49 protein-coding genes and 1 pseudogene (2 of these 50 cut by a window edge) are annotated in these 57,079 nt (G+C 71.8%); 10 read left to right on the top strand and 40 right to left on the bottom strand.

Annotation, left to right across the window (positions count from 1 at the left end):
• A protein-coding gene (locus ACWC0C_RS14070; protein ID WP_450864020.1) for a helix-turn-helix transcriptional regulator crosses the window boundary here: on the bottom strand, positions 1-390 show its 5' end (the start). Its footprint begins 471 nt before the window's first position; the window shows 390 of its 861 coding nt (coding positions 1-390); the start codon lies at positions 388-390; the stop codon falls past the left edge of the window.
• Between the two features lie 122 nt (positions 391-512).
• Between ACWC0C_RS14070 and ACWC0C_RS14075 the strand changes: the two genes are divergently transcribed.
• Positions 513-1,367, top strand: coding sequence for an NAD-dependent epimerase/dehydratase family protein (locus tag ACWC0C_RS14075; protein ID WP_450864022.1), 855 nt, complete (start codon positions 513-515; stop codon positions 1,365-1,367).
• A 2-nt stretch (positions 1,368-1,369) separates the two neighbouring features.
• On the opposite strand, the gene ACWC0C_RS14080 is transcribed toward ACWC0C_RS14075, so the two are convergent.
• From ACWC0C_RS14080 to era, 3 genes are all read right to left on the bottom strand, one after another.
• Positions 1,370-2,623: an MFS transporter gene (locus tag ACWC0C_RS14080; RefSeq protein WP_450864023.1), complete on the bottom strand. Its 1,254-nt coding sequence runs from the start codon at positions 2,621-2,623 to the stop codon at positions 1,370-1,372.
• Positions 2,624-2,633: 10 nt separating this feature from the next.
• Positions 2,634-3,959: a GH1 family beta-glucosidase gene (locus ACWC0C_RS14085; protein WP_450864025.1), complete on the bottom strand. Its 1,326-nt coding sequence runs from the start codon at positions 3,957-3,959 to the stop codon at positions 2,634-2,636.
• Positions 3,960-4,041: 82 nt separating this feature from the next.
• A complete protein-coding gene (era, locus tag ACWC0C_RS14090; protein WP_449200818.1) occupies positions 4,042-4,995 on the bottom strand; it encodes a GTPase Era in 954 nt (317 codons plus the stop codon).
• An 87-nt stretch (positions 4,996-5,082) separates the two neighbouring features.
• On the opposite strand from era, the pseudogene ACWC0C_RS14095 reads away from it, so the two are divergent.
• Positions 5,083-6,152, top strand: a pseudogene (locus ACWC0C_RS14095) (ammonium transporter).
• Entirely contained in the window at positions 6,149-6,487 is a 339-nt protein-coding gene (locus ACWC0C_RS14100; RefSeq protein ID WP_361244217.1) for a P-II family nitrogen regulator, read from the top strand. Before ACWC0C_RS14095 ends, ACWC0C_RS14100 begins: the two are co-directional and overlap by 4 nt.
• Here the strand turns inward: ACWC0C_RS14100 and ACWC0C_RS14105 are convergent.
• The 5 genes from ACWC0C_RS14105 to ACWC0C_RS14125 all read right to left on the bottom strand — a co-directional run bounded on the left by ACWC0C_RS14105 (position 6,381) and on the right by ACWC0C_RS14125 (position 10,804).
• Positions 6,381-7,391, bottom strand: coding sequence for a WxL protein peptidoglycan domain-containing protein (locus ACWC0C_RS14105; protein WP_450864026.1), 1,011 nt, complete (start codon positions 7,389-7,391; stop codon positions 6,381-6,383). The two genes, ACWC0C_RS14100 and ACWC0C_RS14105, sit on opposite strands and share 107 nt — an antisense overlap.
• A gap of 59 nt (positions 7,392-7,450) precedes the next feature.
• On the bottom strand, positions 7,451-8,788 hold the full coding sequence (locus ACWC0C_RS14110) for a beta-xylosidase (protein ID WP_450864028.1): 1,338 nt from the start codon (positions 8,786-8,788) through the stop codon (positions 7,451-7,453).
• A 172-nt stretch (positions 8,789-8,960) separates the two neighbouring features.
• The gene (locus ACWC0C_RS14115) at positions 8,961-9,434 is read right to left on the bottom strand and encodes a hypothetical protein (protein WP_449200815.1); all 474 of its coding nucleotides are present in this window, start codon (positions 9,432-9,434) and stop codon (positions 8,961-8,963) included.
• A 163-nt stretch (positions 9,435-9,597) separates the two neighbouring features.
• Positions 9,598-9,951, bottom strand: a complete 354-nt coding sequence (locus tag ACWC0C_RS14120; RefSeq protein ID WP_449200814.1) for a cytidine deaminase — start codon at positions 9,949-9,951, stop codon at positions 9,598-9,600.
• A 28-nt stretch (positions 9,952-9,979) separates the two neighbouring features.
• Entirely contained in the window at positions 9,980-10,804 is an 825-nt protein-coding gene (locus tag ACWC0C_RS14125; RefSeq protein ID WP_449200834.1) for a helix-turn-helix transcriptional regulator, read from the bottom strand.
• A 161-nt stretch (positions 10,805-10,965) separates the two neighbouring features.
• On the opposite strand from ACWC0C_RS14125, the gene ACWC0C_RS14130 reads away from it, so the two are divergent.
• A complete protein-coding gene (locus ACWC0C_RS14130; protein WP_450864029.1) occupies positions 10,966-12,396 on the top strand; it encodes an MFS transporter in 1,431 nt (476 codons plus the stop codon).
• Here the strand turns inward: ACWC0C_RS14130 and ACWC0C_RS14135 are convergent.
• The 8 genes from ACWC0C_RS14135 to ACWC0C_RS14170 form a co-directional block, all read right to left on the bottom strand.
• Positions 12,381-13,400, bottom strand: coding sequence for a S66 family peptidase (locus ACWC0C_RS14135; protein ID WP_450864031.1), 1,020 nt, complete (start codon positions 13,398-13,400; stop codon positions 12,381-12,383). The two genes, ACWC0C_RS14130 and ACWC0C_RS14135, sit on opposite strands and share 16 nt — an antisense overlap.
• Before the next feature lie 43 nt (positions 13,401-13,443).
• Entirely contained in the window at positions 13,444-13,803 is a 360-nt protein-coding gene (locus ACWC0C_RS14140; RefSeq protein WP_449200811.1) for an MmcQ/YjbR family DNA-binding protein, read from the bottom strand.
• Positions 13,800-15,086 (bottom strand): hemolysin family protein, encoded by a 1,287-nt coding sequence (locus tag ACWC0C_RS14145; protein ID WP_449200810.1) that lies wholly within the window; start codon positions 15,084-15,086, stop codon positions 13,800-13,802. The genes ACWC0C_RS14140 and ACWC0C_RS14145 overlap by 4 nt, the downstream gene beginning before the upstream one ends.
• Positions 15,087-15,096: 10 nt before the next feature.
• A complete protein-coding gene (gene ybeY / locus ACWC0C_RS14150) occupies positions 15,097-15,594 on the bottom strand; it encodes an rRNA maturation RNase YbeY (RefSeq protein WP_449200809.1) in 498 nt (165 codons plus the stop codon).
• 12 nt (positions 15,595-15,606) lie between these two features.
• Positions 15,607-16,689: a PhoH family protein gene (locus tag ACWC0C_RS14155; protein ID WP_450864033.1), complete on the bottom strand. Its 1,083-nt coding sequence runs from the start codon at positions 16,687-16,689 to the stop codon at positions 15,607-15,609.
• A 243-nt stretch (positions 16,690-16,932) separates the two neighbouring features.
• Positions 16,933-18,075, bottom strand: a complete 1,143-nt coding sequence (locus tag ACWC0C_RS14160; protein WP_449200807.1) for a carbohydrate kinase family protein — start codon at positions 18,073-18,075, stop codon at positions 16,933-16,935.
• Between the two features lie 65 nt (positions 18,076-18,140).
• On the bottom strand, positions 18,141-19,430 hold the full coding sequence (locus ACWC0C_RS14165) for a glucarate dehydratase family protein (protein WP_450864035.1): 1,290 nt from the start codon (positions 19,428-19,430) through the stop codon (positions 18,141-18,143).
• Positions 19,427-20,383, bottom strand: coding sequence for a 5-dehydro-4-deoxyglucarate dehydratase (locus ACWC0C_RS14170; protein WP_449200805.1), 957 nt, complete (start codon positions 20,381-20,383; stop codon positions 19,427-19,429). Before ACWC0C_RS14170 ends, ACWC0C_RS14165 begins: the two co-directional genes overlap by 4 nt.
• A 226-nt stretch (positions 20,384-20,609) precedes the next feature.
• Between ACWC0C_RS14170 and ACWC0C_RS14175 the strand changes: the two genes are divergently transcribed.
• Complete coding sequence (locus ACWC0C_RS14175) at positions 20,610-21,836, top strand: MFS transporter (RefSeq protein WP_450864037.1); 1,227 nt, start codon at positions 20,610-20,612, stop codon at positions 21,834-21,836.
• Here ACWC0C_RS14175 and ACWC0C_RS14180 read toward each other — a convergent pair.
• The 10 genes from ACWC0C_RS14180 to hrcA all read right to left on the bottom strand — a co-directional run bounded on the left by ACWC0C_RS14180 (position 21,788) and on the right by hrcA (position 32,544).
• A complete protein-coding gene (locus ACWC0C_RS14180; RefSeq protein WP_450864038.1) occupies positions 21,788-22,792 on the bottom strand; it encodes an adenosine deaminase in 1,005 nt (334 codons plus the stop codon). The two genes, ACWC0C_RS14175 and ACWC0C_RS14180, sit on opposite strands and share 49 nt — an antisense overlap.
• Positions 22,793-22,812: 20 nt before the next feature.
• A complete protein-coding gene (locus ACWC0C_RS14185) occupies positions 22,813-23,718 on the bottom strand; it encodes a ribonuclease Z (protein ID WP_450864040.1) in 906 nt (301 codons plus the stop codon).
• 6 nt (positions 23,719-23,724) lie between these two features.
• Positions 23,725-24,078: a histidine triad nucleotide-binding protein gene (locus ACWC0C_RS14190; RefSeq protein ID WP_449200801.1), complete on the bottom strand. Its 354-nt coding sequence runs from the start codon at positions 24,076-24,078 to the stop codon at positions 23,725-23,727.
• A gap of 49 nt (positions 24,079-24,127) precedes the next feature.
• Positions 24,128-27,271, bottom strand: a complete 3,144-nt coding sequence (locus tag ACWC0C_RS14195; protein ID WP_450864041.1) for a S41 family peptidase — start codon at positions 27,269-27,271, stop codon at positions 24,128-24,130.
• A gap of 97 nt (positions 27,272-27,368) precedes the next feature.
• Entirely contained in the window at positions 27,369-27,911 is a 543-nt protein-coding gene (locus ACWC0C_RS14200; RefSeq protein WP_450864042.1) for a hypothetical protein, read from the bottom strand.
• Positions 27,912-28,010: 99 nt separating this feature from the next.
• Complete coding sequence (locus ACWC0C_RS14205; protein ID WP_449200798.1) at positions 28,011-28,403, bottom strand: VOC family protein; 393 nt, start codon at positions 28,401-28,403, stop codon at positions 28,011-28,013.
• 15 nt (positions 28,404-28,418) lie between these two features.
• Positions 28,419-29,171: a 16S rRNA (uracil(1498)-N(3))-methyltransferase gene (locus tag ACWC0C_RS14210; protein ID WP_449200797.1), complete on the bottom strand. Its 753-nt coding sequence runs from the start codon at positions 29,169-29,171 to the stop codon at positions 28,419-28,421.
• Complete coding sequence (locus ACWC0C_RS14215) at positions 29,168-30,244, bottom strand: nitronate monooxygenase (RefSeq protein WP_450864044.1); 1,077 nt, start codon at positions 30,242-30,244, stop codon at positions 29,168-29,170. The genes ACWC0C_RS14210 and ACWC0C_RS14215 overlap by 4 nt, the downstream gene beginning before the upstream one ends.
• 146 nt (positions 30,245-30,390) lie before the next feature.
• Complete coding sequence (gene dnaJ / locus ACWC0C_RS14220; RefSeq protein ID WP_449200795.1) at positions 30,391-31,527, bottom strand: molecular chaperone DnaJ; 1,137 nt, start codon at positions 31,525-31,527, stop codon at positions 30,391-30,393.
• Positions 31,528-32,544: a heat-inducible transcriptional repressor HrcA gene (gene hrcA / locus ACWC0C_RS14225; protein ID WP_449200794.1), complete on the bottom strand. Its 1,017-nt coding sequence runs from the start codon at positions 32,542-32,544 to the stop codon at positions 31,528-31,530.
• A 172-nt stretch (positions 32,545-32,716) separates the two neighbouring features.
• Here hrcA and ACWC0C_RS14230 point away from each other — a divergent pair, with 172 nt between their 5' ends.
• A complete protein-coding gene (locus tag ACWC0C_RS14230; RefSeq protein WP_450864046.1) occupies positions 32,717-33,439 on the top strand; it encodes an MBL fold metallo-hydrolase in 723 nt (240 codons plus the stop codon).
• Between the two features lie 34 nt (positions 33,440-33,473).
• On the top strand, positions 33,474-34,289 hold the full coding sequence (locus tag ACWC0C_RS14235) for a DUF3097 domain-containing protein (protein ID WP_450864047.1): 816 nt from the start codon (positions 33,474-33,476) through the stop codon (positions 34,287-34,289).
• On the opposite strand, the gene ACWC0C_RS14240 is transcribed toward ACWC0C_RS14235, so the two are convergent.
• The 5 genes from ACWC0C_RS14240 to lepA all read right to left on the bottom strand — a co-directional run bounded on the left by ACWC0C_RS14240 (position 34,267) and on the right by lepA (position 42,268).
• Positions 34,267-34,845, bottom strand: a complete 579-nt coding sequence (locus ACWC0C_RS14240; RefSeq protein ID WP_351020380.1) for a Uma2 family endonuclease — start codon at positions 34,843-34,845, stop codon at positions 34,267-34,269. The genes ACWC0C_RS14235 and ACWC0C_RS14240 overlap by 23 nt on opposite strands.
• Before the next feature lie 99 nt (positions 34,846-34,944).
• A complete protein-coding gene (gene hemW / locus ACWC0C_RS14245; RefSeq protein WP_450864049.1) occupies positions 34,945-36,177 on the bottom strand; it encodes a radical SAM family heme chaperone HemW in 1,233 nt (410 codons plus the stop codon).
• A 51-nt stretch (positions 36,178-36,228) separates the two neighbouring features.
• Positions 36,229-38,049 carry a SpoIIE family protein phosphatase gene (locus ACWC0C_RS14250; RefSeq protein ID WP_450864076.1) on the bottom strand — a complete coding sequence of 607 codons (1,821 nt, stop codon included), beginning with the start codon at positions 38,047-38,049 and terminating at the stop codon, positions 36,229-36,231.
• 185 nt (positions 38,050-38,234) lie between these two features.
• A complete protein-coding gene (locus ACWC0C_RS14255) occupies positions 38,235-40,109 on the bottom strand; it encodes an AMP-dependent synthetase/ligase (RefSeq protein ID WP_450864051.1) in 1,875 nt (624 codons plus the stop codon).
• A gap of 284 nt (positions 40,110-40,393) precedes the next feature.
• Positions 40,394-42,268 (bottom strand): translation elongation factor 4, encoded by a 1,875-nt coding sequence (gene lepA, locus ACWC0C_RS14260; RefSeq protein WP_449200788.1) that lies wholly within the window; start codon positions 42,266-42,268, stop codon positions 40,394-40,396.
• A 225-nt stretch (positions 42,269-42,493) separates the two neighbouring features.
• Here lepA and rpsT point away from each other — a divergent pair, with 225 nt between their 5' ends.
• On the top strand, positions 42,494-42,760 hold the full coding sequence (rpsT, locus tag ACWC0C_RS14265) for a 30S ribosomal protein S20 (RefSeq protein WP_067006864.1): 267 nt from the start codon (positions 42,494-42,496) through the stop codon (positions 42,758-42,760).
• Between the two features lie 454 nt (positions 42,761-43,214).
• On the opposite strand, the gene holA is transcribed toward rpsT, so the two are convergent.
• The 8 genes from holA to leuS all read right to left on the bottom strand — a co-directional run bounded on the left by holA (position 43,215) and on the right by leuS (position 54,477).
• A complete protein-coding gene (gene holA / locus ACWC0C_RS14270; RefSeq protein WP_449200787.1) occupies positions 43,215-44,204 on the bottom strand; it encodes a DNA polymerase III subunit delta in 990 nt (329 codons plus the stop codon).
• 89 nt (positions 44,205-44,293) lie between these two features.
• Complete coding sequence (locus tag ACWC0C_RS14275) at positions 44,294-44,539, bottom strand: hypothetical protein (RefSeq protein WP_449200786.1); 246 nt, start codon at positions 44,537-44,539, stop codon at positions 44,294-44,296.
• A 197-nt stretch (positions 44,540-44,736) separates the two neighbouring features.
• On the bottom strand, positions 44,737-45,573 hold the full coding sequence (locus tag ACWC0C_RS14280; RefSeq protein WP_450864055.1) for an arylamine N-acetyltransferase family protein: 837 nt from the start codon (positions 45,571-45,573) through the stop codon (positions 44,737-44,739).
• Positions 45,574-45,602: 29 nt separating this feature from the next.
• Entirely contained in the window at positions 45,603-48,398 is a 2,796-nt protein-coding gene (locus tag ACWC0C_RS14285; protein WP_450864057.1) for a ComEC/Rec2 family competence protein, read from the bottom strand.
• Complete coding sequence (locus ACWC0C_RS14290; protein ID WP_450864078.1) at positions 48,395-49,291, bottom strand: helix-hairpin-helix domain-containing protein; 897 nt, start codon at positions 49,289-49,291, stop codon at positions 48,395-48,397. The genes ACWC0C_RS14285 and ACWC0C_RS14290 overlap by 4 nt, the downstream gene beginning before the upstream one ends.
• A 486-nt stretch (positions 49,292-49,777) precedes the next feature.
• Positions 49,778-50,623 carry a DegV family protein gene (locus tag ACWC0C_RS14295; RefSeq protein ID WP_450864059.1) on the bottom strand — a complete coding sequence of 282 codons (846 nt, stop codon included), beginning with the start codon at positions 50,621-50,623 and terminating at the stop codon, positions 49,778-49,780.
• A 72-nt stretch (positions 50,624-50,695) separates the two neighbouring features.
• Positions 50,696-51,433 carry a hypothetical protein gene (locus ACWC0C_RS14300; RefSeq protein WP_450864060.1) on the bottom strand — a complete coding sequence of 246 codons (738 nt, stop codon included), beginning with the start codon at positions 51,431-51,433 and terminating at the stop codon, positions 50,696-50,698.
• A gap of 164 nt (positions 51,434-51,597) precedes the next feature.
• A complete protein-coding gene (gene leuS / locus ACWC0C_RS14305) occupies positions 51,598-54,477 on the bottom strand; it encodes a leucine--tRNA ligase (protein ID WP_450864061.1) in 2,880 nt (959 codons plus the stop codon).
• A gap of 425 nt (positions 54,478-54,902) precedes the next feature.
• Here leuS and ACWC0C_RS14310 point away from each other — a divergent pair, with 425 nt between their 5' ends.
• On the top strand, positions 54,903-56,180 hold the full coding sequence (locus ACWC0C_RS14310; protein WP_450864063.1) for a cytochrome b/b6 domain-containing protein: 1,278 nt from the start codon (positions 54,903-54,905) through the stop codon (positions 56,178-56,180).
• On the top strand, positions 56,177-57,079 hold the 5' portion of the coding sequence (locus tag ACWC0C_RS14315; RefSeq protein WP_449200779.1) for an NADH-ubiquinone oxidoreductase-F iron-sulfur binding region domain-containing protein. 708 nt of this gene lie beyond the right edge of the window; 903 of the gene's 1,611 nt are visible here — the first part of the coding sequence; it begins with the start codon at positions 56,177-56,179; its stop codon lies off the right edge, out of view. The genes ACWC0C_RS14310 and ACWC0C_RS14315 overlap by 4 nt, the downstream gene beginning before the upstream one ends.

Below are 57,079 nucleotides of genomic sequence, written 5' to 3' on the forward strand. Positions count from 1 at the left end.
CTGCGCCAGCACCTCCCCGCAGTCCGACACCACCATCGCCGGCGCGTCGTGCAGCCGGTCGAGGACCAGCAGCAGTCCGGGCCGGACATGCGCGCAGGCGCTCTCCCGGCGGGGCGGCTCCTCGCCCGTCAGATGGAAGAGGTGGTCCCGCTCGTCGTCGGTCAGGCGCAGCGCCCGGGCCAGTGCCGTGAGCATCTGCCGGGACGGGCGCGGGCCCCGGCACTGCTCCAGCCGCGTGTAGTAGTCGACCGACATGCCGGCCAGCGACGCCACCTCCTCCCGCCGCAGACCGGGGGTACGACGCCGGGCGCCGGGCATCAGGCCCACATCGGAGGGGTCCAGGCGGGCTCGGGAACGGCGCAGGAAGTCGGCGAGTTCGGCTCGGTTCACGTCTTCAGGGTGGGGCACACCGCGGGGCTTATCCAGGGAGTGCCGGTCCCCTGATCGGAAGGTCTCTCCCGGCCGGCACGGCACCGCTGGACAGTGGTGACACCAGCCGAGAGGAGCGGAACATGCTGACACTGGTGACAGGGATGACAGGACAGGTCGGCCGGCGCTTCGTGCCGAGGCTGCTGACGCGGCGGCGGCCGGGCGAGGAGGTACGGGTCCTGGTGCGCGACGCGGAGCGCGGCGAGCGCTTCGCGGAACTCGGCGCCCAGGTCGTGGTCGGCGACCTGCGGGACGAGGAGGCGCTCGGCAAGGCGGTGGCCGGGGTGGACGCGGTCGTGAACGTCGCGGCGGCCTTCCGCGGGGTGCCGGACGAGGAGGCACGGGCCGTCAACCGGGACGCGGCCGTCGCCCTGGGCCGGGCCGCGCTGGCCTCGGGAGTGCGGCGCTTCGTGCAGGTCAGCACGGGACTCGTGTACGGCACCGGGCGGGGCCGCCCGCTGACCGAGGACGACGAGACCCGGCCCGGCGGCGCGATGTGGGGCGCCTATCCCGAAGCCAAGGCGGCGGCCGAACGGGAGCTGCTCGCCCTGGGGGGCATGGACGTGCGCGTGGCCCGGCTGCCCTTCGTCTACGGCGAAGGCGACCCGCACCTGGCCCAGTCCCTGCGCTGGGCCACGCACTGGGCGCCCACCCAGCGGCTGCACATGGGCCACCACGCCGATGTCGCCCAGGGGCTGCTGCGCCTGCTGTACGCACCGGCGGTCAACGGCCCGATCCACAACATCGCCGACGACGCGCCCGTCACGGCGGTCGAGCTGCACCAGCTCAACGGCGCCGGGATACCCGCCGACATGCACACCCGGACCGACCCGGACCCGTGGCTGGGGATCATGTCGACGGAGAAGATCCGCCGTGACCTGGGTTACCGGCCCCTGTACCCGAGTGTGTGGGCGGCCCGGGACGCGGGGGTGTTGTGAGTTCAGTCCACGCCCCGAATCCGCCCCACCAGCACCGATCCCGCCAACCCGATCACCGCCGCCACCAGGTACAGCACCCGGTATCCGCCCAGGTACGTCACGACCGGCGCGGCCAAGGCCGGCGCGGCCACCTGCGGGAGCGCATTGGCCACGTTGATCACGCCCAGGTCCTTGCCCCGGTCCAGCGCCTTCGGCAGGACGTCCGTCATCAGCGCGAAGTCGACGGAGGTGAACACGCCGAAGCCGACCCCGAGAACGGCCGCCGCCACGACCGCGCCGGGCCACGTCTGCCAGCCGGCCAGCGCCGCCGTCGCCACCGCCATCAGCACACCCGACCAGACCACGAACGGCTTGCGCCGCCCCACCCGGTCCGACCAGACGCCGCCCGCCACGACGGTCGCCATCAGCGTCAGGCTGTTGACGGCCGTCAGGATCAGCACGCCCTGGCCGGGGTCGGGGCGGTGCAGGCGGTCGCGGAGGTAGTAGAGGAGGTACAGCAGGACGAGGGAGTTGCTGAGGTTGATCAGGAAGCGGGTCAGCCAGGCCCAGCCGAGGTCGGGGCAGCGGCGCGGACTCAGCCAGAACCCCGCCAGGAAGCTCCGCCAGGACCAGGGCGGGCGGTCCTGCGGCCGCAGCCGCAGATCCTGGTGGCGCAGGACGTACGGCAGCACGCCCGCCGCCGTGCACACCGCGCAGGCCGTGTACCCGGCCCCGGTCCCGCCCGCCACGGTCGCGAGACCGGTGCCGCCGACCACGCCCAGGATCTGCGCCGCTCCCAACCAGCCGCCCACCGCGCCCCGTTGGAGCCGGGGCACCCGGTCCGGGACGGCCGCCGTCACCGCCGCGAACGCCGCGTTCAGCGTGAGCTGCACCAGGCACCAGCCCACCGCCATGGACCACGCCCCGTCCGCCCGCGCGAGCAGCAGCAGGGACAGCGCGCCGCCCGCCGCCCCGGCCACGATCCATGGCGTACGGCGGCCGGCGCGGGCGGTCGTACGGTCGGACAGGGCGCCGAAGAGCGGGTTGGCGAGCAGGGAGACCACCGCGCCGGCGCCGGTCACCCAGGCCAGCATGGTCTCCTTGGACATCCCGGAGCCGGGCGCGAAGTCCTTGGCCTGGGAGGCGAGCAGGATCTGCAGCGGCCCGAACCAGCCGACCCAGATCGCCCCGTTGGCCAGCGAGAGGGCCGCCGTCCAGCCCCGGCGGACCGGTTCGACGGGCTCGGACAGGGCGGCCGGAACTCCGGCGGTGGTCATCTCCGTGCCGTCAGCTCTGGGCCCGGAGCACGTCCCGGAACCAGTGGTAGGAGGCCTTCGGGGTGCGCTTCAGCGAGGCGTAGTCCACGTGCACCAGGCCGAAGCGGCGGGCATGGCCCTCGGCCCACTCGAAGTTGTCCATCAGGGACCACACGAAGTAGCCGCGCACGTCCACGCCGGCCTCCAGCGCGGTGTGCAGGGCGCGGATGTGGGCGTCCAGGTAGGCGATGCGGTCCTGGTCGTCGACGCCCTCGTAGGAGCAGCCGTTCTCGGTGATGACGACCGGCGGGAGCTTGTCGCCGTACGCCTCGCGGAAGCCGCACAGCAGCTCGGTGAGGCCTTCGGGGACGACCGGCCAGCCGAAGTCGGTCACCGGTCGGCCCTCGATCTCCCTTACGGAGAAGGGCAGTTCGGCGGGCAGCGCCAGACCGCCGTACTCGCTGTCGGTGCCGCCGGGTGCGCCCACCCGGGTCGGCGCGTAGTAGTTGATCCCGTACCAGTCGACGGGCTCGGCGATGACCTTGAGGTCCTCCTCCACGTCGCCCGGCATCAACTCACCCATTCCGTCCGGGTATTGACCGAGAATGACCGGCTCGGCGAACAGGCGGTTGAGCAGGAGGTCGTAGAAGCCGGCCGCCTCCACGTCGGCCGGCTCGGCGGAGGCGGGCCAGGTGGGGCCGTGGGAGTTGGCGATACCGATGTCCGTCGCCCCGGCGGCGCGCAGGGCGCGTACCGCGAGACCGTGGGCGAGGAGCTGGTGGTGGGCGACCGGGAGCGCGTCGAAGAGGAGCCGCTTGCCGGGGGCGTGGGCACCGATGGCGTGGCCCAGGAGGGTGTGCTCGGCGGGCTCGTTGAGGGTGATCCACTTGGTCACGCGGTCGCCGAGCCGCTCGGCCACCACCGAGGCGTATGCGGCGAACCTCTCCGCCGTGTCCCGCTGGAGCCAGTCCAGGGAGGCGGGCAGGTCCCAGTGGAAGAGGGTGGGCACGGGCCGTACGCCCGCCGCGCACAGCTCGTCCACCAGGCGGTCGTAGAAGTCCAGGCCGCCCGGAGTGTTGACGCGGGGCCAGGAGATCGAGAAGCGGTAGGCGTCCACGCCCAGGCCGGCAAGCAGGCCCACGTCCTCGCGGTAACGGTGGTAGTGATCGCAGGCCACGGCCGCCGTCGAGCCGTCCTTCACCCGCCCCGGTTCGGCCGTGAACACGTCCCACACGGACCGCTCGCGCTCCTCGGCCGCCCCCTCGATCTGGTGGGCCGAGGTCGAGACACCCCACAGGAAGCCGGCGGGGAAACGGGGGATCGGCCCGGCTGTCGGATCACTCGCGTGAGTCGCCATGGCCGGATCATCCTTACCCCCGGTAACCCAAGTCAACGCCCATGCGTCAAAAGGGGGTTCGGGGGCCGCAGCCCCGCAACACTCAGAAGCCCAGCTTACGGAGCTGCTTCGGGTCGCGCTGCCAGTCCTTGGCCACCTTCACGTGCAGGTCGAGGAAGACGGGGGTACCGAGCAGTGCCTCGATCTGCTTGCGGGACTTGATGCCGACCTCCTTCAGGCGCTTGCCCTTGGGGCCGATGATGATCCCCTTCTGGCTGGGGCGCTCGATGTAGACGTTGGCGTGGATGTCCAGGAGGGGACGGTCCGCGGGGCGGTCCTCGCGCGGGAGCATCTCCTCCACGACCACCGCGATGGAGTGCGGCAGCTCGTCGCGGACGCCCTCCAGGGCCGCCTCGCGGATGAGTTCCGCGATCATGACCTGCTCGGGCTCGTCCGTGAGGTCGCCCTCGGGGTAGAGGGCCGGACCCTCGGGGAGGAGCGGGATCAGGAGGTCGCCCAGCAGGTCCACCTGCTTGGAGCCGACCGCCGATACCGGCACGATCTCCGCCCACTCGATGCCCAGCTCCTTGCCCAGCTGGTCGATCGCGATCAGCTGCGCGGCGAGGGCCTTGGAGTCGACGAGGTCGGTCTTGGTGACGATCGCGACCTTGGGGGTCTTCTTGATCCCCGCGAGCTCCTTCGCGATGAAGCGGTCGCCGGGGCCGATCTTCTCGTTCGCCGGAAGGCAGAAGCCGATCACGTCGACCTCGGCCCACGTCGTGCGGACGACGTCGTTGAGCCGCTCGCCGAGCAGCGTGCGCGGCTTGTGCAGCCCGGGGGTGTCCACGAGGATCAGCTGGGCGTCGGGCCGGTGCACGATCCCGCGTACCGTGTGCCGCGTCGTCTGCGGCTGGTTCGCGGTGATGGCCACCTTCTGCCCGACCAGAGCGTTCGTGAGGGTGGACTTGCCCGCGTTGGGGCGGCCCACGAAGCAGGCGAAGCCGGCGCGGTGGACGGTCTCGGCCGACTCTTCGGATGACGGGGTACGAACGCTCATGCCGTTCATTGTCCCTGATCCACGAGGCCCCGCCGTACCAGTGACCGCGACCACGGCTGACGAGCCCCCGCACCGTTGGAGACGCCCGTGACCCTCGCCGCCGCGCACGTCGACACCGGCGACACCGCCTGGCTGCTCGCCGCCACCGCCCTCGTCCTGCTGATGGCACCGGGCCTGGCCCTGTTCTACGGCGGCATGGTCCGCACGAAGAGATCGGCGGCCTCGGCCACGCCGGAATGGCGCATCTCACCCCCGGCAGCGTGCGCGGCACCGTCCCCACCCTCCTCTTCGCCACCTTCCAGCTCACCTTCGCGATCATCACGGCCGCGCTGATCAGCGGCGCGGTCGCCGACCGCACGAAGTTCTCGGCGTGGCTGGTCTTCGTCCCGGTCTGGACCCTCCTCGTATACGTTCCGGTCACCCACTGGGTGTGGGGTCCGGGCGGCTGGATCCTGGACGGGCTGGGAGCGCTCGACTTCGCGGGCGGTCTGCCGGTCGAGATCACCTCCGGCGCCTCCGGTCTCGCCCTGTGCCTGGTGCTCGGCCCGCGCCTCGGCTTCAAGAAGGACGCCATGCGGCCGCACAACCTGCCCATGGTGATCCTCGGCGCCGGTCTGCTCTGGTTCGGCTGGAACACCCTGGCCGCCGGCTGCACCGGCCTGCTCGGCTGGCTCTTCGTGGAGCAGAGGCGCGACGGCCATCCCACCACCCTGGGCGCCGCCTCCGGCGCGGTCGCGGGCCTGGTCGCGATCACCCCGTCCTGCGGCACGGTCTCGCTGCTGGGCGCGCTGGTCGTCGGCCTCGCCGCCGGTGTCGTCTGCTCGTACGCGGTGAGCTGGAAGTTCAGGCTGAACTACGACGACTCGCTGGACGTCGTCGGCGTCCACCTGGTCGGCGGCATCATCGGCACCGTGCTGATCGGCCTGTTCGCCACGTGGTGGTCGTGGCCGGGTACGCCTTCGCGGTGACGTACGGCCTGGGCAAGCTGCTCGACAAGGCGATGGGCCTGCGCGCGAGCGAGGAGCAGGAGCACACCGGCCTGGACCTTACGGTGCACGCCGAGACGGCATACGATCACGGCGTCCTGGGCCATGGCGCCCCGGTCTCCCACTCCGTCCTCAGCCCCCGGCACGCAGAAGGTCGACACCCAGGCATGAAGCTCATCACCGCGATCGTCAAGCCCTACCGGCTGGACGAGGTCAAGACCGCCCTGCAGGAACTGGGCGTGCACGGCCTGACCGTGACCGAGGCGAGCGGCTACGGCCGGCAGCGCGGCCACACCGAGGTGTACCGGGGGGCCGAGTACCGGGTCGACCTGGTGCCGAAGGTGCGGATCGAGGTCGTCGTGGAGGACGCGGACGCCGACCCCGTGATCGACGCGATCGTCAGGGCCGCGCAGACGGGGAAGATCGGGGACGGGAAGGTGTGGGCCGTACCCGTGGAGACGGTCGTACGCGTGCGGACCGGCGAACGCGGCCCCGACGCGCTCTGACCAGCAGCACCCCGGCCGCCACGCCCACGAGGAACACCACCGTCGCGACCAGCCAGGGCAGCGCGAAGAAGGAGGCGCCGGCCGACTGCCGGGTGCCGGGCGCGCTCGCCGTCAACGTCACGTCCGCCCAGTCCAGTTGGGGCGCCCCGCGCCAGGTCTCGGTGAGCCGGACCCGCTGTCCCGGCAGCAGCTCCGACGGCACCCGGGACAGCTCGCGGTCGAGCAGCGTACGGCCGAACAGCCCGCGCGCCTTCAGCTCCACCTTCGGGTCGAGGGTGACGTTTCCGGTGTTGCGCAGGGTGTAGGAGACGGTGGCCGTGCTGGCGCCGAGCCCCGGGACCAGGGGCTGGTGGTGGCTGATGTGCAGCTGCCCGACGGACAGCGCGGGCAGGGTGGGCCCGCCGACCCGGAGGTAGACACGGGCGCCGACGGCCCGCTGGACACCGAGCGCGAGCCGCCCGCTGCCGGGGTCGACATGCTCGTCCAAGGCGACGATGGCACCGGGATGGTCACCTGGCTCGGCACCCTGCGGGACGCGCAGGGTGAAGGGCACGCTGACGGTCGTATGCCCGGGCACGGTGACCCGGGACTTCGCGAGCCGGGCCCAGGCGCCCACCCCGAGCATGCGCTCCGTGACGGTCCGCACGGCGAAACCGCCGTCGCGGGCGGTGTTGTAGGCGTCGGCCGCGTAGAGCCGGAAGGTGAGCGGCCTGCCGGTCTTGTTCTGGACGGCGACCTTGTCGGTGAGGGCCTGGCCGGGGTCGGCGGAGAGGTAGAAGTAGGGCCGCTGGGCGATCTTCGAGGCGACCGGGTACACGGACCAGGTGCCGTTGTCGGCGGCGTGGGCGGGCATGGCCTGCCATGCGAGCAGGAGGCCCAGCAGGAGGACGTACAGCTTGCGCATGGGTGCGGACCCCCACGGACGGGAGACAGGGGAACGGGCGGGTGCGGACGCCCGCACGCTCAGGTGAGCGTCAGCGTGAGCACACCGGAGTACGAGCCCGGAGGCGTGAACGCCGGTACGTCCAGGGAGAGTCCGGCGTCGACGGTGAACTCACCGCCGGTGACCGTGCCGGCGGAGGTCGACGCCAGGGTCGCTCCCGAGGCGCCCACGGTGCCCGCCGAACCGGCCTTGCAGGTGCTGGGGCTGCCCGCCTTGGTCGCGCACGCGGGGGTCCAGCCCAGCTTCCCGGCGTCGATCTTGCCGCCGGGACCCGTGAAGTCGGTGACCTTGCCGGTCAGGGACCAGCCCGCGGGCCCGCCGCGGAAGTCCTGGACCGTCACCGTCTGCAGCTTGCCCGTCGAGGCCCCGCCCTTGCCGAAGTCGACCGCCGACAGTGCGACGGAGTCCCCGGCCTGGGACATGGACAGCGTGCCCGCCTTGACGGTGGTCGTCAGTTTCTGACTGCCCGGCGGGACGGGTGAGTTGTCGTTGACGACGTACGCCGCGGGGCCGGCGCCCTTGTCCGCGCTCCAGGAGCCGCCTTCATAGGCCACGATCCCGGTGGTCGTCTTGTCCTTGACGACGAGGGAACCGCTGAAGGAGCCCTGTGCGTTGGCCGTGACGGTGGCGGTGTCCGCGGTCTGGCCGCCCCCGGACCGCCCGGCCAGTGTGACGGTCGCGCCCGGCGTGAAGTTCGTACCGTTGACCGTGACACCGGCGCCCGGGTCACCGGAGGCCGAACTCAGCGAGATGGCCCGGGTGTTGGCCGGGGTGCCGTCGGTCGCGGTGACGGTCTGGGAGACCGGGGCGGGCGGGTTGGTGACCGTGCACGGGGTGTCCAGCTCCAGGATGTAGCTGGTGTGGATGTTGTAGTCGCCGGGCGAGAGGGTGATCTGACCGGCCTTGGTGACGGTGAACGTGCCGGTCATGGAGAAGGACGGGAAGGCGGCCTTCCCCGGCACCGGCGGGTTCTTCTTCGGCCCCGCGACGGTCACGTCCCCCGTCTGGGCGCCACCGAGGGTGACCTTCCCGGTGGGGGTCATGATGTCGGCCGGCAGGGCGAGGTCGGTGGGATTGCTGGCGGCGGCGGTGACCACCGTGTACGTGACGCTGACGGTGTCGCCGACCTTGGGGTTGGCGTTGTCCACCGACACGTTGGCGGTCGTGGTGCCGTCGATCGGCGGGATACCCGCCACGGCGGGCGGGATGCAGTGCGTGGCGAAGTCCACGTTCGTGCCGGCGGCACCGGCCGGACAGGCCAGCGCGCCGCCCGCGGTGACCGCGAGCGCGGTCGCCCCGAGCAGTGAGCTCCAGCGCCACCGTCGGGATCTTCGTGGTCTTGGGGGTGTGAAGCCCATGGGCCCCCTCCTGAGGTTGCGGGCGCAGCGGCTCATCTGCGCCGACAGGGGGCATTGATGTGGAGCGGGGGTGAGAAGTCAATGGAGATGCCGCAGAAATCTGACGGATCATCAGATCTCGTCGATTTCTGCGGCATCCGGAACAGATCGCTCAGGTCGGTCGGCTCAGGGATCAGTCGAAGACGAACGGGCCGGGTGACTGCTTGGCGGTCGCCGTACAGGTGATGGTGATCCCGAAGACCGTCATCTTCAGGGAGCCGCCGTACGCCTCCAGGCTGTCACCGGAGGCCACGGTGCCGCTGAGGGGGCCGACGGTGACGGTGGAACCGGCCGCCATGGCCGGGTTCTTCTTACCGCTGAAGACGCTGGTGCCGCCGCCCTTCACGAGCGTGAGGGTGGACGAGACCGAGTCCTGGGACACCGCGACGGGCACGGTGATCGCGGAGGACGTGATCGTGATGGTGGCCGAGGTGCCGCTCTGGGTGGCCGCGAGCGTGGCCGCACCGCCGCCGTAGATACCGCAGTTCGCGTTGATGGTCGCCGACTGTGGGGTGACGGCGGCCGCGGAGGGTGCGAAGGCGAGACCGGTGACCGCGAGGGCTCCGGCGGCCAGTGCCGCACCCGTTGCCGTGCGCTTGCCTCTCATGGGGATCCGCTTCCCTTTCGTAGGGGTGCCGTGTGGGGGGACGCCGACGGGCGGGTGCGGATCCGACGACCCGTCGGATTTACGGCTTCATTGATGCGCAAGTGCTGGAACCCAGCAAGGTTGAATTCCAGCCGACCTTTCGTTCGGCCGGTACTCCGGTACGTCAGCCGGCGGAAACGGTCACCCGCACAACCCCGTCGAGCCCGGCCAGCAGCACGGGCGTCCCCGCACCCCCGAGATCGGCGACCGCGGCCAAGTCCTCCTCGGGCACCGACTCCGCCTCGCTCACCACCGCCGCCGCCTCCAATGACGTGGCCCCCGACGCAACGGCCATGGCGACGGCAGTGCGCAGCGCGCTCAGCCGCAGCGAGGGCAGCGAAACCGCCCCGGCGACATACGTACGCCCGGTCTCGTCCCGTACGGCCGCCCCCTCCGGCACACCGTTGCGGGCCCGCACGGAACGGGCCAGGGTCACGATCTTGCGGTCCTCGGGGTCAAGCGCGTTGCTCTCGGTCATGCCCCGAGCATACGAAGCCCGGCCCCGTTCACCCCGCCACGGGGTACATCGCGCCCCGCCGCCCCTCCGGGGACGCCAGCCACTCCAGCTTCGCCGCGGTGTTCGCCTCGTCCAGCGGGGTGTGCAGCACGATCATCAGATCGGGCCGGGCCGGCACCTTCATCACCGTCGACTCCACCACCAGCAGCCCGACCAGCGGATGCTCCAGCTCCTTGCGGATCTGCCCCTGGTCCTCGATGTCCCGCTCGGCCCACATCGCCCGGAACTCCGCGCTGGCCTCGCTCAACTCGGCCAGCACCGCCTGGAAGCCCTCGTCGTCCGGCCGCGCCGCACACGCGGACCGGAACTGCGCCACGACCGTACGCGCGTTCCGCTCCCAGCTGTGGCTGCGCGACCGGTACAGCGGATCGACGAAGAAGTCGATGAGACAGTTCTGGGTGATGTCCGGCCGCATGCCGAGCACGATCGCGGCCGCGTCGTTGTACATCACGCAGTTGTAGTACAGGTCCATGATGTGGGCCGGATACGGCATCCAGGTGTCGATCAGCCGCCGCAGCCCCTCGCAGTTCGCCCGCTTCTGCTCGGGCGCGACTTCGGGCGCCGGCGGGTTCATCCCGGCCAGCAGGTACAGATGGCGGCGCTCGGCGTCGCTCAGCCGCAGCACCCGGGCCACGGCGTCCAGCACCGACGGGGAGACGGAGATCTCCCGCCCCTGCTCCAGCCACTGGTACCAGGAGGCGCCCACCCCGGCGAGCACGGCCACCTCCTCCCGGCGCAGCCCGGGCGTACGGCGCCGGCCGCCGCCGACGGGCAGCCCGGCCTCCTCGGGACTGACCCGGGCCCGCCGGCTCATCAGGAACTCGCGCAGCTCGCCCCGCCGTTCACTCTTCGCCGCCCCCGCTGCAGGCACGTGCCGCTCCTCCCCCGTCGTATCCACCCGTCGCATCTGGTGGTGCCACCACCACCATAAGTTCCGACTCCCCACCGGTATTCCGTTCGCCCGAAGCTCTTGCCATGGCGATCGACACCACCACCCAGTCCACCACCCCCACGGGCACACCGCTCGACACCCCCCGGCCGCCCCGGTTGTCGACGCGCGACAAGCTCGTCCTGTTCGTCCTGTGCGCGGCCCAGTTCATGGTCGCGCTGGACTTCTCCGTCCTGAACGTGGCCCTGCCCGAACTCGGCACCGACCTCGGCATGAGCCGCTCGGCGCTGCAGTGGGCGGTCACCGCGTTCGCGCTCCCATCCGGCGGTTTCCTCCTCCTCTTCGGCCGCATCGGCGACCTGTACGGCCGCCGCAAGCTGTTCCTGACCGGCCTGGCCCTGTTCGGCGCGGCCTCGCTGCTGGCGACCCTGGCCTGGGACCCGGCCTCCTTCCTCGCCGGACGCGCGCTGCAGGGCCTCGGCGCGGCGGCGATCGTCCCGACCGCCATGTCCCTGCTGACCACCACCTTCCCGGAGGGCCCGGCCCGCGACCGTGCCCTGGGAATCGCCGGCACGGTGATGTCGCTGGGCTACACGGTCGGCATGGTCGCGGGCGGGATGCTGACCGACACCCTCGGCTGGCGCTCAACGATGGCCCTGCTCACCGTGTCCGCGCTGATCGTGCTGCCGCTGGCCCCGGGCCTGCTGCCGGAGTCACGCACCCCGGAGCGTCCGCGCCTGGACGTGCCCGGCGCGGTCACCGTCACCACCGGCCTGCTGTCCCTGATCTACGCCCTGTCCACGGCCGCCGACCACGGCTTCGGCCGCCCGGACGTCCTCATCACCCTGGTCGCCGGACTGCTCCTGCTGGCCGTGTTCACCGTCGTCGAGTCCCGTACGGCCGCGCCCCTGGTCTCGCTGCCCATGCTGCGCCGCCGCACGGTGGCCTGGGGCAACGTGGGCGGCCTGGTCACCTTCTCGATGATGTCGACGGTGATCTTCGTACTGACCCTGTATCTGCAGGAGATCCTGCGCCTGTCGGCCTTCGAGACGGGCCTGGTCTTCGGCGTCCAGGGGGTGCTGTCGGCGGTCGCCGGCACGCTCGCCCCGAAGGTGATCGGCCGCTACGGCGCCCGCCGCACCCTGGTCTGCTCGCTGACCGGTCAGGGGGCGCTGATCGCGACGCTGCTCCTGCTGAACTCCCACGTCTGGTCGGTCTGGCTCGCCACGGCCGCCGTGTCCGTGGCCAGCATGTTCCACCTGGGCGCGATCATCTCCTACGGCCTGACCGTCACCTCCGGTGTGCCGGACGAGGAGCAGGGCCTGGCCACCGGTCTGGTGACCTCCACCCAGCAGGTCGGCATCACGGTCGGCATCCCGCTGCTGGGCGTGCTGGCCACCACGTCCCACGACCTGCTGAGCGGCGTCCACACGGTCCTCGCCCTGGACGCGGCCGTCGTCCTCGCCGCCGCCGTCCTGGTCGCACTGGGCCTGCGCCGGGGTCAGTCCAGGGTCTGAACGATCCCGCTCCGCGCGGCCGTGTGCACCACACGGCCGCGCGCGCCGTTGACCAGGGGGAGGTACGGCGCCACATGCCCACACTCGACCCCGGCGACGAGCGGCACGCCCAGCGGGCCCAGCGCGGCGAGGACGGCCTCGTGCTGGGTGAGGGTGGGGCTGTCGGGGGCGTGGGTGCGGCCGACGAGGACGGCGGCGGCGCGGTCGAAGAAGCCGGCGAGGCGCAAGCCGTGCAGGTGGCGGCAGATGGTGAACGCGTTGTCCTCGCACGCCTCGACGTAGACGAGCAGCGGCTCGTCCCCGGCGAACCGCGTCAGGTCTAGGTACGGCGTGCCGGCGAGGGGAGCGACGGTCTCGATGCAGCCGCCGATCAGCCGGCCCTCGACGTCCACGTCACCCTCGCCGTCGAGCCGGGTCCAGGTTCCCTCGGCGTCCAGGGTGAGGTCGCGGATCTCGGGGTGCCCGACCCAGTCGTCCCAGCGAGCGGACCGGTAGCGGCCGGGCGGCGTCTGCGCGAACGGCTCGCCCTGCGGCGCGGCCACGATGTCGAGCCAGGACAGCAGCCCCTCGGGCGTCCGGTACGGCGTGTCCATGAGGTTGTTGCCGTGCACGGTCGCGACCCCGGTGAGCAGGGTCAGCGGGGTGATGACCGTGGACATGTCCGAGTAGCCCACGACCCAGGTCGGCTCGGCCCGCCGGATCGCCTCGAAGTCCAGCGACGGCAGCAGGTCGATCGCCAGCTCCCCGCCCCACGGCGGTACCACGGCCCGTATCTCCGGATCGGTCAGCATCTCGGTGAGCTCGGCCGCGCGTTCGGCGGCCGGGGCGCTGAGGTGCGTCGAGCCGTCCATGCACCGGCCGACGACCACCTCGTATCCGCGCTCCTCGAGGTCTCGTACCGCGAGGTCGAGGCGCGCGCGCATCCTGTCGGCCACCCCGCTGGACGGGGAGGTCACACCTATACGGTCACCGGGGCGCAGGGGGCGCGGATATCGAAGGGTCACGCGCCGGATTCTGACAGGGGGTCAGCGGGTGCGGGCAACGGAATTACGGCCGGTCCAGCCGCAGCCGCTCCGCTCTCGGCAGGCCCGCGACGACGAGGTCGTACGAGTCCTCGACCAGCTCTTTCACGAGGCGGGCGGGGAGGCCGCCGTCCACCGTCACGGTGTTCCAGTGCCGCTTGTTCATGTGGTAGCCGGGGATGATCAGTCCCTCGTGCTCGCCGCGCAGCCGGACCGCGTCCTCCGGGTCGCACTTGAGGTTGATCGTCAGGGGCCGCGCGCCCAGGTTCGTCAGGGCGAACATCTTGCCCAGCACCTTGAAGACCGAGGTCTCCGGGTTGAACGGGAAGTCCTCCTCGGCCGCGTTGAAGGACAGGCACAGGGCGCGCAGCTCCGCGGGGGTCACTCGGGTTTCGCCTCCTCGGCGGGTTCCACCAGGACAGTGACGATCTTGTTGCGGCGGCCGGAGGCGGCCTCCGCCGTGAGCTTCAGCCGCCGCTCGTCGGGGAGTTCGACCTCGGCGGACGCGCCCGCGATGGGGACGCGGCCGAGGGCCTTGGCGAGCAGTCCGCCGACGGTCTCCACGTCCTCGTCGTCGTACTCCTCCAGCCCGTACAGTTCGCCGAGGTCGGTGATGTCCAGGCGGGCGGTGACCCGGAAGCGGTCGTCGCCGAGGTCCTCGACGGGCGGGAGTTCCCGGTCGTACTCGTCGGTGATCTCGCCGACGATCTCCTCCAGGATGTCCTCGATGGTGACGATGCCGGCGGTGCCGCCGTACTCGTCGATGACGACGGCGACGTGGTTGCGTTCCTTCTGCATCTCGCGCAGCAGGTCACCGGCGTTCTTGGTGTCGGGCACGAAGACGGCGGGCCGCATGGCGGTCGAGACCAGGTCGCTCTCGGCGTCCCGGCTGATGTGTGTCTTGCGGACCAGGTCCTTCAGATACACGATCCCGACGATGTCGTCCTCGCTCTCACCGGTGACCGGGATCCGGGAGAACCCGGAGCGCAGAGCGAGGGTGAGGGCCTGGCGGATGGTCTTGAAGCGCTCGATGGTGACCAGGTCGGTGCGCGGCACCATGACCTCGCGGACGAGCGTGTCGCCCAGCTCGAAGACCGAGTGCACCATGCGGCGCTCCTCGTCCTCGATCAGCGACTCCTGCTCCGCGAGGTCGACCAGCGCACGCAGCTCGGCCTCGGAGGCGAACGGGCCGCGCCGGAAGCCCTTGCCGGGGGTGAGCGCGTTGCCGATGAGGATCAGCAGCGACGGGATCGGCCCCATGATCCGGGCGAGCGGCAGCAGTACGTACGCCGCCGCGGTCGCGGTGTTCAGCGGGTGCTGCCGGCCGATGGTGCGCGGGGACACCCCCACCGCCACGTACGACACCAGGACCATGACCCCGATGGCGACGAGCAGGGCCTGCCAGGTGGCGGTGAACTCCTCCAGGCAGGCGTACGTCACCAGGGCGGCGGCCGCCATCTCGCAGGCCACGCGGACCAGCAGGGCCACGTTCAGATAGCGGGTGGGGTCGGCGGCGATCTGCGCGAGCTTGGCGCTGCCGCGCCGGCCGGACTTGACGGCCTCCTCGGCGCGGAAGCTGGAGACCCGGGCGAGGCCCGCCTCCGCGCAGGCGGCGAGCCACGCGACGACGACCAGCGCGATCGCGCCGACCACGATCTGCGGAGACATCCGGGCCCGCTTACGAGACGGTGGGCGCCGGGGACGGCCCGGTCATCCCGCGCTCGGCCCGCCACCCGTCGACGATGGCGGCCTGCAGCCCGAACATCTCGGCCTTCTCGTCGGGCTCCTCGTGGTCGTATCCCAGCAGGTGCAGCACCCCATGGACGGTGAGCAGCTGAAGCTCCTCGTCCATGGAGTGCTGGGTCGGGGCCTCGGCCCCCTGCTTGGCGGCGACCTCCGGGCACAGCACGATGTCGCCGAGCAGGCCCTGCGGCGGCTCGTCGTCGTCCTTGGACGGCGGCCGCAGCTCATCCATCGGGAACGACATGACATCGGTGGGCCCGGGCAGGTCCATCCACTGGATATGGAGCTGCTCCATGGCGTCGGCGTCGACGACGATCACCGAGAGCTCGGAGAGCGGGTGGATGCGCATCCGCGCGAGCGCGTAGCGGGCGATGTCGAGGACCGCCTGCTCGTCTACCTCGGTGCCGGACTCGTTGTTGACGTCGATCGACATGGCCGTGCTGGTCTACTTCCCCTTGGAACCCTTGGCGCCGGTCTTGCCACGGCCGCCCTTGTGGGTGCCGTTCTCGGTGCCGTACTTGCTGTCGTATAGCTCGTACGCATCGACGATACGGCCCACCAGCTTGTGCCGTACGACATCGTGGGACGACAGCCGGGAGAAGTGGACGTCCTCGACCCCTTCGAGGATCTCCTGGACCTGCCGCAGACCGCTCTTGGTGCCGCCCGGCAGGTCGACCTGCGTCACGTCACCCGTGATCACGATCTTCGAGTCGAAGCCGAGGCGGGTGAGGAACATCTTCATCTGCTCGGGGCTCGTGTTCTGGGCCTCGTCCAGGATGATGAAGGCGTCGTTGAGGGTCCGTCCCCGCATGTACGCGAGCGGCGCGACCTCGATCGTCCCCGCCGCCATCAGCCGCGGGATGGAATCCGGGTCGAGCATGTCGTGCAGGGCGTCGTACAGCGGGCGCAGGTAGGGGTCGATCTTCTCGTAGAGCGTGCCCGGCAGGAATCCGAGCCGCTCCCCCGCCTCCACCGCCGGCCGGGTGAGGATGATCCGGTTGACCTGCTTGGACTGCAGGGCCTGCACGGCCTTGGCCATGGCCAGATAGGTCTTGCCGGTACCGGCGGGTCCTATGCCGAACACGATGGTGTGCTTGTCGATCGCGTCGACGTACCGCTTCTGGTTGAGGGTCTTGGGGCGGATGGTCCGGCCCCGCGAGGACAGGATGTTCTGCGTCAGCACCTGCGCCGGGGTCTCCGGCCCGTCGCTCGTCCCGTTCTCGCTGGCCTTGAGCATGGCGATCGAGCGTTCCACTGCGTCCTCCGTCATCGGCTGCCCGGTGCGGAGCACCAGCATCATCTCGTCGAACACGCGCGAAATCAGGGCGACGTCTCTCGGGTCGCCGACCGCGCTGATCTCGTTGCCCCGGACGTGGATGTCGGCCCCCGGGAAGGCCCTCTCGATCACACGCAGGAGGGAGTCGCCGGAACCCAGCACGGTCACCATGGGGTGCTGGGCGGGGACGGTGAACTGCGCTCTCGCCTGCTCTCGCGCGGGTGTGGTGTGAGCTGTGGGTGTCTGTGTCATGGGCCGGCTCTGAAGGCCTGCGCTTCCTCCTCATCACGGCCGCATAGCTGAGGGCGGCCTCGCGATTCAAGGGTACGACGGTGCACTGACAAGCCTGTAGGCCTTTTCCACACCCACCTCCCCCGCCCCCGGGGGCCCTCTCAGCCGACCGAGCCGAAACTCCCGGGGGTCACCTCTCGGCCGACCGAGTCGGGTGGGTGTGGTGGGCGAGCGGGGGTCCAGGGGGCGGAGCCCCCTGGGACGTCAGCTGGACCGGCGGAAGCCGATCGTCGGCACCGCACGCCGCAACGGCCAGGGCCGATCCAGCTCCGCGGCCACCAGCCCCTCGAGAAACGCGTACCTCTCCAGCGCCGCCGGATCCTGCCCTGGAAGGGCCTGCACCCGCCGCCACCAAGCCCCGATCTCCGACCACCCCGGCGCCGACAAAGACCCCCCGAACTCCTGCACCGACAGCGCCGCCGTGAGCCCGGCAAAGGCCAGCCGGTCGGCCAGCGGCCACCCCGCCAGGGACCCCGTCACAAACCCGGCGACGAACACATCCCCCGCCCCCGTCGGATCCAGCGCCTCCACGGCGATGGCCGGCACCTCCGCGGCCTCCCCGGTCCGCCGGTCCACCGCATACGCCCCGTCCGACCCCAGGGTCACCACAGCCACCGGCACGTACTCGGTCAACGCATGCGCGGCCACCCGCGGACAGTCGGCCCCCGTGTACCGCTTCGCCTCCTCCGCGTTGGGCAAGAACGCCTCACAGTGCTCCAGGTCGGCGAGCCCGGCGAGATCCCACGCCCCGGTGTCGTCCCAGCCGACGTCGGCGAAGATCCTGGTCCCCTCCCGCGCGGCCTCGGCGATCCACGACGCGCGCGTACCCGGCGTCAGCGAGGCCACGGCCGCACGCGCGCGTGGCGGGCATTCCGGGGCCGGCTCCTCGGGTGGCGGCTCGTGCCCGTGGGACACCATGGTCCGCTCGCCCTCGTACGCCATGGACACCGTCACCGGCGAGTGCCAGCCGGGCACGGTCCGTGACGCCGACAGATCGATGCCCTCACCCTGTTCGAGCGCGTCCCAGCAGTACTCGCCGTAGTGGTCGTCCCCGAAGGCCGCCGCGAGGGACGTCCGCAGACCGAGCCGGGCCAGGGCCGTGGCCATGTTGGCGACCCCGCCGGGGCTGGAGCCCATGCCCCGGGCCCAGGACTCGGTGCCGCGCACGGGCGCCGAGTCCAGGCCGGTGAAGATGATGTCGAGGAAGACCGTGCCCGTCAGGTAGACGTCCCAGGGCGGGTCGCCGGGCGCGCGCAGCCCGGCGAGCGGGTCGACCTGGGACTGACAGCGTGCGGCCTTGGTGAGGTGTTCCGGTTCCTCTCCGGTGATCGCGTGCGACGGGGTCACGGTGCGCTCCCTGGCGTGGTGCGGGTCTGGCCAGTGTGCACCACATTGCGCGCCGTGCCCCGGGGTTACCAGCGGGGCATCACCGGTTGCCGCCAGCCCGGTTCGCCCGCCCGCATCGCCGCCGCGTCATCGCGGTCCCGCAGCGAGCCGTCGTCCTCGGCCCACCGCCGGTGCAGCCGGGCCAGTTCGTCCCGGTCGAGCTCGACACCGAGGCCGGGGGCGTCGGACACCAGGACCTGCCCGCCGCGGAAGGCGAGCCGCTCGGTGAGGACGTCCTCGGACTGCCAGGGATAGTGGGAGTCGCACGCGTGGTGAAGCCCGGGGACGGTGGCCGCGACCTGGGTCATCGCGGCGAGACTGATCCCCAGATGCGTGTTGGAGTGCATCGACACCCCGACCCCGAACGCGGCGCAGATCGCGGCGAGTTCGCGGGTGTTGCGCAGCCCGCCCCAGTAGTGGTGGTCGCAGAGCACGACCTGCACGGCATCCCGCGTGAACGCCTCCTTTATCTCGCCGAAGGTGGTCACGCACATGTTGGTGGCCAGCGGTACCTCCGTTCCCGCCGACACCTCGGCCATGGCCGCCGTACCCAGCGTCGGGTCCTCCAGGTACTCCAGGACGTCCCCGAGTTCCTTCGCCACCTTCAGCGAGGTCTCGACCGACCAGGCGCCGTTGGGGTCGAGGCGCAGCGGGTGCCCGGGGAAGGCCCCGGCGAGGGCCCGTACCGCCGCGATCTCCTCGTCGGGCGGGAAGACACCGCCCTTGAGCTTGAACGACGTGAAGCCGTACCGCTCCTTGAACAGCCGCGCCTGTGCCACCACTGCGGCCGGATCGAGGGCGGCACCCCACTCGTCGGGCTCGGCCGGGACGCCCGCCGGGTGAGCGGCCCACTTGTAGAACAGGTAGGCGCTGTACTCCACGGCGTCCCGCACCTTGCCGCCGAGCAGCGCGTGCACGGGCAGCCCGAGTGCCTTGCCCTGGGCGTCGAGGCAGGCGACCTCGAAGGCGGACAGCACCGACAGCCGTAGCTTGTCGGCGCTCTGCACGCCGCGCAGCCCGCCGGCGTCGACCTGTCCCTCGACCCTTGACTCGTCGACGCCGAGGTCGATCGCGAACAGGCCGTTCACATCCATGACCGAGCGTCCGGTGAGCCGTTCGGCCAGCGGGCGGGCCAGTTCCAGGTACTTGGTGTCGCCGTAGGTCTCGCCGAGCCCGGTGACCCCGTCGGCGGTGACTACCTCCACGATCAGCCGGGGGGTGTACGGCTGGTGCACGCCCTGGGTGTTGAGCAGCGGCGCGTCGGCGACCAGGATCGGCGTCAGCCGTACCTCGGCGATGGTCAGGTCACGGGTCACAGGGCGGCTCCTACGAGGTCGAGTCCGGCGGTGAGCAGGGCCTTGAGGTCGGCGAGGTCGGCGGGCGCCGGGTCGGTGAGCGGGGCGCGCACGGGTCCGACGCGCTGCCCGCGCAGCCGGGCCGCCGCCTTCACCAGGGACACGGCGTATCCGGGCGCGCGGTCGCGGAGTTCGACGAACGGGGCGTAGAAGTCACGCAACAGCTTGTCGGCCGTGCCCTCCTCCCCGTCCCGCAGCGCGGTGAAGAAAGCGCCGGCGATCTCGGGGGCGAAGGCGTGCACGGCGGAGGAGTAGGCGGGGACGCCGACGGCGGCGTAGGCGCGGGCCTGGATCTCGGCGGTGGCGGCGCCGTTGAAGAAGAGGAAGCCGTCGGGGGCGGCGAGGGTGAGGCGCTGCAGCCGGTCGAGGTCACTGTGGCCGTCCTTGAGGCCGATGACGTGCGGAATGCGCGTGATGCGCCGCAATGTCTCCACGCTATAGGCGACCTGGCCGCGCTGATAGACGACGAGCGGCAGCCGGGTGCGCTCGGCGAGCCGCTCCAGCTGGGCGGCGAGGCCCTCCTGCGGGGCGTCGACCAGGTAGTGCGGGAGCACGAGCAGGGCGTCGGCGCCGGCCTCCTCGGCGATCCGCGCGAACCGGGCGGCCTGCGCCCAGCCGTACCCGGTCCCAGCCACGACCGGCACCCGTCCGCCCGCCTCGGCAACGGTGAGGGCGACGACGGTCCGGTACTCCTCCTCGTCCAGCGAGAAGAACTCCCCGGTGCCGCAGGCCGGGAAGACGGCACCGGGCCCGGCGGCGAGCCGGCCGGTGACATGGGCGCGGAAGCCGTCGGGATCGAGGGAGCCGTCGTCGTGGAACGCGGTGAGCGGGAAGGACAGCACCCCGCGCGCCATCCCCTCCCGCAGTCGCCGCGCCACGCCCTCGGGACTCGGATCGCCGCCCACCTGAACCATCTCCCCTTGGTCTTCCTTATGAATGCCGTCTACATATGAGAACGCAACGTAGCTCTTTTTACCCGGACCCGCAGTCGGCAAACCGAAGAGTGATGCAGATCGCACCACCCGAACTTCTTCCGGAACGAGGCGCTTGATACAACTTGCTCGCGCGTTCCTGTCCATCGACGGTCGTCGCCCCCTCCCCCTTTCTGAGCCCTTCCTTTCGCATGCCCTGGGAACGCCCGTGTCCGCCCCCCGCCCCCTGCCCTGGCCCCTCGTCGCCCTTTTCACGGCCGGGTACCTAGCGCCGTATCTGCTGCCGACCACCGTCGGCCGGCTCGCCTCCGGACTCCCGCTCACCGCCACGCAGGCCGGGGCCATCGGCAGTGCGCTGCTGCTGAGTTCGGCGGCGGCGGGCTTCCTGCTGGCCTCGCGGGTCGACCGCATCGGCCCCCGCACCCTCGCCCGGCTCGGCCTCGCGCTCGCCGTCCTCGGCTACGGCGGCGCCGCCCTCACCGGGTTCGTACCGGCCGTCGTCGCGGGCGCGGTCACCGGCGGATTCGGGTCCGGCACGGTCACGGCGGTCGCCGCGAGCGGGATCGCCGCGCAGCGGGATCCGCACCGGGTCACCACCTTGGGCCTGCTCGGCGTCTCCGCCGTGGCCGGCGCCCTCTACCTGACGCTCCCCCACCTCGGCCCCGGCCACGGCCTGCCGCCGGCCGCCATCGCGCTCACGGCGCTCGCCGTCTGGCCGCTCACCGGCCGCCTGCCCGGTCCTGCCGCCCCGGCCCGCACGGCCGTCGCCTACGGCCGGCTCCCCCACCCACGCGCCGGACTGCTGCTCGCCGCCGCCATGACCTGCTGGTCCCTCGCGCAGAACTCCCTCTGGGGCGTCAGCGGCCGGATCGGACTCGCCCAGGCCCACCTCACCGAGGTCACCGTCGGCGCGGTGTTCGCGGTCGCGCTCGGCGCCGGGCTCGTCGGAGTCGTCGGCGCCGGCGCGCTCGGCCCCCGGCTGGGCCGGGCGATGCCCATAGGCGCCGGTACGGCCCTGATCGCGGGCTGCATCGCGCTCAGCGCGTCCGCGACCGACCTCACGGCCTTCGCGGCGGGCGAGATCTCCTGGAACCTGCTGTACCCGGTCGTCCTGTCGTACGTCATCGGCCTCGCCGCCTCCCTCGACCCGCGTGGCCGCTGGGCGGTCCTGGTCGGCTCGGCGTCCTCGCTGGGGACGGCGGCGGGACCGCTCGCGGGGAGTGTGCTGGCGGCGGGGGCGGGCTTCCCGGTGATGGGACGGATGCTGGCCGCCGGCCTGCTGCTGATCGCCGTACCGATGACGGCGGTGGCACTGCGGACGGGCAGGCGTCCCCTGCCGGTCGTGGAACTCCCGGTGGAGACGCCCGCCGTGGCCGCCCGGAGTGCCTACGAGACCGCGTCCCCGAACTCGTACGCGTCGACCTCGGCCAGGTAACGGGCCCGCCGCTCCTCGTCGTCCTCCAGGAAGGAGGCGAGGAAGGAGTTGCGGGCCAGCTCGCGCAGCCGGTCCTCGGACAGGCCCAGGGTCCGGTGCACGGCCGCGAAGTTGTCGTCGGCGTACCCGCCGAAGTACGCCGGGTCGTCGGAGTTGACCGTGCACAGCAGGCCGGCGTCGAGCATGGCCGGCAGCGGGTGGTCGGCCAGCGTGTCGACGGTGCGCAGACGGACGTTGGACAGCGGGCACAGGGTGAGCGGGATCCGCTCCCGGACCAGCCGCTCGACCAGCGCCGGGTCCTCCATGCAGCGCAGTCCGTGGTCGACGCGCTCGACGCCGAGCACGTCCAGGGCCTCGGTGATGTACGCCGGCGGCCCCTCCTCACCGGCGTGCGCGACGCGGCGCAGCCCCAGCTTCGCCGCGGCGTCGTACACCTCCCGGAACTTCACCGGCGGATGCCCGACCTCGGCGGAGTCCAGGCCGATGCCGGTGATCCGGTCCAGGTACGGCGTCGCGGCCCGCAGCGTCTCCAGCGCCGAGTCGGCGGACTCGTCGCGCAGGAAGCAGAGGATCAGCCTGGTGGAGATGCCGTGGTTGCGCTCGCTGTCGCCGAGCGCCCGCCACAGCCCCTCGACGACCGTGCCCAGGCTCAGGCCCCGCGCGATGTGGGCCTGCGGGTCGAAGAAGATCTCCGCGTGCCGGACGCCCTGCGCGGCGGCGCGGGCCAGATAGGCGTTCGCCAGGTCGGCGAAGTCCTGCTCGGTGCGCAGGACGGCCATCAGCTCGTAGTACAGGTTCAGGAAGGACTGGAGGTCCTTGAACCGGTAGGCCTCGCGGAGGGCGTCCGTGTCCGCGTACGGGAGGGTGACGCCGTTGCGGGCGGCCAGCTCGAACGCCAGCTCCGGCTCCAGGGTGCCTTCGATGTGGAGGTGCAGTTCTGCTTTCGGGAGGGGCATCAAGGCATCGTACGGGGGTTTTATCGCCGTTTCGGAACCGGCACCCGCTGCAGATCGTGGGCCACGGTCAGCTCGCCCTCGAAGCCGGCCGCCCGCGCCTGCCGCTCGAACTCCTCCGGCTGCGAGTAGCGCTGGCTGAAGTGGGTGAGGACGAGGTGCCGCACGCCCGCGTCCCGGGCGACGGCGGCGGCCTGCCCGGCGGTCAAGTGACCGTGTTCCAGGGCGAGTTCGATGTCCTCGTCCAGGAAGGTCGACTCGATGACCAGCAGGTCGCAGCCCTCGGCGAGCGCGTGGACGCCGTCGCAGAGCCGGGTGTCCATGACGAACGCGAACCGCTGCCCGCGCCGCACCTCGCTGACGTCCTCCAGCGTGACGTCCCCGAGCCGTCCCTCGCGCTGCAGCCGGCCGACGTCCGGGCCCTTGACCCCGTGCGCGGCGAGCCGGTCGGGCAGCATACGGCGGCCGTCGGGTTCGATCAGGCGGTAGCCGTAGGAGTCGACCGGGTGCGACAGCCTGCGGGCCTCCAGGGTGTACGCCGGGGTCACCGCGAGGATGCCGTCGGCGGCGACCGGCGCCTCGGTGACGCCGACGGTCTCCCGGTAGGCGGTGGCGTAGCGCAGACGGTCGAAGAAGCGCTGCCCGGAGCGCGGGTAGTGCGCGGTGACCTGGTGCGGCACCTGGTCGAGGTTGATCCGCTGGATGACGCCGGCGAGGCCGAGGCAGTGGTCGCCGTGGAAGTGCGTGACGCAGAGCCGGTTCACGTCGTGGGCGGCGACCCCGGCGCGCACCATCTGCCGCTGGGTGCCCTCGCCGGGGTCGAACAGGATGCCCTCGCCGTCCCACCTCAGCAGGTAGCCGTTGTGGTTGCGGTGCCGGGTGGGGACCTGGCTGGCGGTGCCGAGGACCACCAATTCACGTACGGACATGGCGTCTTAGCCGGGGGGCCACTGCAGGCCGCGGCCGCCGAGCACGTGGGCGTGGGCGTGCCAGACGGTCTGGCCCGCGCCGCTGCCCGTGTTGAAGACGATGCGGTAGCTGTCGAGCTCCTCCTCGTCCGCCACGGTCTGCGTTTCGGCGAGGACGTCGGCGGCGAGCTGCGGGGCGCCGGCGGCGAGCTCGGCGGCGTTCTTGTAGTGGGCCTTGGGGATCACCAGGACGTGGGTCGGGGCCTGGGGGTTTATGTCCCTGAAGGCGACGGTGGTGTCTGTTTCGCGGACGATCGTCGCCGGGATGTGTCCCGCGACGATCTTGCAGAACAGGCAGTCGTCCTGCGGTTCGCCTGCCATGCGTGTGCCTCCTCACGCTGGTGATCAATACCGGGGCATCGTAGTCGTATCAGGTCGGCATTCCCGGCGGAGTTTTCGCGGGCCGTTCCTCGAGTGCCTCTAGTGCGATCCTGATGGCCTCGTCCAGCTGGGTGTCCCGGCCCGCCGCCCAGTCCTGGGGCCGCTGTACGACCTCCACGTCCGGGTCCACCCCATGGTTCTCGACGTCCCAGCCGACACCCTCCAGCCACATCGCGTACTTCGGCTGGGTGACCAGGGTCCCGTCGACCAGGTGGTAGCGGCTGTCGATGCCGATGACGCCGCCCCAGGTGCGGGTGCCGACGACGGGGCCGATGCCGAGGGCCTTGATCGCCGCGTTGACGATGTCGCCGTCGGAGCCGGAGAACTCGTTGGCGACGGCGACGACCGGGCCGCGCGGGGCGTCGAGGGGGTAGCTGGTGGGACGCATGCCGCGGGGGAGGTCCCAGCCGATGATGCGGCGGGCCAGTTTCTCGACGACCAGCTGGGAGGTGTGGCCGCCACGGTTCTCGCGCACGTCGACCACGAGTCCCTCGCGGGCCACCTCGACCCGCAGGTCCCGGTGGATCTGTGCCCAGCCGGGGGCCTGCATGTCGGGGACGTGGAGGTAGCCCAGGCGGCCGTCGGAGGCCGCGTGGACGTGGGCGCGGCGGTCGGCGACCCAGGCGTGGTAGCGCAGGGGCTCTTCGTCGGCGATGGGGATGACGACCGTGTGGCGGGGTTCGCCCCCGCCCGCGGGGGAGATGGTCAGCTCCACCGGGTGGCCCGCCGTGCCCACGAGCAACGGGCCCGGGCCCGTCACCGGGTCCACGCTGTGGCCGGCGACGGCGATGATCGCGTCGCCGGGGCGGACGGCGACGCCGGGTGCGGCGAGCGGGGAGCGGGCGTCGGGGTCGGAGGTCTCCGAGGGCAGGATGCGGTCGATGCGCCAACTGCCGTCCGGATGGCGGGAGATGTCGGCGCCGAGCAGACCGTGCCGGGGGCCGCCGCCGGAACCGCCGGCGGGGATGACGTAGGCGTGCGAGGTGCCGAGTTCGCCGTGCACCTCCCACAGGAGGTCGGTCAGGTCGCTGTGGGTGGCCAGGCGGGCGAGGAGGGGGCGGTAGCGGGCGAGGATGCCGGTCCAGTCGGCGCCGCCCAGGTCGGGGCGCCAGAAGTGGTCGCGCATGAGGCGGCCGGTCTCGTCGTACATCTGCCGCCACTCGGCGGCCGGGTCGAGGGTCTGCCGGATGCGGGCGAGGTCGACGGAGACGCTGGTGTCGCCGTCGTCGTCGGTGCCGGTACGGCGGTCGCTGGGGACGACCCGGAGCCGGTCGTCGGTCCACAGCAGCACGCGTTTGCCGTCGCCGCTGACCTCGAAGTGGTCGGCGTCGGAGGACAGGTGCTCCAGGCGGCGCTGGGCGAGGTCGTAGCGCTCCAGCTCGGTGTGCGGGGCGGGGTCCTCGGGGTGGGCGCGGGTGGCGCCGAGGACGCCGTGCACGGGGTGGCGCAGCCAGAGCACGCCGTCCTTGGCGGCGCGGAGGGTGGAGTAGCGGCCGGCCTCGACCGGGAACGGCACGATCCGGTCGGCGAGGCCTTCGAGGTCGATGCGGGTGGCCGGGGTGCCCTCGCCGTCCGGGGTCTCGTCCTTGTCCGGGTTCTCGAAGGGGCGGCCGTGGCGTTGCGGGCCGAAGGGCGAGGGGGTGGTGGCGGCCAGGGTGATCAGGTGCGGGCGGGCGCCGACCACGAAGGCGAGGTCGAAGACGTGCTCGTCGTAGACCGGGTCGAAGGCGCGGTTGGAGAGGAAGGCGAGGTGTTTGCCGTCGAGGGTGAAGGCGGGGGCGTAGTCCTGGAACCGGAGGGGGGTCGCCTCGGTGACCGAGAGGTCGGTGGTGTGGGCGATGCGGAGTTGGGAGAGCGGGCGGGGGCCGGGGTGGGCCCAGGCGAGCCAGGCGGAGTCGGGTGAGAAGGCGAGGCCGGAGACCTCGCCGTCGTCGCCGCGGTCGACCTCGCGGACCTCGCCGGTCTCCCGCTCGACGAGGAGCAGGCGCCCGTCGTGCGCGGCGACGGCGGCCCGGCTGCCGTCGGGGGCCATGGCCAGCTCCAGCACCCGGCCCAGCTGTCCGGCGGCGAGCCGGCGCGGGGTGGCGCCGGGCACCGTGCCGGTGGCCGGGGCGAACTCCAGGGCGTCCTCGCCCTCCGCGTCCGTCACCCACACCACCCACTCCTCGCCCTCGGCGCGGAAGGCGCGCGGCATCCGGGCGCGCACGCCGGGGGTGGCGGCGAGGGCGCGGGCGGGCCCGGAGCGGTGGGTGACCCAGTGGATCCCGCCGCGCACGCAGACGGCGCTGCCGCGCGCGGTGTGGTCGGGGGACGCCTCGCCGAACCAGCGGGCGGCGTTGACCGGAGCGGGCCGCAGATCGACCCGTGGCCCGCCCAGGCGCACGTCCAGCCGGCGCGGCTCGGCGCCCTCCAGGTCGTCCAGCAGCCACAGTTCACCGGCACAGCTGTAGACGACCCGGGTGCCGTCTCCGGAGGCGTGCCGGGCGTAGAAGCCGTCGAGGGGAGTGTGGCGGCGCAGGTCGGAGCCGTCGGCGAGGGAGGAGTACAGGGCCCCGGTGCCCTCGTGGTCGCAGAGGAAGGCGATCCGGTCCCCGGCCCACACCGGGCACTCGACGTTCCCGTCGACATCCTCGTGCAGCCGGACGAACTCCCCGCTCCCCTCGCGGTCGATCCACAGCTTGCCCGCCGTGCCGCCCCGGTAGCGCTTCCAGTGGGCGGCCTCGCGGCCCATCGGCGCGGACAGCAGCACGGTGGCCGGGCCGAAGGCCACATCGCCGACCGGGCCGTAGGGCAGGGTCTCGGCGGGCCCGCCGTCCAGCGGGACGGCGTACGCCCAGGTGTGCCGGAAGCTGGGCCGGCCCTGCGCGCCGAGCGCGAGCACCCGCCCGTCGACGGTCCAGCCGCGCACCTCGGTACGCCGGTTGCCCCAGTACGTCACACGGTCCGCGGGGCCGCCGTCGACGGGGGCGACATGCACCTCGGGCGCGCCGTCGCGGGTGGAGGTCCAGGCGAGGAACCGTCCGTCCGGGGATATCCGGGGCTGGGTCACGGGCATGTTGTCGGCGCTGACCCGCCAGGCCCGGCCGCCGTCGAGGGGCGCGAGCCAGACGTCGTCCTCGGCGACGAAAGTCACCAAATCGCCGTGTACATGGGGAAATCGGAGATACGCGGCACCTTGAGTCACCCCGTCACTGTACGCAGCGACGGGCGCACCTCGCCCGCTGTTCGGATCACTTCCCCTGGACGGGCCAGCAGGTGGGGTCGCCCTTGCACCAGAGAGTGCGGGTGACGGTGACGGTCACGGTCGGCTGCCCCCCGCCGGGCCGGTAGGTGGGCGGCTTGTACGTCGGCCCGGTCGTGGCACCACAGTCGCCGAGCCCGCTGACGTGGAACACCCGTCGGCCCCCGACCTCGGCGGTCAGGTCCCCCCGCACACAGGCCCCGGCGACAGCCTTGGTCACCTTCCCGGTGACGGTGATCTTCCGCCCGTCCTTGGTCTCGCCCTGGCAGTCGACGGAGACGACGGTGGTCTCGCTCGGCGCGGGCGTGCCACCGACCTTGCCGCCGCCGTGGTCGCCGGTGCAGGTGAGCCAGCTGACGTCCACGTGCTGCTGTTCGAGCCTGGCCTTCGCGGTGGTGTCGGTGGTGTAGGCGACGGAGGCGGTGCCGAGATCACTGGGCTGACACGCCACCACGGCCGCACCGCCCACGACGACCATCCCGGCGACGGCCAAGAGCCGCGCCCCACGCCGATTCCCTCTCAAAACCCCCATGCAGGGCAGAGTGCCACCGGCACGGGCAGCGGGGAAGGCCGCTTACGGCCACTCACCCGTTCGGGATGCCGGTCCGCGCGCCCCCCGGCGGAGCGCCTGTCAGCCGCGCAGCAGCAGCCACTGCTGGAGTTCGACCAGATTGCCCTCAGGGTCCTTGAGGTGCGCGACCCTCATCCGGTCGGTCATGGGGGCCGGGCCGTGCACCAGGACCGCACCCCGGGAGACGATCCCCGCAACGTACGCGTCCAGGTCGTCGACGCGCAGGACGACCAGGGAGCGGTGACCGGTGGCGGTCTCGCCCAGCTCGTCGAGGATCTCGGCCATCATCGCCCGGTCCTGCAGCGCGATCCCGGCGGAGCCGACGTGCGGGCTGAACTTCTCGTACGGCCCCTCGGTCGCGCCGGACTGCGGCTTGAGGCCGAGGACATCGGCGTAGAAGCGGTAGCAGGCGGCGAAGTCGGTGACCAGGAGCCGGACTTGGGCGAGTTCCACGGTGTCCCCCAGCTGTCAGGACCAGCGGCCGGTGCGGCCCAGCAGCAGGGCCGCGGCGGCGGTGCCGGCGGTTGATGTACGCAACACGGTAGGACCGAGCACATACGCCTTCGCACCCGCCTCCTCGAAGAGCGCCAACTCGTCCCGGGCGACGCCTCCTTCGGGGCCGACGACCAGCACGATCTCGCCCTCGGCGGGCAGTTCGGCGGTCGCCAGCGGCCGGCTCTCGTGCTCGAAGTCGGAGTGCAGCACGGCGGCGAAGTCGGCCTTGGCGAGAAGTGCGGCAACCTGCTTGGTGCTCGCCGCGTCCGCGACCTCCGGGAAGCGCAGCCGGCGGGACTGCTTGCCGGCCTCCCGCGCGGTGGCCCGCCACTTGGCGAGCGCCTTCAGGCCCCGGTCGCCCTTCCACTGGGTGATGCACCGGGCGGCCTGCCAGGGCACGATCGCGTCGACGCCGGTCTCCGTCATGGTCTCCACGGCCAGCTCGCCGCGGTCGCCCTTGGGGAGGGCCTGGACAACGGTGATCCGGGGGCTGGGCTCGGGTTCCACCGGGAACTCGAAGGGCTCGACGACCATGTGGTCCTTGCCCGAGACGCTGACGACGACGCCGGCGGCCCCCCGCCCCTTGCCGTCGGTGAGCACCACCTGCTCGCCGGGCTGCAACCGCCGTACGGAGACCGCGTGCCGCCCCTCGGGGCCCTCGACGTCGACGACCGAGCCGGGGCCCACACCCTCCAGCGAGTCGACGACGAACACCGGCGCGGTCATCGCGGGCCGCCCTTGGCCGACAACGCTGTCCTGGCGGCGTCGAGTTCGGCCGCCAGCACCCGCACCAGTTCCCCGGCGGGCAGCTCGCGGGCCAGCCGGTGGCCCTGCCCCGCCCACAGCGCCATGCCCTGCGCGTCCCCGGCCTTGGCGGCGGCCTTGCGCAGCGGTGCGGTGAGGTGGTGGATCTCCGGGTAGGCGGCGGGGGCGTACGGGCCGTGCTCGCGCATGAACCGGTTGACCAGTCCGCGCGCCGGCCGCCCGGAGAACGCGCGCGTCAACTCGGTGCGGGCGAACAGGGGGTTGGTCAGCGCCTGCTTGTGCAGGGCGTTGGCGCCGGACTCGGCGGTGGCGAGGAACGCGGTGCCCAGCTGGGCCGCGCTCGCGCCCGCCGCGAGGACGGCGGCGATCTGGCTGCCGCGCATGATGCCGCCGGCGGCGACGATCGGGATGCCCACGGCCTCGCGGACCTGCGCGACCAGCGACAGCAGCCCGATGCCGGAGCCGTCGTTCTCGGGGAGGTCCCGATGGGTCCCCTGGTGACCGCCGGCCTCCACACCCTGCGCGATCACCGCGTCCGCCCCGGCCTGCTCGACCGCGCGGGCCTCCTCGGCGGTGGTGGCGGTGACCAGGGTGAAGGTGCCGGCCCGGCGCAGCTTGTCGAGCACCTCCCGGCTCGGCACACCGAAGTGGAAGGAGACCACCGGTACCGGGTTGTCGAGGAGCACGGCGAGCTTGGCGTCGTAACCGTCGTCCCTGCCGCTGTCCGGGTCGCCCAGCTCGGTCTCGTACCAGGCGGCCTCACCGGCCAGCTGGTGGGCGTAGACCTCGACGGCGCCCGACTCGGCATACTCGGGCTGCGACATGAACACATTCACGCCGAAGGGGCGGCGCGTGAGCCCCCGCAGCTGCTTGATCTCCTGGTACATGCCGTCGGCGGTCTTGTACCCGGCGGCGAGGAACCCGAGACCACCGGCCTCGGAGACGGCGGCGGCGAGCTGCGGGACGGAGACACCGCCCGCCATGGGGGCCTGCACGATCGGGTGGGGGAAGAGATCGGTCAGTGCGGAGGACATGACCGCATGTTGTCACGTCCTCCGAACAAGTCCGAATCCGGGCTTCCCATGGCATAGGACACCGGCATAAGGGGTGCCGAGGCACCCCTTCCGAGGGACCTCAGCGCCCGTTGAACGCGTCCCCCCAGCCACCGGCTCAGCCGACGTCAGCGTCCGTTGAACGCATCCTTCAACCGCGAGAACAAGCCCTGCTGCCCCGGCTGGAACTGCCCCTGCGGTCGCTCCTCGCCGCGCAGCTTCGCCAGCTCCCGCAGCAGCCGCTCCTGCTCGGGGTCGAGCTTGGTCGGCGTCGTGACCTCGACATGCACGATCAGGTCACCCCGGCCGCCGCCACGCAGATGCGTGACGCCCCGGTTGTGCAGCGGGATCGACTGGCCGGACTGGGTGCCGGGCCGGATGTCGACCTCCTCCATGCCGTCCAGGGTCTCCAGCGGCACCTTGGTGCCCAGGGCCGCCGCCGTCATCGGGATCGTCACCGTGCAGTGCAGATCGTCACCGCGCCGCTGGAAGGTCGGGTGCGGCAGCTCGTGGATCTCGACGTACAGGTCACCGGCCGGACCGCCGCCCGGCCCGACCTCGCCCTCACCGGCGAGCTGGATCCGCGTGCCGTTGTCGACACCGGCCGGGATCTTCACGGTCAGCGTCCGCCGCGAGCGCACCCGCCCGTCGCCGGCGCACTCCGGGCACGGCGTCGGCACGACGGTCCCGAAGCCCTGGCACTGCGGACAGGGCCGCGACGTCATGACCTGGCCGAGGAAGGACCGGGTGACCTGCGAGACCTCACCACGGCCACGGCACATGTCACACGTCTGGGCGGTGGTGCCCGGAGCCGCGCCCTCCCCGTTGCAGGTGTTGCAGACGACGGCCGTGTCGACCTGGATGTCCTTGGTGGTCCCGAAGGCCGCCTCGTCCAGCTCGACGTCGATCCGGATCATCGCGTCCTGGCCGCGCCGGGTGCGCGAGCGCGGGCCGCGCTGCGACGCCGTACCGAAGAACGCGTCCATGATGTCGGAGAAGTTGCCGAAGCCACCGGCCCCGAAGCCGCCCGCGCCGGCGCCGCCGCTCTGCGAGAGCGGGTCGCCGCCGAGGTCGTAGACCTGCTTCTTCTGCGGGTCCGACAGCACCTCGTAAGCGGCGTTGATCTCCTTGAACCGCTCCTGGGTCTTCGGGTCGGGGTTGACGTCCGGGTGCAGCTCGCGCGCGAGCCTGCGGAACGCCTTCTTGATCTCATCCTGCGACGCGTCGCGGCGCACGCCGAGAACGGCGTAGTAGTCCGTGGCCACTTACGACTCCGCCAGGATCTGTCCGACGTACCGTGCCACTGCGCGTACCGCTCCCATCGTTCCCGGATAGTCCATGCGGGTCGGTCCGACCACGCCGAGCTTGGCAACCGCCTCGCCGCCCGAACCGTAGCCGACCGACACCACGGAGGTGGAGTTGAGTCCCTCATAGGCGTTCTCGTGGCCGATGCGCACGGTCACGCCCGGATCCTTCGCCTCGCCGAGGAGCTTGAGGAGCACGACCTGCTCCTCCAGAGCCTCCAGCACGGGCCGGATCGTGAGGGGAAAGTCATGCGGGAAGCGGGTCAGATTGGCGGTACCGCCGATCATCAGCCGCTCCTCGTTCTCCTCGACGAGTGTCTCCAGGAGAGTGGAGAGCACCGTCGAGACCGTACCGCGGTCCTCGGCCTCGAAGGCCTCCGGCAGGTCCTCGACCAGCCTCGGCACATCCGCGAACCGGCGGCCCGCGACCCGGCTGTTCAGCCGCGCGCGGAGATCCGCGAGGGAAGCCTCGCCGAAGGGCGCCGGGCAGTCGACCATCCGCTGCTCGACCCGGCCGGTGTCCGTGATCAGCACGAGCATCACGCGCGCGGGGGCGAGCGAGAGCAGCTCCACGTGCCGGACGGTGGACCGGGTCAGGGACGGGTACTGCACGACGGCGACCTGCCGGGTCAGCTGCGCGAGCAGCCGCACGGTCCGCGCCACCACATCGTCGAGGTCCACGGCGCCCTCGAGGAAGTTCTGGATGGCGCGCCGCTCGGGCGCGGTCATCGGCTTGACGCCCGCGAGCTTGTCGACGAACAGCCGGTAGCCCTTGTCCGTCGGGATCCGCCCGGCGCTGGTGTGCGGCTGGGCGATGTACCCCTCGTCCTCGAGGGCCGCCATGTCGTTACGGACGGTGGCCGGGGAGACGCCGAGGCTGTGCCGCTCGGTCAGGGCCTTCGACCCGACCGGCTCCTCGGTGCCCACATAGTCCTGGACGATGGCGCGCAGTACCTGAAGCCTGCGTTCACTCAGCATTCGCGCGCACCTCCAGCACGTCGTCGTCCCCTCTGTCCCGTCTGTCCCGCGGCTTGTCCGCCTGGCACTCTTCACATGCGAGTGCCAGGGTTCCCGCCCAGTGTACGGCTGTCGGGTACACCGAGGGCAAGGTCGGTGCGGTCGGGGCGGCTCATGCGGATAGCGTCGCGGTATGACGGTGACTTGGGAAGAGCTGGGGTGGGAACGGCTGGCCGCGGGGGTGGGGCGCTGCCGCCTCCCAGGCTGGGACTGCACGGTCGGGCTGGTCCTCGGCGAGGGTACGGCGCTGCTGGTGGACTCCGGCTCGAGTCTGGCCGAGGGTGCGCGGCTGCGGGCACAGGCCGAGGAACTGACCGACGGCCGTGTGACCCATCTCGCGCTCACGCACCCTCACTTCGACCATGTCTTCGGAGCCGCGGCCTTCGCGGGGGCGGAGGTGTACGGGGCGGTGGGGCTGGACGCCGTCTTCGCCCACGAACGCGATGAGCTGCGCTTGGACGCCGTGCGGGGCGGGCTCGCGGTGGCGGACGCGGACGAGGCGGTGGACGCGCTGGTGTCACCCGCCCATCCGGTCTCCGGCGAGTGGACCCTCGACCTCGGGGGCGGCCGCCAGGCCCTGCTGGCGAACGTGGGTCCGGGCCACACGGCCCACGACCTCGCGGTCCTCATCCCCGGTTCTCCGGAGGTGGTCTTCTGCGGCGACCTGGTCGAGGAGTCCGGGGAGCCCCAGGCCGGCCCGGACGCGGTCCCGTCCCGTTGGCCGGACGCGCTGGACCGCCTGCTGTCCCTGGGCGGCGAGGACGCGCTGTACGTGCCCGGTCACGGAGCGGTGGTCGACGCCGGGTTCGTCCGCCGGCAACGCGACGAGCTGGCGGCCCGTTTCGGCGTGTCGTGAGCGCGGCCGTACGGCTTCTCCTATCGTCACTCGAATGCGCCAGTACTCCGCCGACCTGACCCCGCCGTGGAAGAAGCCCAAGCCCGTGCCGGAGGTACCGGCGGAGCCCGGCCTGGTGGTGGAGGAGCCCGGCACCGGGTTCTGCGGGGCGGTGATCCGCTGCGAGGCGGGCACGGTGACCTTGGAGGACCGCTTCGGCAAGCACCGGGTGTTCCCACTGGAGCCGGGCGGCTTCCTGCTGGAGGGCCGGGTCGTCTCCCTCGTACGGCCGTCGTCGGGTGGTCCGGTACGCCCCACCCGTACCGCCTCCGGCTCCGTCGCCGTCCCCGGCGCCCGTGCCCGCGTGGCCCGCGCCGGCCGCATCTACGTCGAGGGCCGGCACGACGCCGAGCTGGTCGAGAAGGTCTGGGGCGACGACCTGCGCATCGAGGGCGTGGTCGTGGAGTACCTGGAGGGCGTGGACGACCTGCCGTCGATCGTGTCGTCCTTCGCCCCGGGCCCGGACGCCCGCCTGGGTGTCCTCGTGGACCACTTGGTGCCGGGCACGAAGGAGTGGCGCATCGCCGAGTCGGTGACCAGCGAACACGCGCTGGTGGTCGGCCACCCGTACATCGACATCTGGGAGGCGGTGAAGCCGTCGTCCCTGGGCATCGAGGCCTGGCCGACGGTCCCGCACGGTCAGGACTGGAAGACGGGGGTGTGCCGGGCGCTGGGCTGGCCGTCGGAGAACACCGGGGCGGTGTGGCAGGCGATCCTGAAGCGGGTGGGGTCCTACAAGGACCTGGAGCCGGAGTTGCTGGGGCGGGTGGAGGAGCTGATCGACTTTGTTACGGGTAGCGGTGGGGCCTGACGTCGGGGAACGTTCCGAACTCGCTGGTTTTCAGCTCGACACCCAGGACATCCAGCATCAGCGGCCGGCCGAACTTCTCGATGTACTGCGCCCGGTAGTTGGCGTCCTCGCCCTTTCCCTCGGGCTTCGTGAACAGAACGCACTGCGCCATGATCGGATCGATGACGAGATAGGCGGGCACGTTGCCTGCGGCATAGATCGAACGCTTGACGGCGTAGTCGCGATGAACGCTGTTCTTGGAAACGACCTCGACGACCATCGTGATCAGTTGGCACGGCAGCAGACGCCCCGAATCGGGCAGGACGTCACGAGCCACGACCACGAGGTCCGGAACCGGCTCACTCGCCTCGTCGACGAGATCCACGTCCTGGGTCTGGAGCGGATACCAGCGATCCAACGGAATCTGCCGCTCCGTCAGCAGCACGATCAGGTTGTGCACCAGATCAGGGCTGGCCATCATCACGATTTCCCCCCGCAGAAGCTCCGCTTTGAGCCCGTCAGGCGGCTCAAAACCCTCGAAGAACTCTGCGACTCCACGTTCGTCCACAGCGGTCATCTCCGTGGCCTCTACATTCGCCGCATACTGTCAGCGGCAGCCTACGAACCAGGTTAGGGACCGAACCGGCGCTCCGGAGGGATTCACTCGCGGGAGTGATCAATCCACCAGATCCCGCACCACCGCATCCGCCAGCAACCGCCCCCGCAGCGTCAGCACGGCCCGCCCCTCCTCGTACGGCCCTTCCTGGAGGAGCCCGTCCGCCAGCGCCCGCCGAGACGCCGCAAGCCCCTCCTCCTTCAGCAGCGACAGCGGCACCCCCTCCCGCAACCGCAGTTCCAGCAGGACGCGCTCCACGCGCCGGTCCTCCTCCGACAGGAGTTCACGCCCGGCCCCCGGCGACCGCCCCGACGCCAGCGCCGCCGCGTACGCGCCCGGGTGCTTCACGTTCCACCACCGCACCCCGCCCACGTGCGAGTGCGCCCCGGGACCGGCGCCCCACCAGTCGGCGCCGCGCCAGTACAGCTCGTTGTGCAGGCAGCGGCCCGCCTGAGAGGTGGCCCAGTTGGAGACCTCGTACCAGGAGAAGCCGGACGCGGACAGGGTTTCCTCGGCGATCAGGTACCGGTCCGCGTGGACGTCGTCGTCCGTCATCGGGACCTCGCCCCGGCGGATCCGGCGGGCCAGCTGGGTGCCCTCCTCGACGATCAGCGCGTACGCGCTGATGTGGTCCGGGCCCGCCCCGATCGCCGCGTCCAGCGAGGCCCGCCAGTCGTCGTCGCTCTCCCCCGGGGTGCCGTAGATCAGGTCGAGGTTGACGTGCTCGAAGCCCGCCGCCCCCGCCTCCGCCACGCACGCCTCGGGGCGCCCTGGGGTGTGCGTCCGGTCGAGCACGCGCAGGACGTGCTGCCTCGCGCTCTGCATGCCGAAGGAGATCCGGTTGAAGCCGCCCTCCCGGAGGGTGGCGAGGTAGGCCGGGTCCACCGACTCCGGGTTCGCCTCGGTGGTGATCTCCGCGTCCGGTGCCAGCCCGAACTCGTCCCGGATCACCCCCAGCATCCGTACGAGATCGTCGGCGGCCAGCAGCGTCGGCGTACCGCCGCCGACGAAGACCGTGCGGACCTGGCGCGGGTCGTCGCCGAGCACCTTCCGGGCGAGTCGGATCTCGTCCGTCAGCGTGTCCGCGTAGTTGTCGCGGGACGCCAGCACGCCCCCGGTGCCGCGCAGCTCGGTCGCGGTGTAGGTGTTGAAGTCGCAGTAGCCGCAGCGGGTCGCGCAGTACGGGACGTGCAGGTAGAAGCCGAGCGGGCGGTCGGCCGCCCCGGCGAGCGCGTGCGCGGGCAGCGCGCCGTCGGCGGGGACGGGCTCGCCGTCGGGGAGTGCGGAAGGCATGTCCTCCATTGTCCCGTACGACGGCCATTGCTCCGCTTGCAGCACCGACGGCTACTCGGCTTGCAGCACCAGCAGCGCCAGATCGTCCTCGGGCAGGCCCCCGCCGAAGTCGTGCACCAGGCGGCGGATCCTTTTGGCGATCAGGTCGGCGCTGAGCCCGGCGCAGCCGGACAGGGCGCGGGCGAGCCCGTCGCCGTCGTCGAACTGGCGGGAGCCGGAGCGCCGCTCGGTCACCCCGTCGGTGACGCACAGCAGGCTTTCGCCGGGCCGCAGGTCGAGGGTCTCGCTGGTGTAGGTCTCGTCCTCGACCACACCGAGCAGGGTCTGCGGGCGGGCGGCGGTGCGTACGGTGCCGTCGGGGCTGAGCACGAGCGGGAGCGGGTGGCCGGCGGAGGCCAGGGTGCAGCGGACTCCGCCGCCGTACGGGGTCAGCTCGCCGTAGAGGAGGGACAGGAAGCGGGTCTGCGGGCCGTCTCCGGGGGCCACCGGGCGCCCGCCCGCGGCGACCAGCGCGCGGGCGGCGGCGTCGGCGGCCTCGGTGGCGTCGTCCAGGAGGAGCTGGTTGAGCCGGTCGAGGACGTCGGCGACCCGGTAGCCCTCGCGGGCGAGGAGGCGCAGCCAGGGCCGGGCGAGGCCGATCACGACCGCCGCCTCCGGGCCCTTGCCCTGGACGTCCCCGACGGCGAAGCACCAGCGGCCGTCGCCCGCCGGGAACAGGTCGTAGAAGTCGCCGCTCGGGCCGCCCTTGTCGCACGGTTCGTAGACGAGTGCGCTGCTCACCCCGGGGATCTGGGCGACGGCACCGGGCAGCAGGCCGCGCTGCAGGACGGCGCTGATGGTGGCCTGGCGGGCGTACTGGCGGGCCGCGCCGATGGCGAGGGCCACCCTGCGCCCGAGGTCCTCGATGAGCCCGGTGACCTCGTCGGGAAAGCCCAGCAGCCCGCAGCGGCCGATGACCAGCGTGCCGAGCGGCCGGCCACCCGCGATCAGCCGGTACGCCAGTGCCGTGCCGTCGGCGCCCTGCGGGCCGAGCGCATGGCCGGGCCACGGGTAGGGCTCGGGGCCGGAGCGCAGCCCGTCGCGCGGGCAGGGCGGCTCCTTCTCCAGGGCGCAGCGCAGTTCCTCGATGCGGTTCTCGCTGGCGTGCCAGACCCGGTCGGGGCCGCCGCCGGCGCCGCCGCGCACGGTGGCCTCGTCCTCCAGCCACACCGCGCACCAGTCGGCGAGCCGGGGCACGATGAGCTGGCCGGTGAGGGCGGTGACCAGGTTCTCGTCGAGCTGTCCGGCGAGCAGGTCGGAGGCCTCGGCGAGGAAGGACAGCGCGCCGCGGCCGAGCCAGTCCCGGTCGCCGTCGGCGCGGTGCGGCTGCGGGGCGAGGTCCTCGGCGACCTCCAGGGCCGCGTCCGGCGCGGGGGTGTCCGGGTCCTCGACGCCGCCGGGGGGCAGCCGCGCCCAGACCGTCTTGGCGCCGGCGCGGTAGGTGACGCCCCAGGACTCGGCCAGCGTGGTGACCAGCCGCAGGCCGCGCCCGTACTCGGCGGTGTCGTACGATCCCTCGCCGCCGAGGGGGTCGCGCGGGGCGCGGGAGGGATGCCGGTCGCTCACCTCCACGACGAACGCGCCGCTCTCCTCCAGCCGCCAGTCGATCTCCACGTCCGTACCGGCATGTACGACGGCGTTGGTGATCAGCTCGCTGACGACGGCCAGGGCGTCGTCGACGAGCCGGGCCGCGACCTCCGGCGCCTCGGCCAGCGCGGCCCGCACCAGCGCACGGGCCGAGCCGGGCGCGAGCGGACTCCCGGGCAGCGTGGCCCGGCCCCGCACCTCCCTGGCCCGGGGCCCTCTCTCCCGCTGCGTCGGTATGGCCGCCATGTCCATGCGGCCCAGGGTGACAGACCGAGGGCGTTCATAAGCGCTGAGTCATCGAAATGGACAGAAGACGGCGCCTTTTGAACACGGGCGAGCGCAATCTCCCCAAGGGGCGCGGGGAACCGCGCGAGCGACCACATACAACCCGCAGTCGCCGTCAGCCCCCCGGCCACCCCCCGCACACCGTGCTACGCCTCCCGCGTCCCGGCGTACATCTCATCGATGAGGTGCTTGTACTCCCGCTCCACCACCGGCCGCTTCAGCTTCAGACTCGGCGTGATCTCCCCGTGCTCCACATCGAGGTCCCGCGGCAGCAGCCGGAACTTCTTGATCGTCTGCCAGCGCTGAAGCCCCGCGTTGAGCTGCTGCACATACCCGTCGACCATCTCCACCGTCTGCGGCGCGGCGACGATCTCGGCGTACGGCCTGCCCTCCAGGCCGCTCTCCTTCGCCCAGTCCTGGATCGCGAGCTCGTCCAGGGCGATGAGGGCGGTGCAGTAGTTCCGGTCGGCGCCGTGCACCAGGATGTTGGACACGTACGGGCACACCGCCTTGAACTGACCCTCGACCTCGGCCGGTGCGACGTACTTGCCGCCGGAGGTCTTGATGAGGTCCTTCTTGCGGTCGGTGATGCGCAGATAGCCGTCGGGCGACAGCTCGCCGATGTCCCCGGTGTGGAACCAGCCGTCGGACTCCAGCACCTCGGCGGTCTTCTCGGGCAGCCCGTGGTAGCCCTCCATGATGCCGGGGCCGCGCAGCAGGATCTCGCCGTCGTCGGCGATGCGCACCTCCGTGCCGGGCAGCGGCTTGCCGACCGTGCCGGTGCGGTAGGCCTCGCCGGGGTTGACGAAGGAGGCCGCGGAGGACTCGGTGAGGCCGTAGCCCTCCAGGATGTGGATGCCGGCGCCGGCGAAGAAGTAGCCGATCTCGGACGCGAGCGCGGAGGCGCCGGAGACGCAGGCGCGCAGCCGGCCACCGAAGGCCTCGCGGAGCTTGCCGTAGACGAGGGTGTCGGCGACCTTGTGCTTGGCGGCCAGGCCGAACGGCACGGCGTGGTTGCCGGTGCGGCGGAAGTTGTCCTGGCTGACCTTGGCGTACTCGCGGGCGACGTCGGCGGCCCACTGGAAGATCTTGTACTTGGCCGGGCCGCCCTCACGGGCCTTGGCGGCGACGCCGTTGTAGACCTTCTCGAAGATGCGTGGCACGGCCGCCATGTACGTCGGCTGCACCACCGGAAGGTTCTCGATGATCTTGTCGACGCGGCCGTCGACGGCGGTGACGTGCCCGACCTCGATCTGCCCGGAGGTGAGCACCTTGCCGAAGACGTGCGCGAGCGGCAGCCACAGGTACTGCACGTCCTCGGCGCTGATCAGGCCGGTCGCGGCGATCGCCTTGGCCATGTACGCCCAGTTGTCGTGCGGGAGCCTGACCCCCTTGGGGCGGCCGGTGGTGCCGGAGGTGTAGATGAGGGTGGCGAGCTGGTCCCGCTTGATCGCGCCGACCCGCTCCTTGATCAGCTCGGGGTGGGTCTCCAGGTAGGCGGCGCCGCGCCGCTCCAGCTCGGCGAGGGTGATGACCCAGTCGTCCGTCTCGGCGCCGGCCGGGTCGATGACGACGACCTTGGTCAGCTCGGGCAGCTCGGCGCGCTTCTCGACGGCCTTGGCGACCTGGGCCGCGTCCTCGGCGATCAGCACCCGGCTCTCGGAGTCGGAGAGGATGAAGGCCGACTCGTCCGCGTTGGTCTGCGGATAGACGGTGGTCGTCGCCCCGCCGGCACAGAGGATGCCCAGGTCGGCGAGGATCCACTCGACGCGGGTGGAGGAGGCGAGCGCCACCCGCTGCTCGGGCTGTACCCCCAGCTCGATGAGGCCGGCCGCGATCGCATACACCCGCTCGGCCGCCTGCGCCCAGCTGAGCGACTTCCAGTCATCGGGGCCCTGGCCGGAAGCAGGCGGCACCGGATAGCGGTAGGCCTCGGCGTCCGGTGTGGCCGCCACGCGCTCCAGGAAGAGGGCCGCCACGGACGGCGGACGGTTCTCGATCAGGGTCTGTGTGTCGCTCACGACATCCTCCGGGGGCCCGCGACGGTGCGGCTGTACTCGGTGCGGCTGGGTTAACTCACGGTGGGGGTTCGCACTGCTGTTTCGCTGTTGTTTAACTCGCGAGTAACTATCGAGCAGGGATCAGAGTAAGCCGCGACCGGCCGCTGCGTAAGGGGCATCGGCCTGTCTGTTTCCGCGCATGTTCCACGCAGAGCGACGCTACCCACGCGTAGGGGCCCGCCGCGCTTTCGCACGACGGGCCCCCTTGTGTCCCGTTTGTGGACGTAACCCGTTGTTACCGCTGGTTACTTCTTGCCCTTGCCCGACCCCGCGCTGTCATCGCTGGACAGGACGGCGATGAAGGCTTCCTGCGGAACCTCCACGGAACCCACCATCTTCATCCGCTTCTTGCCTTCCTTCTGCTTCTCCAGCAGCTTGCGCTTACGGGAGATGTCACCGCCGTAGCACTTGGCGAGGACGTCCTTGCGGATGGCGCGGATGGTCTCGCGGGCGATCACCCGGGAGCCGATGGCGGCCTGCACCGGCACCTCGAAGGCCTGCCGCGGGATCAGCTCCTTGAGCTTGGCGACGAGCCGTACGCCGTACGCGTACGCCTGGTCCTTGTGGGTGATCGCGGAGAACGCGTCCACCTTGTCGCCGTGCAGCAGGATGTCGACCTTGACCAGGGAGCTGGTCTGCTCGCCCGTGGGCTCGTAGTCCAGCGAGGCGTAGCCGCGGGTCTTGGACTTCAGCTGGTCGAAGAAGTCGAAGACGATCTCCGCGAGCGGCAGCGTGTAGCGGATCTCGACGCGGTCCTCCGAGAGGTAGTCCATGCCGAGCAGGGTGCCGCGCCGGGTCTGGCACAGCTCCATGATCGAGCCGATGAACTCGGTGGGCGCGAGGATGGTGGCCCGCACGACCGGCTCGAAGACCTCGTTGATCTTGCCCTCGGGGAACTCGCTCGGGTTGGTGACCGTGTGCTCGCTGCCGTCCTCCATGACCACGCGGTAGACCACGTTGGGGGCGGTGGCGATCAGGTCGAGCCCGAACTCGCGCTCCAGCCGCTCCCGGATCACGTCCAGGTGCAGCAGGCCGAGGAAACCGACGCGGAAGCCGAAGCCGAGGGCCGCGGAGGTCTCCGGCTCGTAGACCAGCGCGGCGTCGTTGAGCTGCAGCTTGTCGAGCGCCTCGCGCAGCTCGGGGTAGTCGGAGCCATCGAGCGGATACAGCCCGGAGAAGACCATCGGCTTGGGGTCCTTGTACCCGCCGAGAGCCTCCGTGGCGCCCTTGCTCTGGCTGGTGACGGTGTCACCGACCTTGGACTGCCGGACGTCCTTCACACCGGTGATGAGGTAACCCACCTCACCGACCCCCAGCCCGTCGGCGGGGAGCATCTCGGGCGAGTTGACGCCGATCTCCAGCAGTTCGTGCGTGGCGCCGGTGGACATCATCCTGATGCGCTCGCGCTTGTTGAGCTGGCCGTCGATGACACGCACATACGTCACGACACCGCGGTAGGAGTCGTAGACCGAGTCGAAGATCATCGCGCGGGCGGGCGCGTCGGCGACACCGACCGGCGCCGGGATCTCCTTGACGACCTTGTTCAGCAGCGCGTCGACGCCGAGACCGGTCTTCGCGGAGACCTTGAGGACGTCCTCGGGGTCGCAGCCGACCAGGTTCGCCAGCTCCTCGGCGAACTTCTCCGGCTGGGCGGCCGGCAGGTCGATCTTGTTCAGCACCGGGATGATCGTGAGGTCGTTCTCCATCGCCAGGTAGAGGTTGGCGAGGGTCTGCGCCTCGATGCCCTGGGCGGCGTCGACGAGGAGGATGGTCCCCTCACAGGCGGCGAGCGACCGCGAGACCTCGTAGGTGAAGTCGACGTGCCCCGGGGTGTCGATCATGTTGAGGATGTGGGTCGTGCCCTGGTCGGGGCCCTCGGTGGGGGCCCAGGGCAGACGCACCGCCTGGGACTTGATCGTGATGCCGCGCTCGCGCTCGATGTCCATCCGGTCGAGGTACTGAGCACGCATCTGCCGCTGCTCGACCACACCGGTCAGCTGGAGCATCCGGTCGGCGAGCGTGGACTTGCCGTGGTCGATGTGCGCGATGATGCAGAAATTGCGGATCAGAGCCGGGTCGGTACGGCTCGGCTCGGGCACATGGTTAGGGGTCGCGGGCACGCAGGGTCCTGTCTCTTGAGGCGCCTTATGCCTCGGGTCGGATCGATACGTAGTCTCCATGGTCCCACGCGGAGGGACCGGGCACCGTTTTGGGCCGCTCGCAGGGCCACTGGTACTGTAGATGGCTGTGCCTCATGCCCTCTCGGCGTGAGGCGCGTCAGAGAAATTTGGATCACCGGTACGGGACCTCCGCGGCCCCGCACCTGAACCTGAAAAGGCTCCTTCGTGGCGAACATCAAGTCCCAGATCAAGCGGATCAAGACCAACGAGAAGGCTCGGCTGCGCAACAAGGCCGTCAAGTCCTCCCTGAAGACCGCGATCCGCAAGGCCCGCGAGGCCGCTGCCGCGGGTGACGTCGAGAAGGCCACCGAGCTGCAGCGCGCTGCCGCGCGTGCGCTCGACAAGGCCGTCTCGAAGGGCGTCATCCACAAGAACCAGGCCGCCAACAAGAAGTCGGCGCTTGCTTCCAAGGTCACGTCCCTCAAGGGCTGAACCCCCTTTTTGATCTGACCGCCGGAAGGACCCAGAGCGGGCCCTCTCTCATCCGCTCCCGCCCGGCACCCCGAGCCTGTACGCGGCCTGCGTTCGCCACGCGGGTACGGGCTCACCAGCTTGAACCAAGGCCTCGGCGCTCCCCCTTCCCCAGGGTGGGCACCGGGGCCTTTGGCATGCGGGCGGCTTTGCGGCCCGCCTCACAGCCGACCGATTCGGGTGGGCGGGTGCGAAACGGGGGCCGGGGGCGGGGGCGGAGTCCCTGGCCGGGTCTGGGGCAACGGGGGCCGGGGCCGAGGCTCTGGCCGGGTCTGGGGCAACGGGCGCCGGGGGCGGGGGCCCTGGCTGGGTCCGGGGCAACGGGTTCCAGGGGCGGGGGCCCTGGCTGGGTCCGGGGCAACGGGTTCCAAGGGCCGAGGCCCTGGCCCGGTCTGGGGCAGAGCCCCGGGATCAGCTAGCCGCGCCCGCGAGACCGGGCAGCCCGAGCGATCACCACAACGGCCTTCTCCAACGCGTACTCGGGATCATCCCCACCGCCCTTCACACCCGCGTCGGCCTCGGCAACGGCGCGCATCGCCACCGCGACCCCGTCCGGCGTCCACCCCCGCATCTGCTGCCGCACCCGATCGATCTTCCACGGCGGCATCCCCAGCTCCCGAGCCAGATCGGCCGGCCGCCCCCCTCGCGCGGAGGACAGCTTCCCGATCGCCCGCACTCCCTGGGCCAGCGCACTGGTGATCATCACCGGCGCCACTCCCGTCGCCAGCGACCATCTCAGCGCCTCCAGCGCCTCCGCCGTACGCCCCTCCACGGCCCGGTCGGCGACCGTGAAGCTGGACGCCTCGGCCCGGCCGGTGTAGTACCGCCCGACGACCGCCTCGTCGATCGTCCCCTCCACATCGGCGACCAGCTGGGAGACCGCCGAGGCCAGCTCCCGCAGATCGCTGCCGATGGCGTCGCACAGCGCCTGGCACGCCTCCGCAGTGGCCGACCGGCCGAACGCGCGGAACTCGCCCCGCACGAAGGCCAGCCGGTCCGCCGGCTTGGTCATCTTCGGACAGGCCACCTCCCGCGCCCCCGCCTTGCGCGCGGCGTCCAGCAGCCCCTTGCCCTTGGCTCCGCCCGCGTGCAGCAGCACGAGGGTGATCTCCTCGGCGGGCGCCCCGAGATACGCCTTCACGTCCTTGACCGTGTCGGCGGACAGGTCCTGCGCATTGCGTACGACCACGACTTTCCGCTCGGCGAAGAGCGAAGGACTCGTGAGCTCGGCGAGCGTGCCGGGCTGCAACTGGTCCGGGGTGAGGTCGCGTACGTCCGTGTCGGCGTCGGCGGCCTTGGCGGCGGCCACCACCTCCCGCACGGCACGGTCGAGCAGGAGGTCCTCCTGGCCCACGGCGAGTGTCACCGGGGCGAGAGGGTCGTCATTCGCAGTCTTCCTGGCCATCGCTCAAAGCATCCCATGCGGCACTGACAACGAACCGGCCCGGCACCCTGACCGGTCCCGGACCGCACCCCGAGTCCGCGTCGGGGTCGTCACGGCTCCTCGCGCCAGCCGTCCCACTCCCCGGCGAACTCGTCCAGCTCCGCGGGGTCCAGCCGCTTGCCCTCGTCCCGCAGGACCACCAGCCACTGCGCGTCCTCGGCGTCGTCCTCGCCGGCCAGCGCATCCCGGACGAGCTGGGGCTCCTCGTCCAGGCCGAACCGCTCGCCGAGCGCCTCGGCCGCCTCCTCGGCGGCATCCCGGTCGGGCAGCACCAGCACATGTCTCACATCGCTCACGGCCCCATTCTCCGGCACGGCACGGAAGGCCTTGGACGGCCCCGTACGACCAGGTCAGCCTGGGGGACGAGCCGCACATCCAGAACGACCCGTGAGGGTCAGAACGACCCGTGGGGGGTCAGGAACGACCCGTGGGGGTCCGTGGGGGGCCGTGGAGGTCCGTAGCGCCTGTGACGACCTCGCGCCCCATTGCCGCCTCAGGAGTTGAGGTGCGGGTGGCGCACAGTCGGCACACGGCCCAGCTCGATCCCGAACCGCTCCCGGTACGCCGTCAGCACCTCCTCGTCCGTCTCCAGCTCCCGTGTCTCGCGCTGCCCGTCGCCGGCCGTCGTCTTCAGCACCCGTCCGCTGAGCGTGACCCTCCCTCCGTCCTCGGTGACCCGCGAGCAGACCAGCGACCGGGTGAAGTGCGACAGCGGCGAGGTGCTGTGCCACCAGGCACCGGCCGCGAAGTCCCCGAGCACCCGGGCTCGTGTCTCCAGCCGGTACTGCGGCCTGCCGTCCCGTACGACGTCCAGGTCCCCGGCACCGGCCGGACCGCCGCCGCGCACCCCGGCCGCGTCCGGCCCGGCCTCCACCACCCGGAACACCCCGCCCGGGTCTGCCTGCTCCCCTCGTTCCCCGTAACTCAACGGGTAGTGGCTGTGCGTCCCGAACCCGACGTCGGCGAGCCAGGTGTCCCCCTCCACCGTCCGCACGCGCAGGGCGAGATGGTCGTACGGGATGCCGAGCCGCACCTCGTCGCCGTACACGCGTGCCGCGAGCAGTTCCACCCCGTAGCCGAGAGCGGCGAGCAACGCGCCGAACGAGCCGTTCAGTTCGTAACAGAAGCCACCCCGCCCGCGGCCGATCAGCTTGTCCAGCAGCCGCTCCTCCTCCAGCGCGATCTCCTCGCCGAGGTGGATCGACAGGTTCTCGAAGGGGACGGTCCGCAGATGCCGGAGATGGAGCTCGCGCAGCGCCTGCCCGGTGGGCCGCTGCGGGCGCTCGGCCCCGATCCGGCGGAGGTAGGCGTCGACCTGGCGTGAGTTCATGCACCCCAGTCTGGGCGAACACCCGGTCCTCAGCCCCTCGCCACCCGTACCTCCCCACCCGGCCCTCCCGTCCCTCCGACCGCGAGCTCCCCGTCCCGGTCGGTGCGCAGCACCAGCGCCCCGCCCGCCCGCAGCGCCGCCACGGTCGCCGGTGCCGGGTGCCCATAGGGGTTGTCGGCACCGCAGGAGATGAGCGCCACCCGGGGAGCCACGAGCCGTATCAGCTCCGGGTCCTGGTAGGCCGAGCCGTGATGGGCCACCTTCAGTACGTCCACTCCGGCCAGCTCGGCCGCCGCCGGCGACCGTGACAACGCCTGCTGGGCCGGTGGTTCGAGATCGCCCAGCAACAGCAGCCGCAGTCCGCCCGAGCGGACCAGCATCGCGACGCTGGCGTCGTTCGGACCGTCGGGCTCCGGCACCGGTCCGGGCCATGCCGGGGCCTGTGGGTCCGCGGGCAACCGCGCGCTCGGCGGGGGCCACAGGACCCTCCAGGACAGCGCTCCGGTGCGCCGCTCCTCTCCCGCGACGGCCCGCGTGACCGGGATGTGCCGCGCCGCCGCCTGCCTTCTGACGAACTCGGCCTGGTCTGCGGGTTCCTCGAAGCCCGTCGTCTCGATCGCGGCCACGGAACGGCCTCGCAGCACGCCGGGCAGTCCCGCCACGTGGTCGGCGTGGAAATGGGTCAGGACGAGGAGCGGGACGCGCGTGATGCCCAGCTGGCGCAGACAGTGGTCGACCAGCGCCGGATCGGGTCCGGCGTCCACGACCACTCCGGCTCCCTCCCCCGCCGCCAGTACCGTCGCGTCGCCCTGCCCGACATCGCACATCGCGAACCGCCAGCCCGGCGGCGGCCAGCCCGTGATCACCCGGGTCAGCGGCGCCGGCCGCACCACCGCCAGCAGGAGCAGCAAGCCGAGCAGCCCGCACCACCAGGGGTGCCGCGTGAGCCGCCGGCCGGCCAGAACGACGGCCACGGTGACGGCCGCCAGCGCGAGCGCCCCCGGCCAGTTGCCCGGCCAGTCCACTCCCGCGCCGGGCAGCGCCGCCCCCGTCCGGGCCACGCCGGCGATCCACCCGGCGGGCCAACTCGCGCACCAGGCCAGCGCCTTGGCCGGTGGCATCGCCACCGGCGCCGTCATGAGCGCCCCGAACCCCAGCACCGTGGCCGGCGCCACCGCCACCTCGGCCAGCAGGTTGCACGGCACCGCCACCAGGCTCACCCGCGCCGACAGCACCGCCGTGACCGGGGCGCACACCGCCTGTGCCGCGGCGGCCGCCGCCAGCGCCTCCGCGAGCCTCGGCGGCACCCGGCGCCGCCGCAGCGCCTCGCTCCAGCCCGGTGCAAGGACGAGCAGCGCGCCGGTGGCCAGCACGGACAGCAGGAAGCCGTAACTGCGCGCCAGCCAGGGGTCGTAGAGCACCAGTAGCAGGACGGCCGTGGCCAGTGCCGGGATCAGGGATCGGCGGCGCCCGGTGGCCAGGGCGAGCAGCGCGACCGCGCCACAGGCGGCGGCCCGCAGCACGCTGGGGTCGGGCCGGGCCACCACCACGAATCCCAGCGTGAGCACCCCGGCGAGCAGTGCGGTCGACCGCAGCGAGAGCCCGAGCCGCGGGGCCAGGCCACGGCGCTCGACCCGCTGGGCCAGTCCGGGTGGCCCGATGAGCAGTGCGAGCAGCACGGTGAGGTTGCTGCCGGACACGGCCAGCGTGTGCGCCAGGTCCGTGTCCTTGAACGCGTCGTCCAGCTCGGGCGTGATCCGTGAGGTGTCCCCGACGACCAGCCCGGGAAGGAGCGCCCGAGCGTCCCCCGGCAGACCGTCGGTCGCCTCCCGCAGCCCGGCCCTGAGCCGTCCCGCGAGCCGTTGCGTCCCGCTGGGCCCCGCCACGATCCGCGGCCCCGGGCGGCCACGCACCCGCAGCACGGCCGCGGTCCCGTCCCCGCCCGTCAGCGCGGGCGCCAGCCGTCCACCCACCCGCAGCCGCGTGGACGGCAACAACCCGAGCCAGGCGTCCCGGGCACCGCGCATATCCCGGGCGACGGCTCCCGCCACACCCCGCGCATCCCGGGGGACGGCCCCCGCCGCACGCCTCCCCGTCGATCTGCCGGCCGGCGCCGCGCTCCCTTCCGGCGCGGGAACTTCCCCGTCGATGACCAGCAGCACCGGAGTCCGTGTGCGCACGCTCGTCGCGTCGCTCCGCTCGACGCTCCGCACCTCCGCCCGGGCCAGCACAGCCACCGGCGCCGCGTGATCGCCACGCACCCGCGGCCTGCTCAGCCAGGGGTCGCCGCTCACCTCGACCTCAGCGGTCACGGTCGCGTACCGCCGGGCCAGCTCGGGCACCGGACCGCGCCGTACGTCCGCCCCGTGCAGCCCGGCCGAGGCGGCCGCCGCGGCGACGCAGAGCAGCACGGCGGCGACCGGAGCACGGGTCCAGCCGAACCGTCCGCGCACCCGCCCAGCCTGGGCCTGCTGCTCGGTCCGTCCGGCCCGCCCGGGCTGTCCGGGCTGTCCGAGCCATCCGGGCCTCCGCGCCAACAACAGCACGACCCCGCCCACCAGGCAGAAGGCCGCGATCGCGGCCGTCCACACCGTCGGCGTGTCCAGCGTCAGGGCCGCCGTGGCCCAGGCCGCGAGCGCGGGCGGCACCAGGCGCAGGTCCATGGGGCCCGCCCGCTCGCCCGGCGCGGTGCCGTGCTCCTCGGGGCCGTCGCCCACGGCACCTCCGGGACCCGTTTCCCCGGGCAGGCCACCTCCACGCCCCGCATCCGCGCGTACGCCGGTCCTTCCGCGCCCCGGCGGCCCGTGGTCGATCACGCGGCTCATGGCCGTACCAGGTTCCGTAGATCGCTGAAGCGGCGGTCGCCGATGCCGTTGACCTCGCGCAGTTCGTCCACCGAGCGGAAACCGCCGTGCTGGGTGCGGTATTCGATGATGTGCTGCGCCAGGACCGGACCGACTCCGGGCAGTGTGTCGAGCTGGTCCGCCGTGGCCGTATTGAGCGATACGGGCGCCGCGGGGCCCGCGCCGGACGGTCCGGAGGCCGGTCCGGACGCAGGGCCCGGTGGAGCCACCGCCCCGGCGGGGGCGCCGACGACGACCTGTTCGCCGTCGACCAGGAAGCGGGCCCGGTTGAGGCCGTCGGTGCTCACGCCCGGACGGACGCCACCGGCTGCTCGCAGTGCGTCGGCCACCCGGGAGCCGGCCGGCAACCGCCGGATCCCCGGTTTGCGGACCTTGCCGCTGACGTCCACGACGATCTGCCCGCCGGGTGTCGGCGAGGCTCCCGCACCGGAACCCTCACCGGAACCGGCACCGGCCTTCGCGTCATGCCCGTTCTTGGCGAAGGGCCTCTCGGCACGCACCACTTGAGGAGCGCTCACGGACTCGGTCCGCCCGGCCCAGAAGTGCTGCACCGCGAACACGGCGGCGACCACGAGCACCACGGCGAGCGCCACGACTCCTCGCCGCTCCACTCCGTACCGAGCCTGTAGCCACACCGGCATCCGCTCCCGCAACGCCAGTCCGGCCCGTTCCCTCCAGCCGGGGCCGACGGGGCCTGGCGGCTCCAATGGGCCTACGGCTCCCGCTGGTTCGGGGTCGTGGGCCAGTGCGGGAGTCGGCTCGTCCGTCGGCACGGCGTTCGGTGGGGCGGTCGGGCGGGGCGCGGCCGTGGTCGTCGCCGGTGTCGCCCTGCTCAGCCAAGGCGCCCGCCCCATGACCGATGTCGTCGCCGATGTCGTTGCCGTCGCCGGAGCCGTCGACGTACGCACGGAACCTTCCCCGTCCAGCACGAGCGCCTCGCCGTCCAGCGCTGAGCCCTCGCCGTCCGGCGCGAGCCCCTCTCCGTCCGGCGCGAGCCCGTCTCCGTCCGGCGGGCCGTTCCCCGACTCCCGCCACCGGACGGCCCGTTCACCGAAGAGGAGTTCCGCTCGGCGGCGCAGTTCCTCGGCCGGTGCCGGCGGGCGGTGGCGGGCGCGGCGGTCGTGGACGCCGCGGCGGTGGCGGATGCGGCCGTCGGACGTGGGACCACGGCCGGGGCCGCTGGTCGGAGTGGCTGTGCGTGAACGTGATCGAAGTGCCATGCGACGAGGATGGGACATCCCGCCGATGCGCGATGATCTTGGTCAATTCCCGGGGACGACCGCCCGGTTGTGGATAACTCCGCCACCCGTACGAGCGATGGGGACAGTTGAGTGAAAGGGTCAGCGGGGGGAGACCACAGCTCCGAGCAGCCCTGGACCGGTGTGTGCCCCGATCACCGCCCCGACCTCGCTGACATGGAGGTCGGCCAGGCCCGGCACCCGTTCCCGCAGCCGGTCGGCGAGCGCGGCGGCACGGTCGGGAGCGGCGAGATGGTGGACGGCGATGTCGACCTCGGCACTGCCCGCCCGCTCGGCGGCGATCTCCTCCAGACGCGCGATGGCCTTGGACGCCGTACGGACCTTCTCGAGCAGCTCGATGCGGCCGCCGTCCAGCTGGAGCAGCGGTTTGACGGCGAGCGCGGATCCGAGCAGGGCCTGCGCGGCTCCGATGCGGCCGCCGCGGCGCAGATAGTCGAGGGTGTCGACATAGAAGTAGGCGGACGTGCCCGCGGCCCGCTTCTCGGCTGCCGTGACGGCCTCGTCGATCGTGCCGCCGGCTTCGGCGGCCTCGGCCGCGGCGAGCGCGCAGAAGCCGAGGGCCATCGCGACCATCCCGGTGTCCACCACCCGTACCGGCACCGGTGCCTGGCGCGCCGCGAGGACCGCCGCGTCGTAGGTGCCGGACAACTCGGCGGACAGGTGCAGGGAGACGATTCCGCCGGCGCCGGACTCGGCGACCCTGCGGTAGGTTTCGGCGAACACCTCGGGGCTCGGGCGCGAGGTCGTGACGGCACGCCGCTTCTGCAGGGCTTGGGCCAGTGAGCGGGTCGAGATCTCGGTGCCCTCTTCGAGTGCCTGGTCACCGAGGACCACGGTCAGGGGTACCGAGGTGATGCCGTGACGCTCCATCGTCCGCGGCGGCAGGTAGGCCGTTGAATCGGTGACGATCGCGACATGGCGGGACATGAGCTGGAGGTTACCTGCCGTAGCGCTCGCGCGGCAGCCCGGCCCCCATGCGGCGGGCCGGGAGCGGCCGGCTCAGGTGGTGCTTTCGGGGCGGGGCTTCTTCTGCCAGAGGTAGGCGAGGCGTGAGGACGGCGGAGTGATCGCCTGCGGCGCGGGCTCCTTGGCGGAGCGGTGTGTCCGGGAGCGGGCGTTGTACGCCGCCGGGCCGTCGGCAGTGGAGGCAGCGGACCCGTCGCGCCCCTGTCCGGGCGCCGGTGCGGGCCCGGCCGGGGTCCAGTGGCGCAGGGCGTCCGCCTCGATGTCTATCTGGTCGCTGAGCGCGCCCAGATCGTCGTCGCCGAAACGGCGGGCCCGGTCGCGGACGGCCCAGCGCAGTGAGTCCGCGGACTTGGTGATGCGCTCGGTGCGGCTGCGCAACTCGGGCAGCCGTGCGGTGAGCTCGGCTCGGTCGGGCTCCGACTCCAGTCGCCTGAGGTCTGCGTCCAGCTCGCGCCCGTGCGTGCTGAGCCGCTGGAAGAGGCCGAGGGACTCCTTCAGCGACTCGTCCTCGGCCGCGCCCGCGTGCAGCGCGTCCTGAGTGGCGCGCATGGAGGTGCGCAGCGCGAGCCGCAGCTGTGCGATCTCGGCGGCCGGGCCGACCTGGACGAAGGACTTGGCGCGCAGGGTGTGGTCCTCGACCGTACGGCGGGCCTGCTCGATCGTCCGGTCCACCCCGCGCTTGGCGGCGCCGACCGCCTTGACCGTGGCGTACGCGCCCAGGCCGATGAACAGCAGGAAGAGCAGGGCGAACACGGCGATCAGTGTTTCCATGACGCTCCTCCTCGGGCGGGTGCGGCACACGCCGCTGCGCTTTCCACGGTAAACGCAGCGGGCAGGCCCGGAGTTCCATCAGAACCCCGAACCTGCCCGTAGGGGACTACCCCGATGCCGGTCGTCGCCGGCGTACGGTCCTCACACCGGAACGCGTCCGGTCATCAGGCGGGAACGATGTTCACCAGCTTCGGCGCCCGGACGATCACCTTGCGGATGCCCGCGCCGTCCAGCGCCGCGACGACCTTCTCGTCGGCCAAGGCCACCTTCTCCAGCTCCTCCTCGGAGATGGCCGGCGGCACCTCCAGACGGGCCTTGACCTTGCCCTTGATCTGCACGACACAGGTCACGGTCTCGTCCACGACGTAGGCCGGGTCGGCGACCGGGAAGTCCTGGTGGACGACCGAGTCGGTGTGCCCCAGCTTGCGCCACAGTTCCTCGGCGATGTGCGGGGCCAGCGGGGCGGCCATCAGCACCAGCGACTCGGCCACGGAGTGCGGCACCGCGGTCCCGGCCTTGGTCAGGTGGTTGTTCAGCTCGGTGACCTTGGCGATGGCGGTGTTGAAGCGCAGGCCCTCCAGGTCCTGGCGCACACCGTCGATCGCCTTGTGCAGGGCGCGCAGGGTCTCCTCGTCCGGCTCGGCGTCGATGACGGTGACCTCGCCGGTGTTCTCGTCGACGATGTTGCGCCACAGCCGCTGCAGCAGCCGGAACTGGCCGACCACCGCGCGCGTGTCCCACGGCCGGGAGACGTCCAGCGGACCCATGGCCATCTCGTACAGGCGCAGGGTGTCCGCGCCGTACTCGGCGCAGATCTCGTCCGGGGTCACCGCGTTCTTCAGCGACTTGCCCATCTTGCCCAGCAGGCGGGAGACCTTCTCGCCCTGGTAGTAGTAGGCGCCGTCGCGCTCCTCCACCTCGGCGGCAGGTACCGCGATGCCACGGCTGTCGCGGTAGACGTAGGCCTGGATCATGCCCTGGTTGAACAGCTTGTGGAACGGCTCGGCCGACGAGACGTGGCCCAGGTCGTACAGGACCTTGGACCAGAAGCGGGCGTACAGCAGGTGCAGCACGGCGTGCTCGGCGCCGCCGACGTACAGGTCGACACCGCCGTGCGGCTGGCCCTCGCGCGGGCCCATCCAGTACTGCTCGATCTCGGGGTCGACCAGCTGCTGTTCGTTGTGCGGGTCCAGGTAGCGGAACTCGTACCAGCAGGAGCCCGCCCAGTTGGGCATGGTGTTGGTCTCGCGGCGGTACTTCTTCGGCCCGTCGCCCAGGTCCAGGGTGACGTCGACCCACTCCTCGTTGCGCGACAGCGGGGTCTCGGGCTGGGTGTTCGCGTCGTCCGGGTCGAAGGTGCGCGGGCTGTAGTCCTCGACCTCGGGCAGCTCCAGCGGCAGCATCGACTCGGGCAGCGCGTGGGCGACACCGTCCTCGTCGTAGACGATCGGGAAGGGCTCGCCCCAGTAGCGCTGCCGGCTGAACAGCCAGTCACGCAGACGGAAGTTGACGGTGCCCTCGCCGATGCCCTTGTCCTGCAGCCACTCGGTGATGCGGGCCTTGGCCTCGACGACACCCAGTCCGTCCAGGGAGACCTCGTCGCTCGCCGAGTTGACCAGCTTCGCCTCGTACGCCACGAAGGCGTCGTCCCACGTCGAGGTCTCGGTGGGGCGGCCGTCGGTCGGCTCGACCACGCAGCGGATCGGCAGCTCGAAGGCGCGTGCGAAGGCGAAGTCACGGCTGTCGTGCGCCGGGACGGCCATGATGGCGCCGGTGCCGTAGCCCATCAGGACGTAGTCGGCGATGAAGACGGGGATCCGCTCGCCGTTGGCCGGGTTGGTCGCGAACGCGCCGGTGAAGACGCCTGTCTTGTCCTTGGCCTCGGCCTGGCGCTCGACGTCGGACTTCGAGGCGGCCTGGGCGCGGTAGGCGGCGACGGCCTCGGCCGGGGTGGCGTGGCCGCCGGTCCACACCTCGTGGGTGCCCTCGGGCCATGCCTCGGGGGTGAACTTCTCCACCAGCGGGTGCTCGGGCGCCAGCACCATGTAGGTGGCGCCGAACAGGGTGTCCTGGCGGGTGGTGAAGATCGTGATGTGCTCGCCGTCGATCGGGAAGTCGACGCGGGCGCCCTCGCTGCGGCCGATCCAGTTGCGCTGCTGCAGCTTGATGGCCTCGGGCCAGTCCAGCTCTTCCAGGTCCTCCAGCAGCCGGTCGGCGTAGGCGGTGATGCGCATGTTCCACTGGCGCAGCTTGGCCTTGAAGACCGGGTAGTTGCCGCGTTCGGAGCGGCCGTCGGCGGTGACCTCCTCGTTGGCCAGCACGGTGCCCAGGCCCGGGCACCAGTTGACCGGCGCCTCGGAGGCGTAGGCCAGGCGGTACTCGCCCAGGATGTCGGCGCGCTCGCGGGCGCTCAGCTCGCTCCACGCGCGCGTGGAGCCCGGAATGGCGCGCTCACCGGACTCGAACTGCGCGATCAGCTCGGAGATCGGGCGGGCCTTCCTCGCCTCCTCGTCGTACCAGGAGTTGAAGATCTGCAGGAAGATCCACTGGGTCCACTTGTAGTACTCCGGGTCGATCGTGGCGAAGGACCGGCGCTTGTCGTGCCCCAGGCCCAGCCGGCGCAGCTGGGCCTTCATGTTCTCGATGTTGGCCTCGGTAGACACACGCGGGTGCGTGCCGGTCTGCACGGCGTACTGCTCGGCGGGCAGGCCGAAGGCGTCGAAGCCCAGGGTGTGCAGGACGTTGTGCCCGGTCATGCGCTGGAACCGGGCGAAGACGTCGGTGGCGATGTAGCCCAGCGGGTGGCCTACGTGCAGGCCCGCACCGGAGGGGTACGGGAACATGTCCATGATGAACTTCTTGGGCCTGGCGACCAGCTCGGCGTCGCCCGTCAGGTCGCCCTTGGGGTTCGGCGCCGCATAGGTGCCGTCGGCGTCCCAGAAGTCCTGCCAGCGTGCCTCGATCTCGGCTGCCATGGCGGCCGTGTAGCGGTGCGGCGCGGCCTCCGCCGACGTGGCGGCGGCAGCGGGGTTCGTCTCGCTCATGATCCTCAAAGCTCCATCGATCGTCTCTGCCTGCGGAAATGAAAAAACCCCTCGCACAGGAGGGGACGCCGCGCCGATGCCGACCTCACGGTTCGACCGGGGGTCGGTACTGATCAGCGCGGCCCGCTAAGCAGAAGGCGTACGGCACGCATGGCGCTAGGGTACCGCAGGCCTTGAGCGAGCGGCGACGGCCTTGAGCAAGCCGCGGCGCGCTTCCGTACCCCTTGTGGACATGCCAGGAAGCGAGGAGGCGGAGCTGAACCAAGGTCAACAATTACTTCGCGTACCGTCCACTAAGGGACATCGCCCCAGTCACATTGTCCGTTGATAACAGTGCAATAACTCAAACCCCGTACTGATCGGTATGGCTCCACTTAGAGTTCGGCAGCGGGACCGCTTTCCCGAAACTGCTCGGAGTTGCCCCCATGAACCCTCGTCGTAGTACCCGCTCCCTCCCCAAACCGGGCCGCTCGGCCTATGGGGTGGCGACCGCCGTTGCCCTGCTGCTGATACCCGTGAGCGTGCTGGTCGGAGGCAGCCAGTACGTCGATTTCCTGAACTTCGGCGCGGGCGTGATGTCCCTGGTCTCGCTCAGCTGCTCGGTGATCTGGGGCCTGTTCGCCCAGGACCGGATCTTCCTGAACATCCGGCAGCGGATCGTCGGCCAGGCGGTGCACCGCACACTGGGGATCGCCTCGATCGCGTTCCTCCTGCTGCACATCGTCACGAAGATCGCACTCGGCCACACGCGCGTGATCGCCGCGATCATCCCGTTCTCGCTCGGCATCACCGGAATCGGCGGCTTGATCGGACTGGGCTCGGTGGCGGGCCTGCTGATGATCTTCGTGGGCGTCACCGGCGCCCTGCGCAGCAATTTCGCCACCCCGGCACCGGTCGCCGCCCGCTGGCGTGCCATGCACATGCTGTCCTACCCGGCCTGGTGCGCCGCGCTGGTCCACGGGCTCTACGCGGGCCGCCCGGTGAAGAGCCCCCTCTTCACGTACCTGTACGCGCTGTCCCTGCTCGCGGTCATTGCCGCCCTCGCTCTGCGCGCCGCCCCGCGCCCGGTCAAGCGCAGGGTCGCCGACCGGCTGGTGGCGCTGTTCGGCAGCTCGGAGCGGCCGGGGCTCGAGGAGCTGGACGCGAGCCGTTCCCGGGCGGCCGAACCGGCGTCGGCGGGCTTCAAGGGCCGGCGTGAACCCAGGGCGGCAGCCGCCCCGTCCGCGCCGCTGTACCAGTCCCCCGTCGCACCCGCCGCCGAACCCGCGTCGGGCTTCGCGGCCGCCTACCGCGCCGTCTCCACGCCGGGCCGCTCCCGGCAGTCGTACACCGGACAGACCGCGCGCATGGACCTGCCGCTGGACATGCAGGCCACGGAGGCCATCCCGCGCGTGGACGGCCCCGCCGGCACCTCGGGCAGCTGGCCGATCCCGTCCCCGCCGCCGGTCGGCGAGGCCCCGCCGTCCGCGTACGACCCACTCCAGGACACCGGACACACCATCCCGGTCTACAACGATTCGGGCGCTGCCGCATACGGCGGAAGTGACATGTACGACAACGGTGAGACAAACGGCCTCTACGGCACGTACAACGCCAGTGACACGTACAACAGCGGTCCCGCTACCGAATCGCTGCCCGGCGTGTCCTACGACACACCGGGTTCGGGCGAACCTTGGAACACGCCGTCCGGAGGCTTTAAGTGAACGAGGCCCTGCCCGACGTCCCCGAAGTCCGCGTGGTCGGCCTTCCCCAGCTCACGTCGGGCTTCGACCTTGTGGAACGACTCGACCTGCCCATGCACCTGAAGGTGCACGGGCCGCTCGACCCGCTCGGCGGCGAGCAACTCGCGCAGCTCGCCGAACGCATCAACCTCAAGGGCCGCGGCGGCGCGGGCTTCCCCTTCCACAAGAAGCTGCGCTCGGTCGCCGAGTCGGCGATCAAGCGCGGGGTGCGGCCGGTCGTCGTGGTCAACGGCAGCGAGGACGAACCGGCCTGCCGCAAGGACACGGTGCTGATCAACCGCGCCCCGCACCTGATCCTGGACGGCGCGTTGCTGTGCGCCGAGGCGCTCGGCGCGCGGACGCTCGTGATCGGTGTCACACGGGAGTCGACACAGCGCTCGATGGAGGCCGCGCTCGCCGAACGTGGGCTGAGCAACAGCCGTAGATCGGCGCTACGCGCGTGGGTGCAGCGCAACCCGGTGCGCATGGTCACCGGTGCCGCCGCCTCGCTGATCCGCTCGGTCGACGGCGGCCCGGCGATCCCGCCCGGCCGCAAGATCAGCGCCTCGCAGAGCGGCGTCGGCGGCGCGCCCACCCTGCTGTCGAACGCGGAGACGTTCGCGCAGCTGGCCATCGCCGCCCGCATCGGCCCCGAGCGCTACGGCAACACCGGCCTGTACGACGAGCCGGGAACCGTCATGCTGACCGTGTCCGGCGCGGTCGCCCGCCCGATGGTGATCGAGGTCCCGACGGGCGTGCCGCTGCGGTACGTGCTGCAGCTGGCGGGCGCCCCGCCGGTGCCGCAGGGCGTGCTGACCGGCGGCTACCACGGCAAGTGGATCGACGCGGCGACCGTCAACGAGGCGATCGTCTCCCGCAAC

The organism is Streptomyces sp. NPDC001709 (genome assembly GCF_053596375.1).

What these genes read in the sequence shown, in the direction of transcription:
- ACWC0C_RS14075 (WP_450864022.1), top strand. Translation starts at nt 513, where the DNA reads ATGCTGACACTGGTGACAGGGATGACAGGACAGGTCGGCCGGCGCTTC.
- ACWC0C_RS14080 (WP_450864023.1), bottom strand. Translation starts at nt 2,623, where the DNA reads ATGACCACCGCCGGAGTTCCGGCCGCCCTGTCCGAGCCCGTCGAACCG.
- ACWC0C_RS14085 (WP_450864025.1), bottom strand. Translation starts at nt 3,959, where the DNA reads ATGGCGACTCACGCGAGTGATCCGACAGCCGGGCCGATCCCCCGTTTC.
- era (WP_449200818.1), bottom strand. Translation starts at nt 4,995, where the DNA reads ATGAGCGTTCGTACCCCGTCATCCGAAGAGTCGGCCGAGACCGTCCAC.
- ACWC0C_RS14100 (WP_361244217.1), top strand. Translation starts at nt 6,149, where the DNA reads ATGAAGCTCATCACCGCGATCGTCAAGCCCTACCGGCTGGACGAGGTC.
- ACWC0C_RS14105 (WP_450864026.1), bottom strand. Translation starts at nt 7,391, where the DNA reads ATGCGCAAGCTGTACGTCCTCCTGCTGGGCCTCCTGCTCGCATGGCAG.
- ACWC0C_RS14110 (WP_450864028.1), bottom strand. Translation starts at nt 8,788, where the DNA reads ATGGGCTTCACACCCCCAAGACCACGAAGATCCCGACGGTGGCGCTGG.
- ACWC0C_RS14115 (WP_449200815.1), bottom strand. Translation starts at nt 9,434, where the DNA reads ATGAGAGGCAAGCGCACGGCAACGGGTGCGGCACTGGCCGCCGGAGCC.
- ACWC0C_RS14120 (WP_449200814.1), bottom strand. Translation starts at nt 9,951, where the DNA reads ATGACCGAGAGCAACGCGCTTGACCCCGAGGACCGCAAGATCGTGACC.
- ACWC0C_RS14125 (WP_449200834.1), bottom strand. Translation starts at nt 10,804, where the DNA reads ATGAGCCGGCGGGCCCGGGTCAGTCCCGAGGAGGCCGGGCTGCCCGTC.
- ACWC0C_RS14130 (WP_450864029.1), top strand. Translation starts at nt 10,966, where the DNA reads ATGGCGATCGACACCACCACCCAGTCCACCACCCCCACGGGCACACCG.
- ACWC0C_RS14145 (WP_449200810.1), bottom strand. Translation starts at nt 15,086, where the DNA reads ATGTCTCCGCAGATCGTGGTCGGCGCGATCGCGCTGGTCGTCGTCGCG.
- ybeY (WP_449200809.1), bottom strand. Translation starts at nt 15,594, where the DNA reads ATGTCGATCGACGTCAACAACGAGTCCGGCACCGAGGTAGACGAGCAG.
- ACWC0C_RS14155 (WP_450864033.1), bottom strand. Translation starts at nt 16,689, where the DNA reads ATGACACAGACACCCACAGCTCACACCACACCCGCGCGAGAGCAGGCG.
- ACWC0C_RS14170 (WP_449200805.1), bottom strand. Translation starts at nt 20,383, where the DNA reads ATGGTTCAGGTGGGCGGCGATCCGAGTCCCGAGGGCGTGGCGCGGCGA.
- ACWC0C_RS14180 (WP_450864038.1), bottom strand. Translation starts at nt 22,792, where the DNA reads ATGCCCCTCCCGAAAGCAGAACTGCACCTCCACATCGAAGGCACCCTG.
- ACWC0C_RS14185 (WP_450864040.1), bottom strand. Translation starts at nt 23,718, where the DNA reads ATGTCCGTACGTGAATTGGTGGTCCTCGGCACCGCCAGCCAGGTCCCC.
- ACWC0C_RS14190 (WP_449200801.1), bottom strand. Translation starts at nt 24,078, where the DNA reads ATGGCAGGCGAACCGCAGGACGACTGCCTGTTCTGCAAGATCGTCGCG.
- ACWC0C_RS14200 (WP_450864042.1), bottom strand. Translation starts at nt 27,911, where the DNA reads ATGGGGGTTTTGAGAGGGAATCGGCGTGGGGCGCGGCTCTTGGCCGTC.
- ACWC0C_RS14210 (WP_449200797.1), bottom strand. Translation starts at nt 29,171, where the DNA reads ATGACCGCGCCGGTGTTCGTCGTCGACTCGCTGGAGGGTGTGGGCCCC.
- ACWC0C_RS14215 (WP_450864044.1), bottom strand. Translation starts at nt 30,244, where the DNA reads ATGTCCTCCGCACTGACCGATCTCTTCCCCCACCCGATCGTGCAGGCC.
- hrcA (WP_449200794.1), bottom strand. Translation starts at nt 32,544, where the DNA reads ATGCTGAGTGAACGCAGGCTTCAGGTACTGCGCGCCATCGTCCAGGAC.
- ACWC0C_RS14230 (WP_450864046.1), top strand. Translation starts at nt 32,717, where the DNA reads ATGACGGTGACTTGGGAAGAGCTGGGGTGGGAACGGCTGGCCGCGGGG.
- ACWC0C_RS14235 (WP_450864047.1), top strand. Translation starts at nt 33,474, where the DNA reads ATGCGCCAGTACTCCGCCGACCTGACCCCGCCGTGGAAGAAGCCCAAG.
- ACWC0C_RS14240 (WP_351020380.1), bottom strand. Translation starts at nt 34,845, where the DNA reads ATGACCGCTGTGGACGAACGTGGAGTCGCAGAGTTCTTCGAGGGTTTT.
- hemW (WP_450864049.1), bottom strand. Translation starts at nt 36,177, where the DNA reads ATGCCTTCCGCACTCCCCGACGGCGAGCCCGTCCCCGCCGACGGCGCG.
- ACWC0C_RS14250 (WP_450864076.1), bottom strand. Translation starts at nt 38,049, where the DNA reads ATGGCGGCCATACCGACGCAGCGGGAGAGAGGGCCCCGGGCCAGGGAG.
- holA (WP_449200787.1), bottom strand. Translation starts at nt 44,204, where the DNA reads ATGGCCAGGAAGACTGCGAATGACGACCCTCTCGCCCCGGTGACACTC.
- ACWC0C_RS14280 (WP_450864055.1), bottom strand. Translation starts at nt 45,573, where the DNA reads ATGAACTCACGCCAGGTCGACGCCTACCTCCGCCGGATCGGGGCCGAG.
- ACWC0C_RS14285 (WP_450864057.1), bottom strand. Translation starts at nt 48,398, where the DNA reads ATGAGCCGCGTGATCGACCACGGGCCGCCGGGGCGCGGAAGGACCGGC.
- ACWC0C_RS14290 (WP_450864078.1), bottom strand. Translation starts at nt 49,291, where the DNA reads ATGGGGCGGGCGCCTTGGCTGAGCAGGGCGACACCGGCGACGACCACG.
- ACWC0C_RS14295 (WP_450864059.1), bottom strand. Translation starts at nt 50,623, where the DNA reads ATGTCCCGCCATGTCGCGATCGTCACCGATTCAACGGCCTACCTGCCG.
- ACWC0C_RS14300 (WP_450864060.1), bottom strand. Translation starts at nt 51,433, where the DNA reads ATGGAAACACTGATCGCCGTGTTCGCCCTGCTCTTCCTGCTGTTCATC.
- leuS (WP_450864061.1), bottom strand. Translation starts at nt 54,477, where the DNA reads ATGAGCGAGACGAACCCCGCTGCCGCCGCCACGTCGGCGGAGGCCGCG.
- ACWC0C_RS14310 (WP_450864063.1), top strand. Translation starts at nt 54,903, where the DNA reads ATGAACCCTCGTCGTAGTACCCGCTCCCTCCCCAAACCGGGCCGCTCG.